Annotated in this window: 40 protein-coding genes and 1 pseudogene; 13 read left to right on the top strand and 28 right to left on the bottom strand. The window is 71.8% G+C overall.

Annotated elements, in window-relative coordinates; all coding sequences use genetic code 11:
* Positions 1-250 precede the first annotated feature (250 nt).
* The 3 genes from FHS38_RS33435 to thyX form a co-directional block, all read right to left on the bottom strand.
* Positions 251-1,936 (bottom strand): ribonuclease J, encoded by a 1,686-nt coding sequence (locus FHS38_RS33435; RefSeq protein WP_184740123.1) that lies wholly within the window; start codon positions 1,934-1,936, stop codon positions 251-253.
* A 137-nt stretch (positions 1,937-2,073) separates the two neighbouring features.
* On the bottom strand, positions 2,074-2,973 hold the full coding sequence (gene dapA, locus FHS38_RS33430) for a 4-hydroxy-tetrahydrodipicolinate synthase (protein ID WP_184740121.1): 900 nt from the start codon (positions 2,971-2,973) through the stop codon (positions 2,074-2,076).
* 233 nt (positions 2,974-3,206) lie between these two features.
* A complete protein-coding gene (gene thyX / locus FHS38_RS33425) occupies positions 3,207-3,947 on the bottom strand; it encodes an FAD-dependent thymidylate synthase (protein WP_184740119.1) in 741 nt (246 codons plus the stop codon).
* Positions 3,948-4,188: 241 nt separating this feature from the next.
* On the opposite strand from thyX, the gene FHS38_RS33420 reads away from it, so the two are divergent.
* Together FHS38_RS33420 and FHS38_RS33415 are read left to right on the top strand one after the other, a co-directional pair.
* Positions 4,189-4,431 carry a hypothetical protein gene (locus FHS38_RS33420; RefSeq protein ID WP_184740117.1) on the top strand — a complete coding sequence of 81 codons (243 nt, stop codon included), beginning with the start codon at positions 4,189-4,191 and terminating at the stop codon, positions 4,429-4,431.
* A 112-nt stretch (positions 4,432-4,543) separates the two neighbouring features.
* The gene (locus FHS38_RS33415; protein ID WP_184740114.1) at positions 4,544-5,104 is read left to right on the top strand and encodes an SCO5741 family PH domain-containing membrane protein; all 561 of its coding nucleotides are present in this window, start codon (positions 4,544-4,546) and stop codon (positions 5,102-5,104) included.
* A gap of 163 nt (positions 5,105-5,267) precedes the next feature.
* On the opposite strand, the gene FHS38_RS33410 is transcribed toward FHS38_RS33415, so the two are convergent.
* The 6 genes from FHS38_RS33410 to eccD form a co-directional block, all read right to left on the bottom strand.
* Positions 5,268-5,726: a tetratricopeptide repeat protein gene (locus FHS38_RS33410; protein WP_184740112.1), complete on the bottom strand. Its 459-nt coding sequence runs from the start codon at positions 5,724-5,726 to the stop codon at positions 5,268-5,270.
* Positions 5,727-5,731: 5 nt separating this feature from the next.
* Positions 5,732-6,484, bottom strand: a complete 753-nt coding sequence (dapB, locus tag FHS38_RS33405; protein ID WP_184740110.1) for a 4-hydroxy-tetrahydrodipicolinate reductase — start codon at positions 6,482-6,484, stop codon at positions 5,732-5,734.
* A 78-nt stretch (positions 6,485-6,562) separates the two neighbouring features.
* Entirely contained in the window at positions 6,563-7,942 is a 1,380-nt protein-coding gene (locus FHS38_RS33400; RefSeq protein WP_184740108.1) for a M16 family metallopeptidase, read from the bottom strand.
* Entirely contained in the window at positions 7,939-10,155 is a 2,217-nt protein-coding gene (locus tag FHS38_RS33395) for a polyribonucleotide nucleotidyltransferase (RefSeq protein WP_184740106.1), read from the bottom strand. Before FHS38_RS33395 ends, FHS38_RS33400 begins: the two co-directional genes overlap by 4 nt.
* A gap of 275 nt (positions 10,156-10,430) precedes the next feature.
* Positions 10,431-10,718 carry a 30S ribosomal protein S15 gene (rpsO, locus tag FHS38_RS33390; protein ID WP_130880217.1) on the bottom strand — a complete coding sequence of 96 codons (288 nt, stop codon included), beginning with the start codon at positions 10,716-10,718 and terminating at the stop codon, positions 10,431-10,433.
* Positions 10,719-10,963: 245 nt separating this feature from the next.
* Positions 10,964-12,430, bottom strand: coding sequence for a type VII secretion integral membrane protein EccD (gene eccD, locus FHS38_RS33385; protein WP_184740104.1), 1,467 nt, complete (start codon positions 12,428-12,430; stop codon positions 10,964-10,966).
* Positions 12,431-12,678: 248 nt separating this feature from the next.
* Between eccD and eccCa the strand changes: the two genes are divergently transcribed.
* The 5 genes from eccCa to FHS38_RS33360 all read left to right on the top strand — a co-directional run bounded on the left by eccCa (position 12,679) and on the right by FHS38_RS33360 (position 20,382).
* Positions 12,679-16,638 (top strand): type VII secretion protein EccCa, encoded by a 3,960-nt coding sequence (gene eccCa / locus FHS38_RS33380; RefSeq protein WP_184740102.1) that lies wholly within the window; start codon positions 12,679-12,681, stop codon positions 16,636-16,638.
* Between the two features lie 111 nt (positions 16,639-16,749).
* The gene (locus FHS38_RS33375) at positions 16,750-17,199 is read left to right on the top strand and encodes a type VII secretion target (RefSeq protein WP_184740100.1); all 450 of its coding nucleotides are present in this window, start codon (positions 16,750-16,752) and stop codon (positions 17,197-17,199) included.
* A 15-nt stretch (positions 17,200-17,214) separates the two neighbouring features.
* Complete coding sequence (locus tag FHS38_RS33370) at positions 17,215-19,461, top strand: DUF6571 family protein (RefSeq protein ID WP_184740098.1); 2,247 nt, start codon at positions 17,215-17,217, stop codon at positions 19,459-19,461.
* Positions 19,462-19,466: 5 nt separating this feature from the next.
* Positions 19,467-20,153 carry a hypothetical protein gene (locus FHS38_RS33365; RefSeq protein WP_184740096.1) on the top strand — a complete coding sequence of 229 codons (687 nt, stop codon included), beginning with the start codon at positions 19,467-19,469 and terminating at the stop codon, positions 20,151-20,153.
* Positions 20,146-20,382, top strand: coding sequence for a DUF397 domain-containing protein (locus FHS38_RS33360; protein ID WP_184740094.1), 237 nt, complete (start codon positions 20,146-20,148; stop codon positions 20,380-20,382). The genes FHS38_RS33365 and FHS38_RS33360 overlap by 8 nt, the downstream gene beginning before the upstream one ends.
* Positions 20,383-20,461: 79 nt before the next feature.
* Here the strand turns inward: FHS38_RS33360 and FHS38_RS33355 are convergent, their stop codons facing one another.
* The 6 genes from FHS38_RS33355 to eccB all read right to left on the bottom strand — a co-directional run bounded on the left by FHS38_RS33355 (position 20,462) and on the right by eccB (position 27,173).
* Entirely contained in the window at positions 20,462-20,737 is a 276-nt protein-coding gene (locus FHS38_RS33355; protein ID WP_184740092.1) for a WXG100 family type VII secretion target, read from the bottom strand.
* Positions 20,738-20,772: 35 nt separating this feature from the next.
* The gene (locus tag FHS38_RS33350) at positions 20,773-21,111 is read right to left on the bottom strand and encodes a WXG100 family type VII secretion target (RefSeq protein WP_184740090.1); all 339 of its coding nucleotides are present in this window, start codon (positions 21,109-21,111) and stop codon (positions 20,773-20,775) included.
* A gap of 133 nt (positions 21,112-21,244) precedes the next feature.
* On the bottom strand, positions 21,245-22,714 hold the full coding sequence (locus tag FHS38_RS33345) for an outer membrane protein assembly factor BamB family protein (RefSeq protein ID WP_184740088.1): 1,470 nt from the start codon (positions 22,712-22,714) through the stop codon (positions 21,245-21,247).
* A 55-nt stretch (positions 22,715-22,769) separates the two neighbouring features.
* A complete protein-coding gene (locus FHS38_RS33340; protein ID WP_184740086.1) occupies positions 22,770-24,233 on the bottom strand; it encodes an outer membrane protein assembly factor BamB family protein in 1,464 nt (487 codons plus the stop codon).
* Positions 24,234-24,256: 23 nt separating this feature from the next.
* On the bottom strand, positions 24,257-25,567 hold the full coding sequence (mycP, locus tag FHS38_RS33335) for a type VII secretion-associated serine protease mycosin (RefSeq protein ID WP_184740084.1): 1,311 nt from the start codon (positions 25,565-25,567) through the stop codon (positions 24,257-24,259).
* 4 nt (positions 25,568-25,571) lie between these two features.
* Positions 25,572-27,173, bottom strand: coding sequence for a type VII secretion protein EccB (gene eccB / locus FHS38_RS33330; RefSeq protein WP_184740082.1), 1,602 nt, complete (start codon positions 27,171-27,173; stop codon positions 25,572-25,574).
* A gap of 195 nt (positions 27,174-27,368) precedes the next feature.
* Between eccB and eccE the strand changes: the two genes are divergently transcribed.
* From eccE to FHS38_RS33315, 3 genes are all read left to right on the top strand, one after another.
* Positions 27,369-28,706 carry a type VII secretion protein EccE gene (eccE, locus tag FHS38_RS33325; RefSeq protein ID WP_184740080.1) on the top strand — a complete coding sequence of 446 codons (1,338 nt, stop codon included), beginning with the start codon at positions 27,369-27,371 and terminating at the stop codon, positions 28,704-28,706.
* Positions 28,706-29,458 (top strand): hypothetical protein, encoded by a 753-nt coding sequence (locus FHS38_RS33320; RefSeq protein WP_184740078.1) that lies wholly within the window; start codon positions 28,706-28,708, stop codon positions 29,456-29,458. The genes eccE and FHS38_RS33320 overlap by 1 nt, the downstream gene beginning before the upstream one ends.
* 356 nt (positions 29,459-29,814) lie before the next feature.
* Positions 29,815-32,709, top strand: coding sequence for an SCO5717 family growth-regulating ATPase (locus tag FHS38_RS33315; protein ID WP_229822907.1), 2,895 nt, complete (start codon positions 29,815-29,817; stop codon positions 32,707-32,709).
* A gap of 85 nt (positions 32,710-32,794) precedes the next feature.
* On the opposite strand, the gene FHS38_RS33310 is transcribed toward FHS38_RS33315, so the two are convergent.
* The 9 genes from FHS38_RS33310 to rimP form a co-directional block, all read right to left on the bottom strand.
* Positions 32,795-33,760 (bottom strand): bifunctional riboflavin kinase/FAD synthetase, encoded by a 966-nt coding sequence (locus tag FHS38_RS33310; protein ID WP_184740076.1) that lies wholly within the window; start codon positions 33,758-33,760, stop codon positions 32,795-32,797.
* A 51-nt stretch (positions 33,761-33,811) separates the two neighbouring features.
* Positions 33,812-38,029, bottom strand: a complete 4,218-nt coding sequence (locus tag FHS38_RS33305) for a trypsin-like peptidase domain-containing protein (protein ID WP_184740074.1) — start codon at positions 38,027-38,029, stop codon at positions 33,812-33,814.
* Between the two features lie 268 nt (positions 38,030-38,297).
* Entirely contained in the window at positions 38,298-39,341 is a 1,044-nt protein-coding gene (gene truB, locus FHS38_RS33300) for a tRNA pseudouridine(55) synthase TruB (RefSeq protein WP_229822908.1), read from the bottom strand.
* Positions 39,338-39,823, bottom strand: coding sequence for a 30S ribosome-binding factor RbfA (gene rbfA, locus FHS38_RS33295; RefSeq protein ID WP_130880200.1), 486 nt, complete (start codon positions 39,821-39,823; stop codon positions 39,338-39,340). The genes truB and rbfA overlap by 4 nt, the downstream gene beginning before the upstream one ends.
* A 31-nt stretch (positions 39,824-39,854) precedes the next feature.
* The gene (locus tag FHS38_RS33290; protein ID WP_130880199.1) at positions 39,855-40,148 is read right to left on the bottom strand and encodes a DUF503 domain-containing protein; all 294 of its coding nucleotides are present in this window, start codon (positions 40,146-40,148) and stop codon (positions 39,855-39,857) included.
* 139 nt (positions 40,149-40,287) lie between these two features.
* Positions 40,288-43,365, bottom strand: a complete 3,078-nt coding sequence (gene infB / locus FHS38_RS36260) for a translation initiation factor IF-2 (protein WP_184740072.1) — start codon at positions 43,363-43,365, stop codon at positions 40,288-40,290.
* 146 nt (positions 43,366-43,511) lie between these two features.
* Positions 43,512-43,808 carry a YlxR family protein gene (locus tag FHS38_RS33280; RefSeq protein WP_184740070.1) on the bottom strand — a complete coding sequence of 99 codons (297 nt, stop codon included), beginning with the start codon at positions 43,806-43,808 and terminating at the stop codon, positions 43,512-43,514.
* 172 nt (positions 43,809-43,980) lie between these two features.
* Positions 43,981-45,030, bottom strand: a complete 1,050-nt coding sequence (nusA, locus tag FHS38_RS33275) for a transcription termination factor NusA (protein WP_184740068.1) — start codon at positions 45,028-45,030, stop codon at positions 43,981-43,983.
* Between the two features lie 2 nt (positions 45,031-45,032).
* A complete protein-coding gene (rimP, locus tag FHS38_RS33270; protein WP_184740066.1) occupies positions 45,033-45,566 on the bottom strand; it encodes a ribosome maturation factor RimP in 534 nt (177 codons plus the stop codon).
* 170 nt (positions 45,567-45,736) lie between these two features.
* On the opposite strand from rimP, the gene FHS38_RS33265 reads away from it, so the two are divergent.
* Genes FHS38_RS33265 through FHS38_RS33255 form a run of 3 tightly spaced genes read left to right on the top strand, consistent with a single transcriptional unit; the run spans position 45,737 to position 47,753 of the window.
* On the top strand, positions 45,737-46,294 hold the full coding sequence (locus FHS38_RS33265; RefSeq protein WP_184740064.1) for a hypothetical protein: 558 nt from the start codon (positions 45,737-45,739) through the stop codon (positions 46,292-46,294).
* Positions 46,291-46,785, top strand: a complete 495-nt coding sequence (locus FHS38_RS33260) for a ferritin-like domain-containing protein (RefSeq protein WP_184740062.1) — start codon at positions 46,291-46,293, stop codon at positions 46,783-46,785. Before FHS38_RS33265 ends, FHS38_RS33260 begins: the two co-directional genes overlap by 4 nt.
* A 29-nt stretch (positions 46,786-46,814) precedes the next feature.
* Positions 46,815-47,753, top strand: coding sequence for an aminoglycoside phosphotransferase family protein (locus FHS38_RS33255; protein WP_184740060.1), 939 nt, complete (start codon positions 46,815-46,817; stop codon positions 47,751-47,753).
* 526 nt (positions 47,754-48,279) lie between these two features.
* Here the strand turns inward: FHS38_RS33255 and FHS38_RS33250 are convergent.
* From FHS38_RS33250 to FHS38_RS33235, 4 genes and pseudogenes are all read right to left on the bottom strand, one after another.
* A complete protein-coding gene (locus FHS38_RS33250; protein ID WP_184740058.1) occupies positions 48,280-49,977 on the bottom strand; it encodes a proline--tRNA ligase in 1,698 nt (565 codons plus the stop codon).
* Positions 49,978-50,152: 175 nt separating this feature from the next.
* Entirely contained in the window at positions 50,153-50,686 is a 534-nt protein-coding gene (locus tag FHS38_RS33245; protein ID WP_184740056.1) for a GNAT family N-acetyltransferase, read from the bottom strand.
* 49 nt (positions 50,687-50,735) lie between these two features.
* Complete coding sequence (locus tag FHS38_RS33240) at positions 50,736-51,581, bottom strand: GNAT family N-acetyltransferase (RefSeq protein WP_184740054.1); 846 nt, start codon at positions 51,579-51,581, stop codon at positions 50,736-50,738.
* Positions 51,582-51,750: 169 nt separating this feature from the next.
* A pseudogene (locus FHS38_RS33235) lies at positions 51,751-51,870 on the bottom strand (flavodoxin-dependent (E)-4-hydroxy-3-methylbut-2-enyl-diphosphate synthase); the annotation flags it as partial.

Genomic DNA, 51,870 nt, shown 5'->3' with positions numbered 1-51,870 from the left:
TTCCGTGCCGTTCCCGGCTCGAATTTCGTTTCCGATCCCCATCGGAGGGGTTTCGCCTTCTTGCTTTCGCTTTCCGGCGATTCCGACTTTATCAGGTTTCCCTGGGCCGGATTTCCACCTGCCTTCCGGAAGATCCCTTACGCACGAAGCGTTCGGGGTTCCCGTTGCGGCGGAGACGTAAACGTACTGGACGGCCGCGCCCGGATGCAAATCGGCACCGGGGCGGCCGTCCCGTACGGGTGACGCTACGTCAGACCTCGACGACCACAGGGAGGATCATCGGGCGTCGGCGGTAGGTGTCGGACACCCACTTGCCCACGGAACGCCGGACGAGCTGCTGGAGCTGGTGCGGCTCCACCACGCCGTCGGAGGCGGACTTGGCGAAGGCTTCCTCGATCTTCGGGATGACCGCGGAGAACGAGGCGTCGTCGATGCCGGAGCCCCGGGCGTGGATCTGCGGGCCGCCCACGAGCTTGCCCGTCGTGCTGTCGACGACGAGGAAGACGGAGATGATGCCTTCGTCCCCGAGGATGCGACGGTCCTTGAGCGAGGCCTCGGTGACGTCGCCGACCGAGAGGCCGTCCACGTACACGTAACCCGCCTGGACCTTGCCGACGATCTTCGCGGCGCCGTCCACCAGGTCCACCACGACGCCGTCCTCGGCGATCACGATGTGGTTCTTCGGCACCCCGGTCAGCGCGCCCAGCTCGGCGTTGGCCCGCAGGTGGCGCCATTCGCCGTGCACCGGCATGAGGTTCCGCGGCTTGCAGATGTTGTAGAAGTACAGCAGCTCGCCCGCGGAGGCGTGGCCCGAGACATGGACCTTGGCGTTGCCCTTGTGGACGACGTTGGCGCCCCATCGGGTCAGGCCGTTGATCACGCGGTAGACCGCGTTCTCGTTGCCCGGGATGAGGGACGAGGCCAGGATGACCGTGTCGCCCTGGACGATCCGGATCTGGTGGTCGCGGTTGGCCATCCGGGACAGCGCGGCCATCGGCTCGCCCTGGGAACCCGTGCAGACCAGCACGACCTCGTCCGCCGGGAGGTCGTCGAGGGTCTTGACGTCCACGACGAGACCGGCCGGGACCCGCAGATAGCCGAGGTCACGGGCGATGCCCATGTTGCGGACCATCGAGCGGCCGACGAAGGCGACCCGCCTGCCGTACTCGTGCGCCGCGTCCAGGATCTGCTGGATGCGGTGCACGTGGCTGGCGAAGCTGGCCACGATGATGCGGCTCTGGGCGCCGGCGAAGACCGTGCGCAGCACGTTGGAGATGTCGCGCTCGGGCGGTACGAAGCCGGGGACCTCGGCGTTCGTGGAGTCCGAGAGCAGCAGGTCGATGCCCTCCTCGCCGAGCCGCGCGAAGGCGGGCAGGTCGGTGAGGCGGCGGTCCAGCGGAAGCTGGTCCATCTTGAAGTCGCCGGTGTGCACGGCCATGCCGGCCGGGGTGCGGATGGCGACCGCGAGGGCGTCCGGGATGGAGTGGTTGACCGCCACGAACTCGCAGTCGAAGGGGCCGATCCGCTCGCGGTGCCCCTCCTTGACCTCGAGGGTGTAGGGGCGGATCCGGTGCTCCTGGAGCTTCGCCTCGATCAGCGCGAGGGTCAGCTTCGAGCCGATCAGCGGGATGTCCGCCTTCTCGCGGAGCAGGTAGGGGACGCCACCGATGTGGTCCTCGTGGCCGTGCGTGAGCACGATGCCTTCGATGTCGTCCAGACGGTCACGGATGGACGTGAAGTCCGGCAGGATCAGGTCGACTCCGGGCTGCTCCTCCTCGGGGAAGAGCACTCCGCAGTCGACGATCAGCAGACGGCCGCCGTACTCGAAGACCGTCATGTTGCGGCCGATCTCGCCGAGGCCGCCGAGCGGGGTGACGCGCAGGCCGCCCTCGGGAAGCTTCGGCGGCGGACCGAGTTCAGGGTGCGGGTGACTCAAAAGACTCTCCTCACCACGCACGCCACATGCCGCTGGGGCACATGGCGCGCGTGACATTCGTGCACTTGCAGTTGTTTTCGGTGTTCAGTTGTGAAGTCCGTGGTGTGCCGGTCCGCTATGCGGGGAACGGCCCCTGGTTAAAGCTGTACCCCGCCGGCCGACAGATCGCGCTTGAGCTGCTCGGTCTCCTCCGGGGACAGCTCGACGAGCGGCAGGCGCAGCGGGCCGGCGGGCAGGCCCTGCAGGGCCAGGGCGGCCTTGGTGGTGATCACGCCCTGGGTGCGGAACATGCCGGTGAAGACCGGGAGCAGCCGCTGGTGGATCTCGGTCGCCTTGGTGACGTCCCCGGAGCGGTGGGCTTCGAGCAGTGCGCGCAGCTCGGGGGCGACGACGTGGCCGACGACGGAGACGAAACCGGCGGCGCCGACGGAGAGCAGCGGCAGGTTCAGCATGTCGTCGCCGGAGTACCAGGCGAGGCCGGAGCGGGCGATGGCCCAGCTGGCGCGGCCGAGGTCGCCCTTGGCGTCCTTGTTGGCGACGATCCGGGGGTGGTCGGCCAGCCGGACGATGGTCTCGGTGTTGATCGGGACGCCGCTGCGGCCGGGGATGTCGTAGAGCATCACGGGCAGGCCCGTGGCGTCGGCGACCGCGGTGAAGTGCCGGTAGAGGCCTTCCTGCGGCGGCTTGTTGTAGTACGGGGTGACGACGAGGAGGCCGTGCGCACCGGCCTGCTCGGCGGCGCGGGCCAGCTCGATGCTGTGCGCGGTGTCGTTCGTGCCGGCTCCGGCGACGACGTGGGCTCGGTCTCCGACGGCTTCGACCACGGCCCGTACGAGCTGGGCTTTCTCCGCGTCGCTGGTGGTGGGCGACTCGCCGGTGGTGCCGTTGACGACGAGGCCGTCGTTGCCGGCGTCCACCAAGTGGGTGGCGAGCCGCTGGGCGCCGTCGAGGTCGAGGGCGCCTTCGGGCGTGAAGGGCGTCACCATCGCGGTCAGGACCCGCCCGAAGGGCGTCTGCGGTGTGGAGGTCGGAGCCATGGGGGCCACGCTACTCGTTGCTCACCGTGAGGTGCTCCCTCGGGGAGTGCGAAAGGGATCCCGGCACTGCCTGCTCGGGGGTTCAAGCAGTGCCGGGCCCGTTTGTTCAGCGTAGATGAAGGTGGCGAAATGCCGCAATACGGACACTTCGCCTACCGGTCCGTGCATCAGTGCGTCACATGATCACGTCACGCCGTGTGGGCGGCCGCGACGGAGTGCGAGCGCGCTCGCCCTTACGGTGCGACGCGGCCGTTCTTGTTGAAGGCGGCGTAGGTGAGCGGCATGAGCTTGGCCCACTCCGCCTCCATCTTCTCTCCGACCATCTCGATCTCCCGCTGCGGGAACGAGGGGACGGCCGCCTGCTCGTGCTGGGTGCGCAGGCCGAGGAAGTGCATCAGGGAGCGGGCGTTGCACGTGGCGTACATGGAGGAGAAGAGACCGACCGGCAGCACCGCGCGGGCGACCTCACGGGCGACGCCCGCGGCGAGCATCTCCTGGTAGGCCTCGTAGGCCTGGCGGTAGGAGTCCTCCATGACGCGGCTGGTCAGCTCGTGCTGCTCCGGGGTGCCGTCGACGAAGACGTACTTGCCCGGGCGGCCCTCCTGGACCAGCTTGCGGTCCTGGCCCGGAACGTAGAAGACGGGCTGGAGCTCGCGGTAGCGGCCGGACTCCTCGTTGTACGACCAGCCGACGCGGTGGCGCATGAACTCGCGGAAGACGAAGATCGGGGCGCTGATGAAGAAGGTCATCGAGTTGTGCTCGAAGGGGCTGCCGTGGCGGTCGCGCATCAGATAATTGATGAGGCCCTTGGACCGCTCGGGGTCCTTCGTGAGCTCTTCGAGGGACTGCTCGCCGGCGGTGGAGACGCGAGCCGCCCACAGCACGTCGGAGTCGGCGGCGCTGTGCTTGACCAGCTCGACGGTCACGTCGCTGAGGAATCCGGGCTTGGCGGTCTCGGTGGGGCTGTCGGTCACCGGCGGGGTCCTTCCAGTTGCAATGCTCGGGCGGCGACAAGCCTACGGGCCGCCACTGACACTCGGTCCGGCCTGACGCGCTGGCGGAGCCGCCGAGTGCGGTCGGGCGAGGGTCGCCGGTGGGAGTGTCGGGACGCCGGTTGAGATTTTTCACAGAAGTTGACGAAAACGGGCACCCCTGGGGCCAAAAGAACGTCCTTATGAGTAACAGCCGACTTCGAGGTTGCTAGGAGAGTTCTTCATGTTCCGCCGGCGAGAGCCCGTACCGTTCGCCTTCGTCGCCGAGGCCGAGCGTTACCGCAGCAACGTCACGCCGCCGCCCCGAGATCGCGCGAGTCGGTCGCAGATAGCCGGCCGGGTGCTCGTGGGGCTGACGGTCACGACGGGGCTCGTCGGAGCGCTGCTGTTCGGGATGCCGTCGCTCCAGACGGGCACGCAGAATTCGCACCATTCGCAGCAGTCGGAAGCGTCCGACGGCCGCTGATCGATCGTGAGGGGCCCGGTCCACCCACCCTGGAGTGGTCGGGCCCCTCACGCATCGATAACCTCACCGGGCACAGCCAGTGGAGCGTGCTCGTACGTGAGGAACAACCGTCGTGCCCCTGCCCTTCTTGACAGCCGACCGCGACGCCGAAGACCTCGCGCCCGCGACCACGCCCGACGAGAACCTGCCCTATGAGGACCTCGACCGCTGGCGGCGTCCGTACCGCCCCGGTCCTTGGCGGGTCGGCGGCTCGGCGCTGGTGCTGTTGCTCGCCTCGTACGTACTGTTCTCGGCGCTGATCATCGCGCTCGCCGGATCACTGCCCGGCGCGGGAATCTGCCTCGCCGTCGCCGCTCTCATGATCACCATCGCGGTCCGGCTGGTGCGCGTGGGGATCTGGGTGAGCCCGCAGGGGCTGCGCCAGCTGCGACTGGTGTCCGGCACCACCGTGGCGTGGTCGGACGTCGCGGCCGTACGGACCACTCAGCAGCCGGTCCGCTGGCTGGGCCTGCCGCGCACGGTCCAGGGACAGGCCCTGGTCGTCGACCTGGCGCGGGGCGGCTCGCTCCCCGTGGTGGTCACGGACCGTGGCGGGGACTTCCTCGGCCGTCCGGAAGCCTTCGCCGTCGCGGCCGAAGCGATCGAGGACCGGGTCGCCGCGCACCGGCGCTGAGGGGCCCGTCGCCTCTCGGCTGGCTGACGGCTCTTCGCCTGCGGGCCACCTGTGCCGCCTGCGGCGGCGAGCGCCCTGCGGGCGCGTCCTCAAACGCCGGACGGGCTTGGTGGCTGATCAGCTACCAAGCCCGTCCGGCGTTTGAGAACACGATGGCAACGGCCTACGCCTCGACGCGGACCGGCTTCCCGTCGTGCAGCGCGATCGCCCGCTGCATGGCCTTGCGGGCCCGCGGGGTGTCACGGGCGTCGTGGTAGGCCACGGCCAGGCGGAACCACGAGCGCCAGTCGCCCGGGGCGTCCTCGGTCTCGGCCTGCCGCCGGGCGAAGACCTCGTCCGCGGAGTCGCGGTCGATACGGCCGCTCGGGGTCCGTACCAGCTCGTCGACCGGCAGGCCGCCCTCCGCGTCCAGCTCCCGCGCCAGCCGGTCGGCGGCGCGCGCGAACTTGGTGGTCTGGTACAGGAACCAGGCACCGATGAACGGCAGGACCAGCACGGAGACGCCGAAGGCGACCGTGAGCACCGTGCCCTGCTGGATCAGCATGACGCCGCGGCTGCCGACCAGGACGAAGTAGGCGACCAGGACGGCGGCCAGGGCGAAATAGACGATCTTTGCGCGCACGGTTCTCAGCCCAGATCCAGGAAGTGTTCCAGCCCGAAGGTCAGGCCCGGGGTGTCCACCACGCGCCGCGCGCCGAGCAGGATGCCCGGCATGAAGCAGCTGTGGTGCAGCGAGTCGTGCCGGATGGTCAGCGTCTCGCCGGTGTCGCCGAGCAGCACCTCCTGGTGGGCCAGCAGCCCGCGCAGCCGCACCGAGTGCACCGGCACCCCCTCGACGTCCGCGCCGCGCGCGCCGTCCAGGGCGGTCGTCGTGGCGTCGGGCTGCGGGGCGCAGCCCGCCTCCCGGCGCGCCGCCGCGATGAGCTGCGCGGTGCGGGTGGCGGTGCCGGAGGGGGCGTCGGCCTTGTTCGGGTGGTGCAGCTCGACGACCTCGACCGACTCGAAGAAGCGGGCCGCCTGCTGGGCGAAGGCCATGGTCAGCACGGCCCCGATGGAGAAGTTCGGGGCGATGAGCACGCCGGTGCCCGGCTTGGCGTCGAGCCAGCCGGTCAGCCGGGCGAGGCGGTCCTCGGTCCAGCCGGTGGTGCCGACCACGCCGTGGATGCCGTGGGCGACGCAGAACTCGAGGTTGTCCATGACCGAGTCGGGGTGGGTCAGCTCGACGGCGACCTGGGCGCCCGCCCCGGTCAGCGTCTCGAGCTTGTCGCCCCGGCCCAGCGCGGCCACCAGCTCCATGTCGGCGGCGGCTTCGACGGCCCGTACGGCCTCGGAGCCGATCCGGCCCTGGGCGCCGATGACCGCCACGCGCAGCTTGCTCATCCTTGATGCTTCCTTCTCTTAAGGATCTCTAAGGATCACTCAGGACCAGTCGGAATCAGACGGAATCTGTCAGGAGCGTCAGGCCACGACCGCGTCGAGCCTGACCGCCTGCTTGTCCTTCAGCGGGCCGATGACGGACAGCGAAGGACGCTGCCCCAGTACATCGCGGGCCACTTCCCGGATCTCCTCCGGGGTGACGGCCGCGATGCGCGTCAGCATGTCGGAGACCGACATCTGCTCGCCCCAGCACAGCTCGCTCTTGCCGATGCGGTTCATCAGCGCGCCCGTGTCCTCCAGCCCGAGGACCGTGGAGCCGGAGAGCTGCCCGACGGCGCGGGTGATCTCCTCGTCGCTGAGCCCCTCGGTCGCGACCTTGTGCAGCTCGTCGCGGCAGATCTTGAGCACGTCGTGGACCTGGCTCGGGCGGCAGCCGGCATAGACGCCGAAGAGGCCGCAGTCGGCGAAGCCCGAGGTGTAGGAGTAGACGGAGTAGGCGAGTCCGCGCTTCTCCCGGACTTCCTGGAAGAGCCGCGAGCTCATGCCGCCGCCGAGCGCGGTGTTGAGCACGCCGAGCGCCCAGCGGCGCTCGTCGGTGCGGGCCAGGCCCGGCATGCCGAGGACGACGTGCGCCTGCTCGGTCTTGCGGCCCAGCAGTTCCACGCGGCCCGCGGTGCGGATCGTGCGGGCGCCCGCGCGCGGGTCGACGGGCAGGGCGTCCGTACGGGAGAGGGCGCCGGCCTTCTCGAACGCGGCGCGCACCTGGCGGACGACCTTGGCGTGGTCGACGTTGCCCGCGGCGGCCACGACCAGGTGGGTCGGGTCGTAGTGCTTCTTGTAGAAGCGGGCGATCTGGTCGCGCGTGAGGGCGTTGATCGTGTCGACCGTGCCGAGCACCGGGCGGCCCAGCGGGGTGTCGCCCAGCATGGTGTGCGCGAACAGGTCGTGCACGCAGTCGCCGGGGTCGTCCTCGGTCATCGCGATCTCTTCGAGGATCACGCCGCGCTCGGCGTCGACGTCGGAGGCCTCGATGAGCGAGCCGGTGAGCATGTCACAGACGACGTCGATGGCCAGCGGCAGATCGGTGTCGAGGACACGTGCGTAGTAGCAGGTGTACTCCTTCGCCGTGAACGCGTTCATCTCGCCGCCGACCGCGTCGATCGCCGAGGAGATGTCGAGCGCGCTGCGCTTGGAGGTGCCCTTGAAGAGCAGGTGCTCCAGGTAGTGCGTGGCGCCGTTGAGGGTCGGGGTCTCGTCGCGGGAGCCGACGTTGGCCCAGATGCCGAAGGTCGCGGAGCGTACGGACGGCAGGGTCTCGGTGACGATGCGCAGGCCGCCGGGAAGGGTGGTCCTGCGGACCGTACCGATGCCGTTCTCGCCCTTGAGAAGCGTTTGGGTACGGGCGACGGCCCGCCCCTCCGAAGAGGTGCGGGCCGTCTTCCGTGTACTACGGGACGTCACTTGGCGGACTCGTCCTTAGCCTCGTCGCCGTCCTCGCCCTCGATGACCGGGATCAGCGAGAGCTTGCCGCGCTGGTCGATCTCGGCGATCTCGACCTGGACCTTGGCGCCGACGCCGAGCACGTCCTCGACGTTCTCCACGCGCTTGCCACCGGCGAGCTTGCGGATCTGCGAGATGTGCAGCAGACCGTCCTTGCCCGGCATGAGGGAGACGAAGGCACCGAAGGTGGTGGTCTTGACGACCGTACCCAGGTAGCGCTCGCCGACCTCCGGCATGGTCGGGTTGGCGATGCCGTTGATCGTGGCGCGGGCGGCCTCGGCGGCCGGACCGTCGGCGGCACCGATGTAGATGGTGCCGTCGTCCTCGATCGTGATGTCGGCGCCGGTGTCCTCCTGGATCTGGTTGATCATCTTGCCCTTGGGGCCGATGACCTCACCGATCTTGTCCACCGGGATCTTGACGGTGATGATCCGCGGGGCGTTCGGGGACATCTCGTCCGGGACGTCGATGGCCTCGTTCATCACATCGAGGATGTGGAGGCGCGCGTCGCGGGCCTGCTTCAGCGCGGCGGCCAGGACCGAGGCGGGGATGCCGTCGAGCTTGGTGTCGAGCTGGAGCGCGGTGACGAAGGTCTTGGTACCGGCGACCTTGAAGTCCATGTCACCGAACGCGTCCTCCGCACCGAGGATGTCGGTGAGGGCGACGTAGTGCGTCTTGCCGTCGATCTCCTGGGAGATCAGACCCATGGCGATACCGGCGACGGGGGCCTTGAGGGGCACACCGGCGTTCAGCAGCGACATGGTGGAGGCGCAGACCGAGCCCATGGAGGTCGAGCCGTTGGAGCCGAGCGCCTCGGAGACCTGGCGGATGGCGTACGGGAACTCCTCGCGCGACGGCAGCACGGGCACGATGGCCCGCTCGGCCAGGGCGCCGTGGCCGATCTCGCGGCGCTTCGGCGAACCGACGCGGCCGGTCTCGCCGACGGAGTACGGCGGGAAGTTGTAGTTGTGCATGTAGCGCTTGCGGGTCACCGGGGAGAGGGTGTCCAGCTGCTGCTCCATGCGGAGCATGTTGAGGGTGGTGACGCCCAGGATCTGGGTCTCGCCACGCTCGAACAGCGCCGAGCCGTGCACGCGCGGGATGGCCTCGACCTCGGCGGCGAGCGTACGGATGTCCGTGACGCCACGGCCGTCGATGCGGACCTTGTCCTTGATGACGCGCTCGCGGACCAGCTTCTTGGTCAGCGAACGGTACGCGGCGGAGATCTCCTTCTCGCGGCCCTCGAAGGCCGGGAGGAGCTTCTCCGCGGCGATCTCCTTGACGCGGTCCAGCTCGGTCTCGCGGTCCTGCTTGCCGGCGATGGTGAGCGCCTGCGAGAGCTCCGCGGTGACCGCGGCGGAGAGCGCCTCGAAGACGTCGTCCTGGTAGTCCAGGAAGACCGGGAACTCACCCTCGGGCTTGGCGGCCTTGGCCGCGAGCTCCGACTGGGCGCGGCACAGGACCTTGATGAACGGCTTCGCCGACTCGAGACCGGCGGCGACGACCTCTTCGGTCGGGGCCTCGGCGCCGTCCGCCACGAGCTGGACGGTCTTCTCGGTGGCCTCGGCCTCGACCATCATGATCGCGACGTCGCCGTCCTCGAGGACGCGACCGGCCACGACCATGTCGAAGACGGCGTCCTCGAGCTCGGTGTGGGTCGGGAACGCCACCCACTGGCCCTTGATCAGGGCCACGCGGGTGGCGCCGATCGGACCGGAGAAGGGCAGGCCCGCGAGCTGCGTGGAGCAGGAGGCGGCGTTGATCGCGACCACGTCGTACAGGTGGTCGGGGTTGAGCGCCATGATCGTCTCGACGATCTGGATCTCGTTGCGCAGGCCCTTCTTGAAGGAGGGGCGCAGCGGGCGGTCGATCAGGCGGCAGGTGAGGATCGCGTCCTCGGAGGGGCGGCCCTCACGACGGAAGAACGAGCCGGGGATCTTGCCGGCCGCGTACTGGCGCTCCTCGACGTCGACCGTCAGGGGGAAGAAGTCCAGCTGGTCCTTGGGCTTCTTCGAAGCGGTGGTGGCCGACAGCACCATGGTGTCGTCGTCCAGGTACGCCACGGCGGAGCCGGCGGCCTGCTTGGCCAGGCGGCCCGTCTCGAAGCGGATGGTGCGGGTGCCGAAGGTGCCGTTGTCGATGACGGCTTCGGCGTAGTGGGTCTCGTTCTCCACCAGTGATATCTCCTCGTCTGCGTCCCTGCCCGTGTGGCGGGGACGTTGGTGGAGGGGCGCCGCGGCTTGCTCTGTGCGGGCCGGTCTTCGATCGAAGCGCCCGGAATCCCTGTTCCGGGGGCCACTACCGAGGACCGGCGGCGAGGCCGGCGCCTCCTCCGTCATGCTGTTCTGTCGTTGTTCCGTTGTGGGACCAGACTACAAAGCTTCCGGGTCCCACGAGATACGCGAAGGGAGCGGCCCCCAGATGTGGGAACCGCTCCCTTCACGATGTCTTACTTGGCGCCCGCGGCACCGCGGCGGATGCCGAGGCGCTCGACCAGGGCGCGGAAGCGCGTGATGTCCTTCTTGGCCAGGTACTGCAGAAGGCGGCGACGCTGGCCGACCAGGAGCAGCAGACCACGGCGGGAGTGGTGGTCGTGCTTGTGCGTCTTGAGGTGCTCGGTCAGGTCCGAGATGCGGCGGGTGAGCATCGCGACCTGGACCTCGGGGGAGCCGGTGTCGCCCTCCTTGGTGGCGAACTCGGTCATGATCTGCTTCTTCGTAGCGGCGTCGAGCGACACGGGTACTCCTCAAATTCTCAGTTTTCAGCCGCCGAGTGCCCCTGGTCTTGATCTCAGGGGAGCTTCCGTGACTCGGGAGGCGAGGTCCGCTGGGCGCTGTCCCCAGAAGCCCTTACGGGCGGTCCGGAGGCGCGTACACAAACGGCCACTACACACAGTACCAGCCGGGCACCGCGGCCCCGGACGGGGCCGGGCCGGCCCACCTCGGCCTTCGCCCTGCCCTTACGAGGCCCGCGTCCTGTCCCTTATGAGCTGGTCAGACCCCGCACGGTGGCGTACACGTCAAGGACGGCGAGGCACAGCGGGACGAGGGAGAGCAGGAGGGTGCTCTCAAAAATATCGGAGAGACGCCCCCAAAAGGGTGAGAGCCCCTTGCTGGGGATGATCAGCGCGATGCCGGTGAGCAGGGCGGCGCCGGCGGTGACGGCGGCGGCGAGCCAGACCGTACGGAGGTCGAGCGGGCCGCCGTCGTGCTCGGTGAGGGCGCGGACGGCCGCGGCGGGCGGGTTCAGGGACAGCCCGAGGACCAGCAGGGCGAGGGCGCCGAGGCCGGCGGCGAGGACCGTGGTGACCTGCGCGGTGTAGCGGAAGAGACGGGCGCGCAGCAGCGTCGCCGCACCGGCGGCGAGGGCGAGGGCCTGGCCCCAGGGGTCGGCGGAGAACCCGAGGACCGCGGCCGAGCCGACGACGACGGCCGCGCAGCCGCCGACGAGGCCGAGCAGCAGTTCGTGGCCGCGGCGGGCCTGGGCGGCGATGCGCTCGGCGTCGACGGGCTCGGGGGTGTGGTCGCCGCCCGGGGTGTCGAGGTCGTCGCCGGCCGTGGAGCGGGGCGCGGCGTAGCCGATGGGCAGCCGGGCGACGCGGGCGGAGAGGCCGGGCAGGAAGGCGACGGCGCCGATGGCGACGGCGGCACAGACGGCGGCGACGGCCGTGGGCCCGGCTTCGGTGAGGATCGCGCAGAAGGTGGCGAGGGTGCCGGTGGCGGAGGCGGCGACGGCGGCGATGAAGGGGGCGTCGCCGGAGGGCAGCGCGGCGACGAGGACGACGGAGCCGACGAGGACGGCGACGCAGCCGAGCAGGAACTGGAGCCGGCCGACGCCCTCGCCCGCGTCCGGGGGCAGCACGCCGGCTCCGGCGGTCATCAGGTGCGGCAGGGCGGCCAGGCCGAGGGCGACGGCGGAGCCGCGGTCGCCGTAGACCCGTGCCCGGACGCCGGCGAACGCCGTCAGGAAGAGGCCGACGGCGGCGGCGACGATGCCCGGCAGACCGTGGGTGTCGTGGCGGAGGGGGTCGGCGGACCAGAGGGCGAAGGCCAGCAGGACGAGCAGCAGCGCGCCGCCCCACAGGCCGCCGACGCGCAGCAGCCGGTCGTCCCAGAGGGCGCGGTCGCGGGTGACGGCGGCGGCCACGGCGTCGGAGACGTCGTCGTGGACGGCGGCCGGCAGCGATTCGGCGAAGGGGCGCAGCGCGAGGAGCTCGCCGTCCAGGACGCGCTGGGCGGCGAGGGTGCGGGCGCCTTCGAGGACGGTGCCGTCGCGGCGTACGAGGTGGTAGCCGGTGGGGGTGCCCGGGGCCTGGGTCTGTCCGGTGAGCCGCAGGAGTTCGGGGTAGACGTCGGCGACGGCGATGTCCTCGGGGAGGGCGACGTCGATCCGGCTGTCCGGCGCGACGACGGTCACCCTGCAGAAGCCTGTCGTAGCGGACGTACTCACCTGTGGTGTCCCCCTGGTTCGCGGTACTGCTTCGCGTGCGTGGCCGTGTTCGCCTCGGTTGTCCGCGGGTGCGGCTTTCACCGCGCGACGGCGGTGGTCGGGCTTCGCTCGTGCATACGGGCGGCTGGCAACCCTACCCGGGGAGAACGTTCGTACGCCGATAGGATCACCGTCTCGCGGAGGAGGCCGGGGCCACGGGGGCACCGGGCAAGGAACTTTCCTGCCGCGTCAAGGGGTTGAGGCAGTCCGTGAGCCAGGTCGTCGTCAAGCGCCAGCCGCGGGCTCTCCCGCCTGAGGTGCCGAGCGCGGAACTACGGCTGGAATCTCCTCCCGAGCTGCCGCGCGGCCGTCAGGAGGGCATGCTGATGCAGCTGTTGCCCACCTTGGGCATGGCTTCGTCGGCGGTGTACTTCTTCATGCCGGGGGCCGCCCCGATGATGAAGGTCATGGGCGCCTTGATGATGGTCTCGACGCTCGGCATGACCATCACCATGATCGTCCGGCATCGTCAGGGCACCCAGGGCGAGCTGGCGGACCTGCGCCGTGACTACCTCAAATACCTTGCGCAGACGCGAAGGACCGTACGGCGGACCGCCCGTGCGCAGCGCGACGCCCAGTTCTATACGCATCCCGCGCCCGACCAGTTGTGGTCGGTGGTCGCCGAGGGGGGCCGGGTGTGGGAGCGGCGGGTGAGCGACGATGATTTCGGGCAGGCCCGGATAGGGCTCGGCGCGCAGCAGCTCGCGACCCCGCTGGTGGCCCCCGAGACGGCTCCGATGGACGAGCTGGAACCCCTGACGGCCGGTGCGATGCAGCGGTTCCTGGCCACGCACGGCTCGTTGGACGGCATGCCGGTGGCGGTGTCGTTGCGGGCCTTTTACCACGTGACCCTGTCGGGTGAGCCGGAGACGGTGCACGGCGCGGCCCGCGCGCTGCTCGCGCAGCTCGCCACGCTGCACTCGCCGGAGGATCTGGTCGTCGCGGTCGCCGCGGGGCGCGGGGCGGCCGAGCGGTGGGAGTGGACGAAGTGGCTGCCGCACGTGCAGGTGCCGGGCCGGATCGACGGCGCGGGCGCGCGGCGGACCATCGGTGACGACCTCGGGGAGCTGGAGGAGCTGCTCGCGCCGCGGCTGGAGGGGCGTACCCGGTTCAGCCGGGACGGTCAGCCGCTGCTGGACCAGCCGCATGTGGTGGTCGTCCTGGACGGCGCCACGGTGCCGCCGGATTCGGCGTTCGCCGCTGCCGAGGGCCTGCAGGGCGTCACCGTCGTCGAGGTGGTCCCCGGTGAGCTGGACGAGGAGCGCGGCGGGCTGTCGGTGATCGTCACGCCGGGGCGGCTGCGCCTCCAGTCGCAGGTCGCGGCCTACGAAGGGGTGCCGGACACGCTGTCCCCGGAGGCCGCCGAGGCGCTCGCGCGGCAGCTCGCGCCGCTGCGTGCGGGCGGGGGCGACGATGACGAACCGCTGCTCGCCAACCTCGATTTCACGGATCTGCTGGCGCTGGGCGACGCGGGCTCGGTGGACACCTCGCGCAGCTGGCGGCCGCGGTCGGCGGCGGAGCGGCTGCGGGTGCCGATCGGCGTCGGCGAGGACGGCTCACCCGTCATGCTCGACCTCAAGGAGGCGGCGCAGGACGGCATGGGCCCGCACGGCCTGTGCGTCGGCGCGACCGGCTCGGGCAAGTCCGAGCTGCTGCGCACCCTGGTGCTGGGGCTGGCCGTCACGCACTCCTCGGAGACGCTGAACTTCGTCCTCGCGGACTTCAAGGGCGGCGCGACGTTCACGGGCATGTCCCGGCTGCCGCACGTCGCGGCGGTCATCACCAACCTCGCGGACGACCTGACGCTGGTCGACCGGATGCGCGACTCCATCACCGGTGAGCTCCAGCGCCGGCAGGAACTGCTGCGCTCGGCGGGCAACTACGCCAACGTGCACGACTACGAGAAGGCGCGGGCGGCCGGTGCCCCGCTGGAGCCGCTCGCTTCACTCGTCCTGGTGATCGACGAGTTCAGCGAGCTGTTGACGGCCAAGCCGGACTTCATCGACATGTTCATCCAGATCGGCCGCATCGGCCGCTCCCTGGGCGTACATCTGTTGCTGGCCTCGCAGCGGCTGGAGGAGGGCCGGCTGCGCGGCCTGGAGACGTATCTGTCGTACCGCGTCGGTCTGCGGACGTTCTCGGCCGCCGAATCCCGTACGGCGCTGGGCGTGCCGGACGCGTACCACCTGCCGTCCATTCCCGGCTCGGGGTACCTCAAGTTCGGTACGGACGAGATGACGCGCTTCAAGGCGGCGTACGTCTCCGCGCCCTACCGTTCCGGCTCCCCCGGTCCGGCGGGCGCTGACCTGCCGGTCGAGCGCCGCCCGGTGCTGTTCACGGCCGCCCCGGTGCCCGTCACCTACGTCGCGCCGGACCCGGCCGCCGCCCGCCCGGACCACGGGGACGACGGCTCCGACGACGCCCTGTCCGACACGGTCCTCGACGTCGTCGTCCGTCGTCTCGACGGCCAGGGGCCGCCGGCCCATCAGGTCTGGCTCCCGCCCCTGGACGACGCGCCCTCGCTCGACCAGCTGCTCCCGCCGCTCGCCCCGGTGGAGGGCCGCGGCCTGAGCGCGGACGGGTACGGGCGCCCGGGCGGGCTGGTCGTACCGCTGGGGCTGGTGGACAAGCCGTTCGAGCAGAAGCGCGACGTGCTGCACCGGGACTTCTCGGGGGCCGCGGGTCACATGCTGGTCCTGGGCGGCCCGCGCTCGGGCAAGTCGACGCTGCTGCGCTCGATGGTCGGCGCGTTCGCGCTCACGCACACCCCGGCCGAAGTGCAGTTCTACGGTCTGGACTTCGGCGGTGGCGGCATGGTCGCCCTCGACGGCCTGCCGCACGTCGGCGGCGTCGCCTCCCGGCTCGACGCGGACAAGGTGCGGCGTACGGTCGCCGAGGTCGCGGGGGTGCTGAACCGGCGGGAGGCGTTCTTCCGGGACCACGCCATCGACGGCATCGCCACCTACCGGCGGCGGCGCGCGGCCGGGCAGCTGCCGGACGAGCCGTGGGGCGATGTGTTCCTGCTCATCGACGGCTGGCAGTCCTTCCGCACGGAGTTCGAGCACCTCGAGCCCGTCATCACCGACATCGCCGCCCGCGGTCTCGGCTTCGGTGTGCATCTGGTGATCACCGCCGCCCGCTACATGGAGATGCGCGCGGCCCTCAAGGACCAGCTGCTGAGCCGTCTGGAACTGCGCCTCGGCGACCCCACCGACTCCGAACTCGACCGCAAGAGCGCCAGGAACGTCCCCGTGAACGCCCCGGGGCGCGGCATCACGCCCGAGGCGTTCCACTTCCTGGGCGCGGTGCCGCGCGTGGACGGCCGGCCGGGCGGCGGTGAGGACCTCGCGGAGGCCACGGCCGATTTCGTCCGGTCGGTGGAGGCGGCCTGGCACGGCCCGCACGCGCCGCGGGTCCGGATGCTCCCCCATCTGCTGGCGGCCGACTCGTTGCCCGCGGGCAACGCCGCACCGGACCGGGGTGTCGCCATCGGCATCGACGAGATGAACCTGGAACCCCTCTTCGTCGACTTCGACCAGCAGCCGCTGTTCGCCGTCTTCGGCGAGTCGGGGGCGGGGAAGACGGCGATGCTGCGGCTGCTGATCAAGCAGCTCACCGAGCGGTACACGCCGGACGAGGCGCTGTTCTGCGTCGGCGACTACCGGCGCGGGCTGCTGGAGTGCGTCCCGGAGCCGTATCTGGTGGGGTACGCGACCACGCAGAACGCCCTGGAGAAGTACATGGGCGACATGAACGCCCTCATCGCCGGCCGGATCCCCGGCCCGGACGTCACCCCGCAGCAGCTGCGTGCGCGCAGCTGGTGGCAGGGGCCGCGGGCGTTCATCGTGATCGACGACTACGACCTGGTCTCCTCGTCGTCGGGCAACCCCATGAGCGTGCTGCTGGACAATCTGCCGTTCGCGCGGGACGCGGGCGTCAACATCATCCTGGCCCGCAACACGGCGGGCGCCGGACGCTCGTCGTACGAGGCGTTCATCCAGCGCTTCAAGGAGCTGGGCGCCCAGGGCGTCTTGCTCTCCGGCCACCCGAGCGAGGGCGAGCTCCTGGGCGACATGAAGCCCCGCCCCCTGCCGCCGGGCCGCGGTGTCTTCGTCTCGCGGCGCCAAGGGGCCGCGCTGATCCAGACGGGGTGGCTGCCGGCGGAGTGAGGGTGAGGCGGCTGTTCCGGCACCGGTGAAGATCCACGGAAACGGGTCCGGGTGTCATGGCCGGGCGCTAGCGTCGTACACACCTGCCAACACCTGTGCCGGGGAGGCGACATGGCGCTCGACGAGGAGTGGGACCGCCGGTTCAACCCGCATCGCTACGACAGTTCCGGGAAGCTCACGGAGGAGGCGATGCGGCTCGCGAGCTCGAAGGACGCGACGGGCACGACGGGCGGAGCCGGACCGGCGGGGCCGCGCCGCTTACGGGTCTCCCCGTCCTTCCTCCGGGACAAGGCGGGCAAGGCGGACGAGGTCCGGGCGGTCTTCGGGAAGACCGACGACACCGTGGTCGGTGACGGAAGAACCGCTTCGGTCGCCCAGGGACTCAAGGGTTTCCGTTCCTCCCCCGCGTTCACGGTCTTCCTCGACCGCTGGCGGGAGCAGATGAACCAGCTGGAGCGCTCGCTGCAACACGAGGTCGCGGCTCCCCTCCGCGCGGCGGCACGTGACTTCCACGCCGACGACCAGCGGACGCGCAGCACACTCGACAGGTTCGACAGGTAGGGACCCGCACAGACCATGCTGGGCTACCGGACCCTACGAGACGCGAACCTGGCCGCCCTGGAGGCGGCCGTCGAGGCGTGGCAGGCCCTGCCGAAGAGGATCCAGGGCGTGGGCGACAAGTTCGGCCACGAGGTCGAGAACCCTTTGTACGCCTCCGACTGGGAAGGCGAGACGGCCACCGCCTGCCTCCGCAACCTGGCCCGCACCAGAACGGAACTGCTGGCAGCGGCCGAGGAGGCCCGGGACGTCCACACCGTTCTCGACCACGCGCTCGGCCGCTTCCGCGCGGCCCGCAGGACGCTGGACCACGTCGCCGAAGCGGTCGCCCGCGACAAGCACCTGAAGCAGAACGACGACGGGCGCGTGTACGCCGAGACCGGTTCCTCCGCCCTCACCAAGGGCTACCAGGAGACGGTCACCGCACACAACGAGGCGGTCGCACAGGCACTCCGATCCGCTACGGAGGCCGATGACGACCTCCACTGGGCCCTGCTCCAGGACCCCAACGGCTCCCGTGACCCGGGCTTCAACCAGGACGGCTACGACCGCACCGGACGGCGACAGGCCGAGGAGGACGCGAGACGAGCCCTGGAACTGACCGCCAAGGGCTCCGACATGAGCGACGCGGAGCTCACCCGGCTCAACGCGCTGCTCGGAGCCCACCGGAACGACCCGCTCTTCGGCGAACGCATCGCCACCTCCCTCGGCGCCCAGGGTGTGCTCCGTTTCTGGGCCGACATGGCCGACCCGCAGCAGGTCGGCCCGGGCCGGGGCCGGGCGGACCTGCTGCGGGGGCTCCAGGAGAGCCTCGGCGTCACCCTGGCCTCGGCGACGCGGGTCGACAGCGCGGCGATGGACTCCTGGAAGGCGGGTGTCATCGAGGCGGGCGGGAAGAGGATCGGCACCGACGCCGCGGGAAACCCCTGGGGCTTCCAGGTCATGAGCAACCTCATGCGGCACGGCGAGTACGACGGGAAGTTCCTCACCGCGTACGGCAATGCCCTCGTCCGCATGGACAAGAAGGTCAACAGCGGCGACCTGTCCTTCTGGACGAACCCCGCCAACACCGCGGACCTCACCTACCAGGGTGGAAAGAACGACCGCGGCCAGGACCCGATGACGGGCTTCCTCCAAGCCCTGGGCCACAGCCCGGAAGGCGCGGCGGAGTTCTTCCGGCAGCCGGCGGGCGCATCGGGCCCGGTCGACAAGGAATCGGAGGTCAACAAGAACCTCTGGTACCTCACCAAGGAACGCCACTGGCACCCCGACGTCACCTTCACCGGCGACTCCGGCAGGATCGCGGGCTACAACGCCCTGGGCCACGCGCTGGAGTCGGCGACGACGGGCAGCCCGTACGACGCCGCGGCGGGCGCGGACCGTCGGAGCGGGGCGTCGGCGAGGGTGATGGAACAGGTCGCGTACGTCTACGGCGACGACAACTCCCTGATCCACCGGCAGTCGGGCATCGCCGACAGCCTCGGCAGGATGGGAGCGGCGTACATCGACGACATCAACTACGCGGTCTCCGGCATCGGCGACCACGGCGTCGGCCAGGACGCGGTGGCCTTCCCGGCGAGGTACGGGGGCGGCCGGGCGGAGTTCGGACGCTACGGCGCGATCGGCTTCCTCAGCACGCTGGGCCAGCACGAGACGGCACACGGGTATGTGTCACGGGCCGAGCACGTACATACGTTGAGCGCGCTGGACGCGAACCCGGCGACGGACGAGGCGGGCTACGTCCGGGGCCGGAGCGCGCTGCTGGCGGAGGCGGAGGTGCGCGGCATCCTCGACCACGCCCGAGTGGAACAGGCGGCGGCCGATCATGCGCACGATGCCGAGGAGAACAACAAGAGCTTGGCCCGGTCGACGGAGTGGAAGAAGTGGGTCGTGGGAGCCACGATCGGCGCCGGGGTGGCGGTCCTACCGGTGCCGGGTGCGGCGGCGGTGGGCGTCTCGGTCGTCCCACTGGCGGGCGAGACGGCGGGCGGGATGGTGAGCACGTATGTGGGGCAGCGGTTCGACCGGGCGGCTGAGGCGGTTGAGATGAAGCCGGATGAGGCCGTCAAGGTTGATAAGAATCGATTCTTCGGTGCGGGCGAGAACGAAATCGCCGAGACGTACTGGGCGTACGTAAGCAGCCACGCGACAATCAAGGATTCCGCCGATTACGCAGCCCTTAAGGAGGCTCTTAAAACCAGATATCTCAGCACAGGACCAAGCGCGGATGATTCCCTTGGTCGCCCACCTCACGAAAAGGACTAGAAGGAGTGGGCACACCAAGAAATACGACACTCTGTACGTTAGTGGCGCTGGCCTGCGTGTCTTGCACTGGAGACAACGGCGCTACTTCAGAGAAATCGACGCTACCGGCATCCAAAGCGTGCTACTCACTACTCCAAGGAGAAGCGGCAGGGCAGCTCGAAAAACTCACCGGGCTGGAGGGATTCAGCGAATACAGAAGCGAGGCCGTCGAACCATTCTCTTCCCAGCTACGCAGGCTGGAGGAAGTGCCCGAAGGAGGGAAGGAACGGGAGCTCTGCCGCCTCATCGTCGACATCGGCAAAAGCAGAGAAAAGAGCATGATCCTATCCGTCTATTTCTGGTGGAGTAGCGCCACAGTGACGCGACCCCATCCGGAGACGACCAGGAAAATCAAGTCGGGGGAACTAACCCTCTACTCGCTCGGCGCACGCGGAGAAGCCTACAACGATAGCGCGGTCATTTATTTCCACTGCTCAAACAGCGAATCTGCGCGGGACAGAAAAGTCCTGCGCGCAGGGCTATGGACCACCAACACCAAACTCACAGGCCAAGCAGGCCGAAGCGCCCGTATCACCATCCTCAACGCCGCCGCGCGGAAAATCGCCCGGCAGCTCAACTGCCTCGACACCGCCAACCTCCCCGAAACGTTCCACAAGATAAGTGATCCGCAAAGGAGCCCAAAAAATGGCTGACGAACGAGAAAAAGCCGAGCTGTACGCCATGGACATCTCCGACGCCGAGTGGCTCAGCGCCCCCGGTGAGGACGAAGCCGACGAGCGCGTGGAGATCGCGTATCTGGCCAACGGGGCCGTGGCCATGCGGTCGTCCGCCGATCCGGAGACCGTGTTGCGGTATACCGAGGGCGAGTGGCGCGCGTTCGTGCTCGGGGCGCGGGACGGCGAGTTCGATCTCAAGCCCTGATACGCCGATGGGGCGTGCCCGGACGGTGGTCCTCCCGGCACGCCCCGCATCAGGTCGGCATCAGATGGGCATCAGGTCGCTAGAACCGGCCCGCGTTCTTCTTGTCGACGGCCTGGTAGCTGTGGGTGGCCTCGCGGAGGAGGTCGCCGATCTTCTGGAGGGTCTGGGTGAGGTCCTGCGCCGTGGCGTCCCAGCCGCGCTGGCGGGCGTAGAAGGCCTCCTTGGCCTCACCGTCCCAGTCGTCGACGACGTTCTTGACCTGCGACTGGAGGTCCCCGAGGCGCTGCGCCATCGTCGTGGCGGACTTCTTCACCGACTCGGAGGCGTTGATGACGCCCTCGTACGTGATTTCCATCGAAACTCCCTGTCCTGCTGCGTCGTGGGCGAGTGCTACGAAGTGACGTTGAAGCGCGACAGCACGTCGCTGCCGCCGCCGTCGATCTTGAAGCTGTTCAGACGGTCGGCTTCGTTCTGGTTGAACCCGTCACGGCTCGCCTGAAGCGCTTCGCGGGTGAAGTCCAGGTACTCGTTGAGCTTGCGGACGTCGTCGTTCACCCGCCGCTGCAGCTCGGCGTACTGAACCTGGGCGTCGCTTCGCCAGTGGGAGCTGATGCCGTCCACGACGGTGGTCAGGTTGCGGATGGTGTCGCCCAGCATGGTCTTGACCTCGTCGAGGTCGCCCACGGCCTTCTTGAGCTTCTCATCATGCGTACTGAGCTTGCCGGACATGCGTCACCGTCTCCTTGTTGGGATTCGCCCCGTTGGCCGTGCCACCGCATCACTCTAGTCACATGCGGTGACACCTCCAACTCATTTGAGTAGTCACTGAGTTGTGATACTCAGCGGATCTGAGTAGCCGTACTCACCGGGAGTCGTCCGGCGCGCTGATCGCGAGGACCATTCCGCTGTCCTCGGCCCCGAACCCACCGTCGTTGACGAGGAGCAGGCGGTCGTTCACCAGGCGGGGGAAGCCCTCGGATTTCGCCATGACGGATTCGTTCTTCAGGTCCGCCGACGTGCCCGTGTGGTCGACGGTGCGTTCCGCCTTGCCGCTGGAGGTGGCGACGTAGGAGATCCGGCCGGGGCGGTCCGGGGTGGCGAAGGTGTAGGCGGCGAGCCTGCCCTTGCGGACGGACACGGGCGTGGTCAGCCGGTTGGCGTCGGCCTTGAAGGTCCAGCGCTCCTTGCCGTTGGACAGGTCGTAGGCCATGGTCGCGCCGCGGGCGGCGACGTAGAGGGAGTCCTTGTCCACCAACGCCCCGGTGCAGCCGGACGTGGCGAGGAAGCAATTACCCCGCTCCCAGAGGGTGTTGTAGGCGACGCGGGCCTTTTCCTTTCCGTTCTCCGGGTCCAGCACGACGAAGTCGTACAGGTTGTCCTGGCCACCGTTGCCGGGGGCCTGGGAGACGACCAGCGGATCGGTGGAGATGATGGAGAGGAAGCCGTCATTGCGTTTGATGGTCCGGCTCCACCGCGACTTCTCCAGCTTCTTGGGGTTGATCGAGCGGATCTTGATGGTGTCCGATCCGCAATAGGTGATGGCGATCAGCCGGTCCTTGCCACCCGCGGAGTCGACCATTTCGCAGCTGTCGCGCTTCTCCTCCTCGACGCGCTTGCCGTCCTTGAGGCGTCGCGTCTGCTCCCCGTTGCCCCAGATCGCGTAGACGTGGCCGTCGTGGAGGGCGAGTTCGAGGTTGGCCTTGGCCCACTTGCCGGGGGTGAGGGAATCGCCCGCGTCCTTCTCCGGGACGAGCAGCTCCTCCCAGATCCGCTTGCCGCTCCGCAGATCGACGGCCATCAGGTGCGTACAGACGCTGCCGAACTTGGCGGCGATGACGGCGACGTTCCCCTCGGACTCCCGGGAGGCCGAGCAGAGCGGGCCCTGGAGGAGGAAGGACCACTTCTTCGCGCCGGTCTTGATGTCGTAGGCGGTGACCATGTCCGGCTCGGCCTTGACGACGAGCGAGGAGGTGAACCAGGTACCCAGGGCCTCCCTGTTGTCCTTGTCCGGCTTGGTGCGGGCCTCGGCCATCCACGCGACCCGTCCCGCGGCGGGACCCTTCGCGGTGGCGGCCGGTTCCTTCGACCCGGACGCGTCGTCACCGGTGAACGCCCACAGCGCCCAGCCGCCCGCGGCGAGCAGGACGGCGAGCACCAGGCCTATGAGGGCCGGTTTGCGCCAGGCGGGCGGACCGCTGCGGGGGGCCGGTGCGGAGGGGCCGGAGTGGAGGGTCGGCGGGTGGAAGGACGGCATGGTGGGAGGCTGCGTCACCGGGGGCAGCGGCGCCGATGGCGGCTGGTGCGGATAGCCGTAGCTCGGTGGTTGCGTCACTGACTGGACTCCTGCGTTCTCGTTCTGGTGGCTCGGCGGGGCTGACAGGGGCGGGTCAGTGGAACGACATGATCATCGAGGGGTCGCTCATGCCCTCTTCCGGGACCAGATAGAGGTGGTCGTCACGGAAGTAGGCGGTCCCGCGGCGGGCGAGCGAGTACTCCCGCTCGGCGGACTCCTGCGGCAGCTTCATGTAGACGGTGGGGGTGCCGTCGGCGGGGTCGAGGGAGAGCAGCTTGCCGCCCTCGTCCTTGGTGGCCATCTGATAGACGAGCAGGCGTCCGTCGTGCATGGCGACGGGCCGGTTGGCGCGGTTGGCGCCGAGGGGGGCGGTCCAGCGCTTCTTGCCCGTGGCCAGGTCGATCGCGACGATGGCGGTGACGCTCACCCCGTCCTGGTTCGTTTCGTCGCTGAGGGTGGAGAGGTAGACCGTCTTGTCGTCGGTCACCGCCCTGTCGCAGGACTTCAGCACTCCCTTTCGGCACTCCTCGAAGTGGTACGGGCCCGCCGAGATGGATATCAGGGCCTTCAGCCGGCCCTTGCCGTCCAGCGTCACGATGTCCGAGGGCGAGTTGTCGTTCTCCCGGCCCACCGCCAGCACCGGAGGGTCGGCGGAGAGGACGTTGTGCACCTCGATGCCGTCCATGACCTTCCAGGTCCACTTCTCCACGCCGGTCTTCGGGTCCACGTTCATCACGAACTGCCGCCCGAAGATCTCGCACTGGGCGAGCGTGAGCTGCCGGTCGCCCTTGACGGCCGTGCCGCGCTCCATGCAGCCGTAGTTCTTGGCCTTGCGCTTCGCTCCGCTCTTGGCGTCGTAGACCAAGGCCTCACCCACCTCGGCAACGTTGACGAGGCCGTGGCTGATGGCGATGTTGGCGTTGCCGCGCATGTCCTTGTTGCCCTGCGCGTTGACCATGTCCTTCGTCCACAGCTGGCGGCCGCGCTCGATGTCGACGGCCATCAGCTTGTCGCACTCGAACTCCGCCTTGCCGTAGACGATCACCGCGACGCCGCCGTCGGGATCGGGCGAGCGCGTGCAGGCGAACCCCGGGACGGGGACGGTCCAGCTGGGCTTGCCGGTGGCGACGCTGTAGGCGGTCACCGTCTTCTTCGTGTTCATCACGACGTTGCCCTTGGCGAACCACAGCGGGGCCACCCGGTCGGCGTGGTCCTTGTCCGGGGAGGGCATGGGGACCATCCAGTCGAGCTTCGCGTCGACGGATCGCGTGGGCTTCGGCTTGGGCGCCGCCTTCTGGTCGCCCTTGCCCCAGAGCAGCCAGCCGCCCGTGCCCGCTCCGGCGACGAGCAGCACCGCGAGCGCGATGAGGAGGCCCTTGCGGCGCCCGCCGGTGCGGGAGCCGCCCGGTGGTGGACCACCGTCTCCGGTCGGTGGCGCGCCGAACGGCTGCGGCGCCGGGCCGAAGCCCTGTGTTGCCGCCCCGGGGCCTTGGCCGGGGACGGTGCCCCAGGACTGCGTCGGGCTCTGCGCGTCGTGTGGGGGAAGTGGCTGAGTCATGGGTTCCTTCGTGCCGGTGCCGCCTAGTGCGAGTGGCGGCGCTTGCGGTCTCTTACGACCATGGCCGAGCCCGCGATCACGGCGATCAGGACGGCCGTGCCGCCCAGGGCGTACGTCGCGAGCCGCACCTTACGTTCCTGGGGTGTCTCCCCCAGCGGCAGGGCTGCGGGCTGTGGGGCCGCGACGGTGCGGGCGGGACCTTGGTGGGAGGTGACGCGGTCGATGGGGCGCTCGTCCTCGGTGAGGGCGCGGACCGGGTCGACCACTCCCCAGCCGATGTGCCGGTCGCGGGCGTCGGCGGCGCGTTCGGCGGTCTGCTCGATCTGCGCCACCACCTGGTGCTGCCGCCAGTCGGGGTGTTTGGCCCGGATGAGGGCGGCGACTCCGGCCACGTAGGGCGCGGAGAAGCTGGTGCCGTTGTCGACGCACTGGCCGCCGCCGGGGACGGTGGAGACCATCTCGACGCCGGGTGCGGCGACGCCGATGAATTCGCCGGACTGGGAGAAGGGGGCGCGTTCGTTGTTGCGGTCGGAGGCGCCGACGGCGAGCACACCCGGGTAGGCGGCCGGGTAGGTGGCCTTGGACTTGCCGTCCTGCCCGTCGTTGCCCGCCGAGGCGATCACGACGACGTCGCGGGCGAGGGCCGCCTTGACGGCCAGCTCGAGGTCGGAGTCGGGGTTCAGCGGGCTGGTGGTGTCCTGGGAGATGTTGATGACGCGGGCGCCCTCGTCCACGGCCTTCTTGATGCCCACGGCGAGGGTCCGGGAGGTGCCGCTGCCCTTGTCGTCGTTCTGCCGGATCGGGATGATGACCGACTCCGGGGCGATGCCGACGAACCCGCTGGCGGGGGACGGCCGGGCGGCGATGATGCCGGCGACCTTGGTGCCGTGGCCGACGGCGTCGACGGTAGGGCCCTGGCTCTCGCCCCGGCGCCCGCCCTTGTCCGCGCTTTCGGCCCGGCCCTTGCCCTGGTCACCGCCCTTGCCCTCCGCGAGCAGGTCGGCGCCGCTGCCGACGTCCACGGCGTCCTTGAGCTGGGGGTTGTGATTGTCCACGCCGGTGTCGATGACGGCGACGCGCACCGGCCGGCCGTGGGTGTCCTTGCCCTTGGTGTGCTGCCAGAGCTGGTCGAGGAGTATGCGTTGCAGTGACCACGGAGTGCCCTTGATGGGCTTCGCGGGGTACGTGCACTGGCCGCTTCCCGACAGGGTCGGGGAGGCCGTACCGGCCGGGCCGGGGGCGGAATCGGCGGAGGACATCGGGCCCGCGGCCCCGCTCGAGGCCGTCACGAGGAGGGCCGCCAGCAGGGTCGCGGTCATGGGTGTGGTCTTCATCAGGCTACGAACCCTGTGGCTGCTTGGCGCTGTTGGAGTCCAGGCGCGGTCCGGTCGGCAGGAAGGCGGACCAGTTCGCGGGCACCGGGACGGGGTCGACGTCCCGGTACCCGAGTCTGGTCCGGGCCTCGTCGGACTGCTGCCGGCCGGGCGCGGGGGCGGCTTCGGCGGAGTCCGCCTCCTCGGCCGTCCCTGGTGTCGGGGTGGGGTTCCGGCCGATCCGCGATGTGTCCTTGGCGCTGTCGTTGTTGGACTGCACGGCGTAGCGCAGCCCGGTGTCGGCGACGAGGAAGACCGCACCGCTCCTGGTCTGGCGTCCGGTGACCTGGCGGTAGAGGAGGCCGGAGCCGGGGGTGACGTACGCGCTGGTGGCGCCGTCGGGGATGGTGGCGGGGTAGTCGGTGCCCGCCCAGGTACCCAGGTCGAGGGTGCCCTTGGCGCTCATGCCGCCGAACAGGCTGCACACGGTGTCGTTGGCGGCGCCGCCTGCCGTGGAGCCGACGGAGTTGGCCTGGCGCGGGACCTGGTCGGGCCAGCGGGAGGTGCCGTAGAACTCCTCGGCGTCGGGGGTGAAGTCGGCGGCGCTGACCCGCTCGGGGGCGCCGGCCTGGCCGACGGAGGCCAGTGCCTTGCTGCTGAGCAGCAGCTTGGCGACGAACTCCGAGACACGGGCGACCTTGCCGGGCAGGACGACGTAGTGCTGGGTGCCGGTGCCGGCCGGGGCCCGGAGGATCGTGCCGACGCGGTTGGCCCGGGTGCTGAGGGTGGGCACGCCGGCCGGTTCGCCGATGGCGCCGCGCACCTTGGGGAAGGTGATGGGCGTGCCTTCGTCGAACGTGCCGAGCCAGTCCTTGGTGACGCGCTGGGGACGGGCGCCGTCGCGGAAGAGGGAACGGAGCAGCAGGTTGCGGTCGGCGGTGTCGGCGCTTCGCCAGTCGGGGCCGCCGATGAGGTATTTGGTGCCCTTGGGGTCGATGAGATAGCGGGCGTCGTCCGGCCCTTGGACGTACAGGGCCTGGCCGCCCCGCAGCCGTTGCGATCCGTTCAGCCGCTTCCCCTTCGGGTCACGGTCCGAGAAAAGGAAAACCGCCTTTTGAGTGGTTTTCCCGTTGCCGCCCGGCTGTTGGCAGACCGCCCACTGCTTCTGTTTGCCCGCTTGGCCGGCACTGGGCATACGGTCCGGCGCGTAGGGAATGCCGAGAGTCGGGCCGCGCGGAATATGGCCGTTGTCGAGTTCGGATTCCCGGACCTTGATGACGGAGGCCTTGTCGGGTGTCAGGAGAAGCTTGGCGGAGGCCAGATTGAGCACCGGGTGGAGCTGCTTCTTGCCGTCGGTCATGAGGACGACGTAGCGGGTGGTGGACTCGCTGCCGACGATGACGTGGGCCTCGGGGGCGTCCCAGCCCTTGGGGGCGGTGGGCCTGAACATGCCCCACGCGCCGAAGCCCGCCACGAGCAGGGCGCCGACGACGATGCCGGGGAGCACGGTGCGCAGCGGGCGCGGCGCTCCTTCTTCCGTTCCGCTGGGCGAGGGTTGCAGAAAGGCGGCAACTGTCCGTTTCTTCGCGAAAGTGTAGGCGTTGAGTTCATCCCGCCGTGATGCCATGTTGCGCCGTTTCTCCCCAGTATTCGGCTTCGGTTGACGGGCGCCGCCCTCGGTCCCGGTGTCGTACCGACCCTCTACTATGCCCGTAGGCGAGGGAAGCGCGACGTCGGGGATCTGCCTCGCCAGGGGCGGCAGACGATTTCAACGCGGGTATTGCCGGTGCATTTCGGGATATACGAGGGGGCTTTGACGGGGATGGCTGCCGCGACGCGCGTACGGGCGGCGGGAGGCACGGCGGGCCGGCCCGGGTCGGCCGGCCCGGGGCCCCGGCCGGACTCCGCCACCGCTCCGGCGGGTTCGGGGGCGGTGCTCCCGCGGCCCGCTTCGGGGCCCGGGTCGCCCGGGCCGTCGCTGTTGCGGCAGTTGGTGCTCATCGAGGTGGCGGCGGCCCTCGTGCTCGTCGGGTGGGTCGTCGGCCGGGCGGCGCTGGTGCCGGCGGCGGCAGGTGCCGCGGCGCTGGTGCTCCTCGCGGTGCTGCGCCGGGGACACCGGCCCATCGTGGACTGGCTGACCACGGGATTCGCACTGCGGCGGCGCGTGCGGCGCGCGGCGGAGCCCGCGGCCCCGGGGACGGATCCCGGGCTCGCGCCGGTCGTGGAGTGCGAACCGGCGCTGCGTACCGAGGGCTTCGCCGCCCGTGAGCGGCGCGTGGTGGGTCTGGTCGGGGACGGGACGTTCCTGACGGCGGTGCTGCGGATCGAGGCCGTGGACGCCCCGCTGCGCGCGCACCGCACGGAGAAGGCGCTGCCGCTCGCGCTGTTGCGGGACGCGATGGACGTCGACGGCATCCGGCTGGAGTCCGTGCAGGTCGTGCAGAGCACGCTGCCGTCCCCCGCACCGCACCTGCCCGCCCAGGCGTTGACCGCCCGGAGCTACGCGCCGTTGCAGGCGCTGACCGGCTCCCCCGCCGTGCGGCTGACCTGGGTGGCGCTGAAGTTCGACCCGGAGCTGTGCCCGGAGGCCGTCGCCGCGCGCGGTGGCGGCGCGGAGGGCGCGCGGCGCTGTGTGCTGCGGGCGGCGGACCAGCTGGCGAGCCGGCTGCACGGGGCCGGCTTCACGGCGGCGGTGCTGTCGGAGGAGGAGCTGACGGCCGCGATCGCCACGGCCGCGAGCGTCAATCCGATGGCCACGGCCCAGGCGGGGCGCACGGGGACGGCCGCGCGCCGGACCGCAGAGACCGCACGCGCCTGGCGCTGCGACGACCGGTGGCACAGCACGTACTGGGTGGGCCGCTGGCCCCGGTTGGGCCCGGGGGCGACTCCCCTGCCGCAGCTGGCCGCGCTGCTCACCTCACTGCCCGCGCCGGCGACGACGCTGAGCCTGACCCTGGGCCGTGGGCGTACCCGGGGCGGGCGGCACGCGCCGACGGTGACGGGGCACGTGCGGATCACCGGGCGCAGCGCCGATGAACTGACGGCGCTCGGGCGGGAGATGGAGCGGGCCGCGCGGGCCGTGAAGGTCGGGCTGGTCCGATTGGACCGCGAGCAGGTGCCCGGCGTCCTCGCCACACTGCCGCTGGGAGGGACCCGTTGATGAACCCCGTTTCGCCCCTGCCCCCGTCGGCCCCGGCGCCCGCGGCCCGTCGGCCGCGTTTCGGGTTCGGGCTGCTCGGACCCCGGCGCGGGCGGCACGAGCTGTCGGCGGAGGAGTTCGAGTCGCTGGCCCTGCCGGTGGGCGACGACGGTGTCGTCATCGGCTCCGACGCCCAGGGCGCTCCCGCGGTCCTCGGCCTCGGCCGCCCCAGCCCCTTCGACGTGGTCCTGGTGGGCGGGGCGTGGACGGCGCAGGTCGTCGCCGTGCGTGCCGTCGCCACCGGTGCCCGCGTCGCCGTCGAGACCGGACGCCGGCCGTTGTGGACGGCGCTCGCGCAGGCCGCCAACAGCGGGCAGCAGTGCGTCACCCTGCACGACGTGGGCCGGATGCCGCCGCAGGGCCCCTCGGTGCACAGCCCGGTGCTCGTCGTCCGTGACTGCGGTGCGCGACCGCCTCGTGGACGCGTCGGCTCCGCCCCCTGGCAGTCCGTGCTGACCCTGCTCCCCTATCTGAGTCCCGTCGCCGCGCGGCTGATGGAGAGCGCCGACCTCGTCGGCGTCCAGCGGGTCTCGCCGGAGGAGGCACGGCAGGCCGGCCGCATCATGGGACTGCCGCAGAGCGACGTGGAAGCGCTGTCCACGCTCCCGGACGGCGTCACCCTCTGGTGCAATTCCCGGTCGCGGATGTATGTCGCCACGCGACCGACCGAGGCCGAGGCGGGGTTGCTGGGTGCCGAGCGCCGGATGGACTGAGGAACGGATCCGGGTGCCGAATCCCCGTGAAACAGACGGCAGATAGCGGGACATGTCAGGAAGCGACCGCCGTCCGTACGTTCCGCGTGGGCGTGCGCCCGTATGCCGGAGAAGCGGCCGGGGCACCGGGTCGGGCGCGGACGGGCAGGTGACGGCGGGGGCGACTGATGGGTCGGGGGCGGGCCTGCCGTAGCGGTACGGATGACGATTAGTCTTGGTGTGCGTACGCACGGGAGAACCCGACGCCGGGCCTGTCGCGTCACCCACGGGGGACCCGGGCAGTCGGACGACGGGAACGGTCGGCCCCGCCAGGCGGATCCATCGGGCGCCGGACCAAACCAGCAGCAGGAGGAATTGTGGGCAGCGATCGGAACGAGATCCGCGCGGCAGGGGACACAGCCGGCGAGGACCGGTCCGACGCCGAGCACGACTACGAGCACACCGGCGAGTTCACCATCGACTACTCCCCGCCCGCCTGGTATACGCAGAACCCGTCGCCCGCCCCGGCCGCGCCCGCCCCGGGCCCCGGGGCCGCCCACGGCGTTCCCGCCGACGTGAGCGGGGCCGACGCGGCGGGTGACACGCCGCCTCCGCCGCCCACGGGCGACCCGCTGTCGTGGCCGTCCCCTTCGGGCGACGCCCCTGCCGCGGGCGGCGCCACGATGCGTTTCTCCAGTTCCGCGCTGCGGGACGAGATCGCGGCCCTCGCCGGCGAGCCGAACGCCGCCGCGCAGGCGGGCGATTCGGGTACCGACGCCGCGGCGCGGCCGGGCCACGGGACCGAGGACCGTACGGACGAGGCTCCGAAGGGCCCTGCCCCCGCGGCCTCCGACGCTCCGGGCGACCGGGACACCGCGGGCGACCCGGGTGTCGCGGACGGTCCGGCGGCCCAGTCGTGGGACCCGCCGTCGATCCCGCAGATCTCACTGCCGCCGCTCCCCCCGAACTTCCCGCCCGCGAGCCCCGGTACGTGGCCGCCGTCGGCGCCGGACGCCGCTGTGCCGTTCCCCGGCACCGGGGCGACCGCGACGCCGCCGCCCGCCCAGCCGGCCCCGCAGGCGTTCCCGCCCCCGACCGATCCCACGGCACCGCAAGGCGGTTACGGCTACCCGCGCCCCGACGTGCAGGACGCCCCCGCCCCCACCGGTCCGCCGCTCCCAAGCGCACCCGCCGAGACGCCCGCGCCCCCGGCCGACGGCTACGGTTACCCGCGCCCGGACGCTCAGAGCGCCCCGGCCCCCGCGGCGCCCCCGGCCGCCCAGGACGGCTACGGCTACCCGCGGCCCGACGCAGCCGCGCCCACCGGTCCGCCGCTGCCGAGCGCCCCTCCCGCCGAGGTGCCCCCGGCGGCACCCGAGGCCGACTCCCCCGCTCCGACCGGCGGTTACGGCTACCCCCGCCCCGACGCGGAAGCCGCCCCCTCGGCGGAGCCCGAGCCGCAGATCCCGCACGCCGCAGCGATCCCGGCGCCGCGCGACCCCGCCCCCGGCTTCCCCGCCCCACTGGACCTTCAGGACAGCCCGGAGGGCCAGGACGGCCCGGGCACGGGCGGTTACGGCTACCCGCGCCCCGACGCGCAGGACGCCTCCGCCCCCGTGCCGGCGCCGCAGGACGGCTACGGCTACCCGCGGCCGCAGGGCGACGGCCCCGGTGCCGTCCCGCAGTCGTCGTACGACCAGCCCGGGGCGCTGCCCCCGGCCGCCGTCCCCGGGCAGCCCGCACCTTCGCAGCCGATGCCCGGGCAGCCCGCGCCGGTTCAGCCCGCGCCCGTACCGCAGCCCCCCGTGGAGCCCGGTCCCGGTATGCCGCCCTCCGGGCACCAGCCCCCTGCGGCCGCTCCCGGCCCGTACGCCCCGCAGCCCGGTCCGTACCAGCCGCCGCAGGCACCGCACGCCGCCTACGCGCCGCCCGGCGCGCTCCCTCCGGCCGCGTCCCAGGTGCCGCCCGGGGCCATGCCCGACGCCGCGCAGCCCGGCGCTCCCGTCGACCCGCGGACCGGCGGCTGGCCGGCCGTGACGCCGGAGCAGCGGCAGCGGTCCGTGCACGGGGCGCCGCTCGGCTACACCGCGGCGGTGGAGCTGTCCTCGGAGCGGTTGCTCAAGAACAAGCCCAAGCCGAGGAAGCAGAGCGGCAACAGCCGGTTCAAGTTCGGCGGCAAGAAGGAAGAGGCCGAGCGGCAGCGCAAGCTGGAGCTCATCCGGACGCCGGTGCTGTCCTGCTACCGCATCGCGGTCATCAGCCTCAAGGGCGGTGTCGGCAAGACGACGACCACCACCGCGCTCGGCTCGACGCTCGCCAGCGAGCGCCAGGACAAGATCCTCGCGATCGACGCCAACCCCGACGCGGGCACGCTCGGCCGCCGGGTGCGCCGCGAGACGGGTGCGACGATCCGTGACCTCGTGCAGGCGATCCCGAGCCTGCACAGTTACATGGACATCCGCCGTTACACCTCGCAGGCGCCCTCCGGTCTGGAGATCATCGCCAACGACGTGGACCCGGCGGTCTCCACGACCTTCAACGACGAGGACTACCGGCGGGCGATAGACGTCCTGGGCAAGCAGTACCCGATCATCCTCACCGACTCGGGCACCGGTCTGCTCTACAGCGCGATGCGCGGCGTCCTCGACCTCGCCGACCAGCTGATAATCATCTCGACGCCGTCCGTCGACGGTGCGAGCAGCGCCAGCACCACCCTCGACTGGCTCTCCGCGCACGGCTACGCCGAGCTCGTCTCGCGCAGCATCACGGTCATCTCCGGTGTCCGGGAGACCGGCAAGATGATCAAGGTGGAGGACATCGTGTCGCACTTCGAGACCCGCTGCCGCGGTGTCGTCGTCGTGCCGTTCGACGAGCACCTGGCGGCGGGCGCGGAGGTCGATCTCGACATGATGCGGCCGAAGACCCGCGAGGCGTACTTCAACCTGTCCGCCATGGTCGCCGAGGACTTCGTACGGGCTCAGCAGCAGCAAGGCCTGTGGACCTCCAACGGCGGCACCCAGCCGCCGCACCTGGCTCCGCCGATGCCGGGCGGCTACGCGCCGGAGCCCGGCCAGCCCGGCCAGTCCGGATACCCCGGCCAGCCCGGACACCCCGGTCAGGGCGCGCCCGTGGCCCCCAACCCGTACGGCGGGCAGCCGCAGCCTCAGCAGCCCCACCAGCAGCCGGGTCCGTACCAGCAGCCGGGCGGCTGGCAGCAGCCTCCCCAGCAGGGTGACTACGGCTACCCCCAGCAGTACCCCCCGCAGCAGTAACCACCGCGGACACGAAAAGGGCCCCGGGCGGCAGTCGCCGCCCGGGGCCCTTTCGTTTCACGCGTACGCGGTACGCGCGTCGTCGTCAGCCGACCGCTGCGGCGCTCTCGTGGGCCGCGACCAGTTCCCGTGCCCGCTTCACGTCGTCCGCCATGCAGTCCAGCAGCGCCTCGATGGACTCGAACTTCTCCATCCCGCGCAGGTAGGCGAGGAAGTCCACAGCCGCGTGCATCCCGTACAGATCGAGGTCGACCCGGTCGATGGCGTAGGCCTCCACCGTCCGCTCGGTGGCGTCGAACTGCACGTTCGTACCGACCGAGATGGCCGCGGGCATCGCCTCGTCGCCGACGGTCAGCCAGCCCGCGTAGACCCCGTCCGCCGGGATCGCGGTGTGCGGCAGCGTCTCCACGTTGGCGGTCGGGAAGCCCAGCTCGCGGCCGCGCTGCGCGCCGCGCACCACGACGCCCTCGACGCGGTGCGGGCGGCCGAGGATCTCCATGGCACCCGCCACGTCCCCCTCGGCGACCAGGCGCCGGGTCAGGGTGGAGGAGAACGGCAGTCCGCCGCCCGCCTCGCCGGTCACATACAGGTCGATGACCTCGACGTCGTAGTCGTAGGTGCCGCCGAGCTCCTTCAGGAGGCCGACGTCGCCGGCCGCGCGGTGGCCGAAGCGGAAGTTCGGGCCTTCGACGACGAGCCGCGCGTGCAGCTTGTCGACGAGCACCTTCACCACGAAGTCGGCGGGCGAGAGCTTCGAGAACTCCGCCGTGAACGGCAGGATCAGCACCGCGTCCACACCGAGCTCGGCCATCAGCTCCGCGCGCCGGTGGTGCGGGGCCAGCAGCGGCGGGTGGCTGCCCGGGCGCACGACCTCGCTGGGGTGCGGGTCGAAGGTCACCACGACCGAGGGCACGCCCAGCTCGCGCGCCCGCTCCACCGCACGGCCGATGATCAGCTGATGCCCGCGGTGCACGCCGTCGTACGAGCCGATGGTGACGACGCTGCGCCCCCAGTCCTGGGGGATGTCCTCCAAGCCACGCCAGCGCTGCACTGTGCCCGCTCCTCGCCCGAACCCGAACCTTTGTCTGTCGATTACGCAGGACTAAGAGTGCCATGCCGGTAGACGACGGTTCGCATCGGCCGGTGCACTGCTCGCGAGGTCCGCCGCCGTCGCCGGGTCCGCCGAATCCGCCGCAGCATCCGGAATGCTCGCGTCCGCCACCTCCGCCGGATCTTCGGGTGACGGCGGGCCCTCGGGTGACGGCGGGCCCTCCGGCCGACCGGCGCCTTCCCCGCCTGCTTCGTCCCCGCCCGCCGTCAGCCTGATGCGCGCGCCCGGACCCACCACCACCGCCCACTGCGCGGGCGCGGTCCGCAGCCACCCCCGCACCTGGGCCCCGAAGGCCGGCACGTCACGGGCGAGCTGGGTCAGCCGCCGGTCGAAGCAGGCGGCCCCCTCCGGCGTACGGGCCATCAGCAGCCCCGTGCGGTGGACGAGGTCCCGCGTCCGCGCCTCGCCGCGCTCGCCGACCCCGCTCACCACCGCCCGCAGGAGGGTGTCGAGGACGGTGACGTCCCGCTCGTGCGGCCCGTACTGCTCGCACTCCAACAGCACCTCCAGCAACTCCTGGCGCAGCGGGCGCGATACGGACGTGCCGGGGGCGGCCAGTACGGGCGCGAGGGCCCGGCGGACCTGCGCCGGGTGGGTCCGCAGCAGATCCGCGACCAGCGGGAAGAGGACGGCCCGGCCGGCCGGGCCCGCTTCCAGCCGCCGGTCGACGAACGCGGCGGCGTGGGCGGCGCCCTCGGGGTGGTGCTCCAGGTGCTCGCGCACGAGCGCGGCCGCGCGGCGGGCGAGGGCGGGGGTGGTGACCTCGGCGAGGGTGCGCAGCACGTCGCCGGGCCCCTCCCCCGGCTGGTAAAGCCGTGCGCGGAAGGCGGCGAGGACGGGCTCGGGGTGGGTGGTCAGGGCGGCGGCGAGGGCGCCGGGCGGCAGGTGCGGGTCGCCGGTGGTGAAGCGGGCGATCGCCTGCGGGAGGTGCTTGGAGCGGGTCTGGCGGTCGCGGACGAGCAGCGCGAGCGCGGCACCGTGCAGGGTGCCCTCCGCGGGGCGGTCGAGCAGGGCGAGCGCGGAGTAGCGCAGCAGCTGCCGGTCGGCCTCGGTGGTGACGTGGGGCGCGGCCTTGAGCGCGTACGCGGCGGCGGCCACGTGCCGGTCGACGCGGTCGTGGTGGGCCCAGCGGTCGACGGCCCGGCAGAGCGCGGAGGGCTCGTCCTCGGCGAGGGCGGACAGCAGTTCGTCGGCGTGGGGGTGCGCGGCGTCCACGAGGGCCTCGGCCAGGTCGTCGACGGCGCGCCTGCGGTGGGTGTGCAGGAGGGCCTGGGCGGCGGCGGAGACGGTGGGGCGCACTCCGAAGCAGGGGGCGCCGCCGTCCGGCGTGGTCTGGAGGGGGCGGTCGTCACCGAACCACTGGCACAGGAGCGGCTGCGCCGTGCAGGGGTCCTCGGTGAGCACGGTCGCCACGGCGGTCAGGAAGCGGTCCGGCTGCGGCGAGGGGCGCTGCGGGGCGGCGGCCGTGCCGGGGGGCGGCCCGTCGGCGGGGATCAGGACGCGCAGCAGTTCGAGGCGGTCGGCGGCGCCGAGCGGCAGCCGGAGCCAGAACCACGGTCCGAATTCCGCGAGGCCGCCGAAGGTGCGGGTGGCCCCGCCGTCGAAGCCGCCGTGGGCCAGGGAGCGGGCGGTGACGCGCTCGGCGAGCAGCCGCAGGACGTCGAGGTAGGGCGTGGCGTCCGGTACGCGCAGCAACGCCTCGCCGAGCAGATGCGCGGCCCACCAGACGGGGTCGGGGACGGTCCGGGGCGCTTCCTCACCGCCGGTCGGCATCGTGTCCGCCGCCGGCGCCCCGGCGTCCGGCTCGGCCCCTTCCTCCTCGGGGGCGGGCAGGGACCGGACCGGGAGGGTCTCGACGGCGTGGACCAGCGCGCTGAGGCGGCGGGCGAGCTCGGCGGGGCCCGAGCGCCGTGCGAGGAGGAACAGCGACTGGAGGACCGGGCCGATGCGGTGGCGCGGAACGGGGAGGGGCCGGGACGGCTTCCGCCCGGCGTCGCCGCCGCGCCGGGTGCGGCGGCGGGCCGCCGGTGTCCGGTCGGACTCCTCCTCCCGCCGGGACGGCAGCCGGGCGGCGGCCCGGCCGGGTGCGCCCTCGGGCTCGTACCAGTGGTGGACCAGGGCGTGCAGGGCGGTGTCGAGGTCGAGGTGCGCCCCCTGGAGCCAGTCGGAGAACTCCTCGTGCGCGAAGCGGTAGCCCGCGCCGGCCGGTACGAGCAGGCCCTCGGTGAGCACGGCGGAGGCCCAGCCCGTGCGCCAGGGGAACAGCTCCTCGAAGGCCTCCCGCTCCAGCTCCCCCTGACCCGGCCCCAGGCACCGCCTCGCGGCCTCGTGCACCTGCCCGGCGACGCGGGTGGCGAGCCGCCGCACGGCCGCACCGCGCGGCGGCGGTGTGCGCGCGGCGGCCAGCCGGACGGCGATCCGCAGGCAGACCAGATCGAGGTAGGCGGAGAAGACGTCCCACCGGTCGGGGGCCCGGTCCTCGGGGCCGCCGCGCACCCGGCCGTCCGGGAGCGCGGCCTGGACCTCCGCCAGCAGCCGCAGGGCGAGGGGGTGGCAGGCGTCCGCCGGGGAGACCGCGTCGGGGGCGAGGGCGTAGGCGGCGCGGGCCTCGGCGGCCTGCCCGGGCGCGAGGTCGGTGAGCAGGACGCAGGGCGGCAGCGCGCGGGGGTGGGACGCGGGCGACGGCACGTGCAGCGCGGCGGGCGGGAAGAGGGCACCGGCGCTCTCCCAGTGCTCCGGGCGGCAGGCGACGATCATCCGGGTGGCCGTCTTCTCCAGCCAGCCGGCGGTCGCGGCCGTCCAGCCGGCGAGGGCGTGGGCGAGGCCGGGCGGCATCTCCTCGGGGCCGTCGAGGAGGACGAGCAGCGGGCGGCCCACGCGGTGCGCCATCTCCGCGACGGCCTCCGGGGTGGCGTCGGTGGGGTCCCCCACGGTGCCGTCGGCGCCCGCCGAGGCGGTGACGATCCGTCCGGCGGTCTCCAGGACCCGCGCGACGGCGTCCCGGACGCTCTCGTCCCCGACCCGCAGGTCCGCGCCGCGCAGCCACACGGTCGGTGCGGGCTCGTCCCCCCGCGCCCGCCGCCCGGCGAGCGCCCCCAGCTCGGTCGTACGCCCGGTCCCGGGGTCCCCGACCAGCCCCAGCACGCTTGCCTTGCGGCTTCGCGGCCCCGCACAGTGATGGCCCGACGGGTCGTCGTCCGGCTCGGGGCCGTCACCACAGCGGGTCCCGCCGGCTTCCGGCGCCGGACCGTCGGCCCGGCCGTCTCCACCATCGCAGTGGCAACCACCCTGCTCGCTGTTCGAGGAGTCCCCCGACCCGCCACCGCACCGGCCGCCGTCCCCGGAACCTCCGGACGACGACGCCGAGCCCTCGCCGTGCTCGCCGTGACCCGCGTCGACGCCGTCGTTCGCCTCGCCGGTGCCTTCGCTCGCGGCAGCGTCGTCGTCATCGCTGAGGAACCGCGCGAACTCCCTCTGCACCTCCGGACGTTCCACGGGCTCGCTCCACGCGAGTGAGGTCGTGGCCGGGCCGAGGGAGGTCGCCGTGAGCTGGAGGCCGCCCGCGAGATTGAGTTCCGGGCCGTACGCGGGGACCGTGGCCGCGTTGCGCTCGAGGAGTTCGGCCAGGGGTCCGTCCGGGGCGGTCGCGGCGGCGGCGCGCAGGGGGATGGCGAAGCCGCCGGCCCGTTGTTCGGTGTGGAGCGCGGTACCGAGGACGGCGACGACCGCACCGGTCCGGGCGTCGATGACGGGACCGCCCGTCGCCTCCTCGCCGAGCCGCAGGCCGTCGCGCTCGCCGAGGGACAGCTCCAGCGCGGCGCCGAGCAGATGGAAGCGGTCGGTCGCGGTGTAGATCACCAAGGCGTCGCCGATGACCTGGGCGGTCTGCCAGCGGCCCGCCCTCAGCCGGACCTTCGCGCCGCCTTCGACGCACTCGGCGCCCGCGACCGGCAGCGGCGGCACGCAGAGGCCCTCGGTACGCACGAGGGCGAGGTCCGAGCCGGGCAGGGGGGTGACCGCCTCGACGCCGACGAGGCACGTGCGCTCGCCCGGCGCGTGCAGCACCAGACGGGCCAGGCCGTCGACGGCCTCATGGCTGGTGATCACGGTGCCGCGGTCGTCGGCCACGAAACCCGTGCCGCGCGGCCGCCCGGCGAGATCGCGGATACGCACCAACGATTCGTCCGCATCGGCCCGCCGCACACTCATCCGCCGATACCTCCCCGCCATGCCGGTTCGTTCCGACCGTAGGCAGCGGATGATCGGCAGGACAGATCACAGACCGAACGCGCCCCCTTCCACCCCCGTTGTTCACTCCGAGCGCCTGCCCATTGGGGTGAATCCGCGGTACGGGATGGATAGACGGCAGCGGAGGGGTATCGCGTGGTGCGCGACGACGGCGCCGAAAACGAGACAGAGGGCGGGCGCCGTGCGCCCACCCTCTGTCAGAGCCGGATTCCCGGCCCGGGCCGAAAGGTCAGCCGAAGACCGCGAGGCTCTTCGCCTTGCCGCCCTGGTTCTCGACCAGCACCAGGAAGCGGCCGTCCGGGCCGAAGACCGCGATCGGCCCCGTGGTGTCGAAGAGCGGGACCTTGATCCGGACGCCGTTGCCGAGCAGGCGGGCCTGCTCCTCGTTCACGTCCCAGCGCTGGAACGCCGCGGCGGCCGCGTCGGCGACCGGCATGACGGTCAGCTCCTCCTGGAGCTGGTCCAGCGTGCGGGCCTCGCCCAGCGCGTACGGGCCGACACGGGTGCGGCGCAGCGCCGTGAGGTGGCCGCCGACGCCGGTGTCGGCACCCAGGTCGCGTGCGAGGGCGCGGACGTACGTCCCCGACGAGCAGACGACGGAGACGAGCAGGTCCTGCACCGGGGTGCCGTCCGCCGCCTCGGCCGGGTGCACGGCGTGCACGGCGAAGGAGGAGACCGTCACCGGCCGGGCCGGGATCTCGAAGTCCTCGCCCTCGCGGGCCCGGGCGTACGACCGCTTGCCGTCGATCTTGATCGCGCTGACCTTCGACGGGACCTGCATGATCTTTCCGCTGAGCTTGGCGACCCCGGCGTCGATCGCCTCGCGGGTGACCCCGGAGGCGTCGGCGGACGAGGTGATCTCGCCCTCGGCGTCATCCGTCACGGTGTTCTGCCCGAGCCGGATGGTGGCCACGTACTCCTTCTCGGTCAGCGCGAGGTGACCGAGCAGCTTGGTCGCCCGCTCGACGCCGAGGACGAGCACACCGGTCGCCATCGGGTCGAGGGTCCCGGCGTGACCGACCTTCCGGGTCCGCGCGATGCCGCGCATCTTGGCGACGACGTCGTGCGAGGTGAAACCGGCCGGCTTGTCGACGATGACCAGGCCGTCCGGGCAGACCACGCGCGGTCCCTTCGCCTTCGGACGCTCCGGCCGGGCCGCGGTGCCCTTGGGCTCCGCGGCCGGGGCGGCCGGGGCGACCTCGGCGGCGGGCTCGACGCTCGCGTCGGCCGCCGGGGTCACCGCGGGGCGCTCGCTTGGTGCCTGGTGGTTCATTCGGAGGCTGCGCCCTTGCTGTCCGAGCCGTCCGAACCGGCGTCGTCGACGCCGTCCTCGTCCTCGCCCGGCTTGCGGTACGGGTCCGCGTCACCGGCGTACTGGGCGCCCGAGGACACCTCGCGGACCTCCGCGTCCTTGGCCTTGGCCTTGGCGAGCAGGTCGTCGATGGTCCGGGCGTTGTCCGGCAGGGCGTCCGGGACGAAGGTCAGGGTCGGGGTGAAGCGGACCCCGGTCTCCCGGCCGACCGTGGAGCGCAGGATGCCCTTGGCGCTCTCCAGCGCGGCCGCCGAGGCGGCCCGCTCCTCGTCGTCGCCGTAGACCGTGTAGAACACGGTGGCCTGCTGCAGATCGCCCGTGACCCGGGTGTCGGTGATGGTCACATAGCCGAGCCGCGGGTCCTTGATCCGGCGCTGGAGGGTCTCCGCAATGATCACCCGGATGCGGTCGGCCAGTTTGCGCGCCCGCGCGTTGTCGGTCATGCGCCTACTTCTTTCTTCTTCGGTTCAGTCATCAGTCGTCGTCGCCGTGGATCCGCCGTCTCACCGACAGCAGTTCCACTTCCGGCCGCCCGGCGACGAGTCGCTCGCAGCGGTCCAGAACGTCCGTGAGGTGCGCCGCGTCCCCCGAGACCGCCGCCAGGCCTATCTCGGCTCTGCGGTGAAGGTCCTGGTCGCCGACCTCCGCCACGCTCACCGCGTACTTGCGGTGCAGCTCGGCGACGATCGGACGGACGACGGAGCGCTTCTCCTTCAGCGACCGGACGTCGCCGAGGAGGAGGTCGAAGGACAGAGTCCCTACATACATGCGTGACGGGTGAAGCCCACCCGGGAGGCGTGAGGTGTGTCTGTGTCTGCTTGTACGAGCTCTTAGAACCGTACATGCAACGGCCGGGGCCGATCGACGGAAATAATCCGCCGACCGGCCCCGAATCGTTCTACGCAGATCAGCCGCGCGGCTTCTCGCGCATCTCGTACGTCGCGATGACGTCGTCGATCTTGATGTCGTTGAAGTTTCCGAGGTTGATACCGCCCTCGTAGCCTTCGCGGATCTCGGTGACGTCGTCCTTGAAGCGGCGCAGACCCTGGATCGTGAGGTCCTCCGCGATGACCTTGCCGTCGCGGATGAGGCGCGCCTTGGTGTTGCGCTTGACCTCGCCGGAGCGGATGAGAACACCCGCGATGTTGCCCAGCTTGGACGAGCGGTAGATCTCGCGGATCTCCGCCGTACCGAGCTCGACCTCTTCGTACTCCGGCTTCAGCATGCCCTTGAGGGCCGCCTCGATCTCCTCGATCGCCTGGTAGATGACCGAGTAGTAGCGGACGTCGACGCCCTCGCGCTCGGCCATCTGCGTGGCACGGCCCTCGGCGCGGACGTTGAAGCCGATGACGATGGCGTCGGAGCCGGTCGCCAGGTTGATGTCCGACTCGGTGACCGCACCCACACCGCGGTGCAGCACGCGGATCTCGACCTCTTCGCCGACGTCGAGCTGGAGCAGCGAGGACTCGAGAGCCTCCACCGAACCGGACGCGTCGCCCTTGATGATGATGTTGAGATCCTGGACCAGACCGGCCTTGAGCACCTTGTCGAGGTCCTCGAGGGACACCCGGCGGGTGCGCTTGGCGAAGGCGGCGTTGCGCTCACGCGCAGCGCGCTTCTCGGCGATCTGGCGAGCCGTGCGGTCCTCGTCGACGACGAGGAAGTTGTCGCCGGCGCCCGGGACGTTGGTCAGACCGAGGACGAGGACCGGGGTCGAGGGACCCGCCTCTTCCACGTTCTGGCCCTTGTCGTCGAGCATCGCGCGGACACGGCCGTAGGCGTCACCGGCGACCATCGTGTCACCGACGCGGAGGGTACCGCGCTGGACGAGCACGGTGGCCACGGCGCCGCGACCACGGTCGAGGTGGGCTTCGATCGCAATACCCTGCGCGTCCTGCTCCGCGTTGGCGCGCAGGTCGAGCGAGGCGTCCGCGGTGAGGACCACGGCCTCCAGCAGGGAGTCGATGTTCAGACCCTGCTTGGCGGAGATGTCGACGAACATGGTGTCGCCGCCGTACTCCTCGGCCACCAGACCGAACTCGGTGAGCTGACCGCGCACCTTGGTCGGGTCGGCACCCTCGACGTCGATCTTGTTGACCGCGACCACGATCGGCACGTCGGCCGCCTTGGCGTGGTTCAGCGCCTCGATCGTCTGCGGCATGACACCGTCGTTGGCCGCCACCACGAGGATCGCGATGTCGGTCGACTTGGCACCACGGGCACGCATGGCGGTGAACGCCTCGTGACCCGGGGTGTCGATGAAGGTGATGGCGCGCTCTTCGCCGTTGACCTCGGTGGCGACCTGGTACGCACCGATGTGCTGCGTGATACCGCCGGCCTCGCCCGCAACGACGTTCGTCTTGCGGATGGCGTCCAGCAGTCGGGTCTTACCGTGGTCGACGTGACCCATGACGGTCACGACCGGCGGACGGGAGACGAGCATCTCCTCGCCGCCCTCGTTCTCACCGAACTCGATGGAGAACGACTCGAGCAGCTCGCGGTCCTCCTCCTCGGGGCTGACGATCTGAACCTGGTAGTTCATCTCGTCGCCGAGGAGCGTCAGCGTCTCGTCGGACACCGACTGGGTCGCGGTGACCATCTCGCCGAGGTTCATCATCACGGCGACGAGCGACGCCGGGTTGGCGCCGATCTTCTCCGCGAAGTCGGTGAGGGAGGCACCACGGGACAGGCGAATGGTCTCGCCGCCACCGCGGGGCAGCATCACGCCGCCGACGGACGGGGCCTGCATGGCCTCGTACTCCTGGCGCCTCTGCCGCTTCGACTTGCGACCACGACGCGCCGGACCGCCGGGACGGCCGAACGCACCCTGCGTGCCACCACGGGCACCGGGGCCGCCGGGGCGACCGCCGAAGCCGGGACGACCGCCGAAGCCGCCGCCACCACCGGGAGCGCCACCGCCACCGGGACGACCGGCGAAGCCGCCGCCGCCACCGGGACGACCGCCGCCACCGGGACCGGCCGGACGGCCGGCGAAGCCGCCGCCGCCGGGACGACCGGCACCGCCGGGACGACCCGCGCCGCCGCCGGGACCGCGACCGCCGCCACCGGGGCCCGGACGCGGGCCGGCAGCCGGACGCTGCGGCATCATGCCCGGGTTCGGGCGGTTGCCCGCGGGAGCGCCACCGGGACGCGGAGCGCCACCGGGACCGCCCTGCGGACGAGGCATGCCACCGGGGGTCGGACGGGCGCCGCCCTGACCCTGGGGACGCGGAGCACCACCGGGACCGCCCTGCGGACGGGGACCGCCGGGGCCGGGCCGGTCGCCGCCGGGACGCGGGGCGCCACCGGGACGGGGGGCCTGCGGGCGGGCCATGCCGGTGGAGCCACCGGAGGTGAAGGGGTTGTTGCCCGGACGGGGACCGGCCGGACGGGCGCCACCGGGACGCGGGGCACCCTGGCCCTGCGGACGGGGGGCACGCTCGGGGCGGCCGCCTTCCCGCTGACCGCCGTCACGACCGGCGGGCGCCGGACGGGCCGGACGCGGGCCGGGGGTGGCGCCGGGGCGCGGACCGGAGGGGGCCTGCTGGCTCGGCTGGGCCGGGGCCGGCGCGGAGAACTCCGCGGCGGGCACCGGGGTGACCGGCGCGGGCTTGGCCGGAGCCGCCGGGGCGGGCTTCGGACCCGGGCGCGGGCCGGGGGTCGGCGCGCCACCTGCGGGCTTGGGGGTTGCGGGCGCCTCCGCGGCCGGCTTGGGAGCCGGGGCAGCGGGACGGGCCGGGGCACCCGGAGTGGGGGCACCCGGCTTCGCGGGCGCGGCCTTGCGCGGCGCCGCGGGCTTGGCAGCGGACTTGCCGGCGTTGCCGCCGGGCCCCTGCAAAGCGTCAGTCAACTTGCGGACTACAGGCGCCTCGATCGTCGAGGACGCCGAACGGACGAATTCACCAAGTTCTTGGAGCTTGGCCATGACGACCTTGCTCTCAACACCGAACTCCTTGGCGAGTTCGTATACCCGGACCTTAGCCACTTCGCTCCTTCTAGGTCCGGGTTGTCCACCGGACCGTCGCTACTTCATGGGCGTACTCATCGCGTACTCATCGAGTGCTCATCGCAATCTCGACCTACTTCCAACTCGCGAGGTACCTGACCGCACGGTTTCCCGTGCCGTTCTTCTTACGGTGTTGCCTGGCGGTGCCGCTCGGCCTGATCGACGTAGTGCCGAAGCGCCGAGGTATCGAACGGTCCCTGGCTTTTGAAGGCCCGGGAGAACGCCCGGCGGCGGACCGCCAGGTCGAGGCAGACCAGTGTGGGATGCACGGAGGCACCCCGGCCGGGCAGCGTACCGCGAGGATCGGGGACGCAAGCGCCCTCGTTCACCACGATCCGCAGCAGATCGCCCTTGGCCGCTCGCTCCCGGCACCCCACACAGGTGCGCTCAGGGCATGCGCGGGCATGCGTCCGGCCAGACACTGATTAAGTCTACCTCCCCGCGCCGACCTCACCCCTGTGGGGCGATGATCGGGCACATATGGATTTCGGCCACCCTGCGGGGCCGCTCCCGGATGTGACTCCGGATGTCATTCGCGAAGCGGCGGCGGGCCGCTGCCGGCCCGCGCCCTTCCCGCTGTTCTTCCCCGCTGGATCAGTCCCGGTAGCGGTCGGACCGCTCGGACCGGTAGGGCTGCTCGGACCGCTCGGAGCGGTCGGACTGCCCGTCCTGCTCGGTGTCCGGGCGGATGTCGATCCGCCAGCCGGTCAGCCGCGCCGCGAGGCGGGCGTTCTGGCCCTCCTTGCCGATGGCGAGGGAGAGCTGGTAGTCCGGCACGGTCACCCGGGCGGAGCGCGCGCCGAGGTCCACGACCTCGACCTTGCTCACCCGCGCGGGGGACAGCGCGTGCGCCACGAGCTCCGCCGGGTCGTCCGACCAGTCGACGATGTCGATCTTCTCGCCGTGCAGCTCGGCCATGACCGCGCGGACCCGGCCGCCCATCGGGCCGATGCAGGCGCCCTTGGCGTTCAGGCCGGACCGGGTGGACCGGACGGCGATCTTGGTGCGGTGACCGGCCTCACGGGCGATGGCGGCGATCTCCACCGAACCGTCCGCGATCTCCGGGACCTCCATGGCGAAAAGCTTCTTCACCAGGTTGGGGTGGGTGCGCGAGAGCGTCACGGACGGACCGCGGACACCCTTCGCCACCCGGACGACGTACGTCCGAAGACGCGTGCCGTGCTTGTACTCCTCGCCCGGCACCTGCTCCTGGACCGGCAGGATGGCTTCCAGCTTGCCGATGTCGACCAGGACGTTCTTGGGGTCCTTGCCCTGCTGGACGACGCCCGCGACGACGTCGCCCTCGCGGCCCGCGAACTCACCGAAAGTGATCTCGTCCTCGGCGTCGCGCAGACGCTGGAGGATGACCTGCTTGGCGGTGGTCGCGGCGATCCGGCCGAAGCCGGAAGGCGTGTCGTCGAACTCGCGGGGCTCCTCGCCCTCCTCCAGGTCCTGCGGGTCCTCCTTCGCCCACACCGTGACGTGGCCGGACGCGCGGTCCAGCTCGACGCGGGCGCGGCGGCGGCTTCCCTCGGTGCGGTGGTACGCGATGAGGAGGGCCGACTCGATCGCCTCGACCAGCAGGTCGAAAGAGATCTCCTTCTCTCGCACCAGACCCCGCAGGGCACTCATGTCGATGTCCACGGCTACGCCTCCTCTTGACTCTCGTCGGTCTCGTCCTCGGCCATGTCGGCTTCTTGCGGGGACTTCCGGTTGAACTCGATCTCCACGCGGGCCTTCGCGATCTCGGCGAAGGCCAGCCTGCGGGCGGTGGGCTTGCGGCCCTTCACACCCGGTACCTCCAGGTCCAGCCCCTCGTCGTCGACGGCGACGATGCGCGCGACCAGCTCGCCGCCCTCGGTCAGCTGCGCCTTGATCAGGCGGCCGGTGGCCCGTACGAAGTGGCGGTGCTCGGTCAGGGGGCGGTCGGCGCCGGGCGAGGTGACCTCCAGCACGTAGGGGGTCCCGCCCATGACGTCCGTCTCGTCGAGCTTCTCGGAGATCGCACGGCTGACTTCCGCACACGCGTCCAGCTGCACACCCTCATCGGAATCGACCACGATGCGGAGCACACGGCGCTTGCCGGCCGGCGTCACCTCGACCTCTTCCAGATCCAGCTCTCGCGCGCTGACGAGAGGGGCGAGCAATTCGCGCAGCCTCTCGCTCTGGGTGGTGCTCATCCGGGTGACTCCTCGGCCGCGTGTGCTGTTGTGGGAATGTCGCGTGTCTGGTCAAAGCCTATCTGTTCCGGCAGCCGACTGACGATTCGGTGCCCGCTCCCCGGTCGGGTGACCGCGCGCCGGTACGCTCACGTGCGGTGATCATGACCCGACCAGGCGGAAAGAGGATCGTGTCGCTCACGACGACGACGCGGGGCCCCGGCGACCCGCGCAGACGCAGGGTACTGGCAGGCGGCGCGGCGGCCCTGCTGACGGGCGGCGGCGCCCTGCTGACCGGCTGTTCCGACGATCCGGGCCCCCACGACGAACGCTCCTCGGCCGAGGAGCGGCTGCGCGCCCGCGCCGGGCGGGACTCGGCGGCGCTGCTGGAGCGGTACGACGCGACGATCGGCGCGCACGCCGCGCTCGCGGAGCGGCTGCGGCCACTGCGGGCCGAGGTCGCCCGGCACGCGGCGGCCCTCGGCGCCCGCGCGTCCTCCGCTTCTCCTTCCGCTTCGGGTTCCACGTCCCCTTCCGGCCCTTCCGCTTCCGTCTCCCCGGGGAAGGCCGGCCCCGCGGTCCCCAAGGACGAGAAGGCGGCCCTGGCCGCCCTCGCGGACGCCGAGCGGCGTACCGCCGACACCCACACCGCGGCCCTGGCTTCCGCCCCGCCCGAACTCGCCCGCCTCCTCGCCTCCGTCGCGGCCTCGGGCGCGGCCCACGCCTATCTCCTCGGCGGTGTCGCGTGAGCGAATCACCCGGCTCCAAGAAGCACGATCCGGCGCTGGAGGCGGCACAGGCGGCGCTCGCGGCCGAGCACGCCGCCGTCTACGGGTACGGAATCGTCGGCGCGCGCGTCGGCGAGGCGCGGCAGACGGAGGCCCGGGAGGCGCACGACGCCCACCGGGCCCGGCGGGACGCGATGTGGCGCTCCGTCCGGTCCCTGGGCGGCACGCCCGAGGCGGCGTCCGCCGCGTACGCGCTGCCGTTCCCCGTGCCGGACGAGGGCGCGGCCGTGCGGCTCGCGGCGGAGTTGGAGAGTCGGCTCGCCGCGGTCTACGCCGATCTCGTACGGGCCGCCACGGGCGCCCGGCGCCGCGAGGCGGCGGCCGCGCTGCGCGAGGCGGCGGTGCGGGCGGTGCGCTGGCGGGGCGGCAGCGTAGCCTTCCCTGGGCTCGTCGAGCGGGCTCCTCGAACCGGGGCCGGCAACTCGCCGGACGGCGCGCCAAAGCGCCTCTGACCAGCACAGACGAAAAGGACAGCGCAGGGATGGCCAACGCGAACGACCGCTTCGAACCGCCGGAGCGGCTGGTGCGCGCCCTGGGCCGGGAAGAGGAAGAGGGCGGCGTGGCGGCACGCCGCTGGCTCGCGGACCTGCCCGGGAGCGCCCGGGAGTACCTGGAACGCTGGGAGTTGACGCCCGATCGGGTCCAGACCCCGGGTGGCCGGACCAGCATGGTCGTCCTCGTCCGGCAGTCCGACGGCACACCCGCGGCACTCAAGCTCGGCCTGCCGGACGGCGCGATCGCCCTGGAACACGCGGCGCTCACCCACTGGAACGGCCGGGGCGCGGTGCGGCCGCTGCGCGCCGACCCGGACGCGGGCGTGCTGCTCCTGGAGCGGCTGCACGGGGATGTGAGCCTGCGCTCCCTGGCGGACGCGAAGGCTCTGTTGGAGGCGGCGGCGACGTTGCAGCGCCTGTGGGTGCCGCCCGCGGAGGGGCACCCGTTCACCGGCGTCGCGGACCACACGGCCGCCCTGGCGGACGTCCTGCGCGAACGCCGCGCCGAGCCGTGGGCGGCCGATGTCCGGACGGTGATCGACGAGGCGCTGGAACTGCGCGAGGGCCTGCTGGCCGACGCCGGGGACCCGCAGCCGTCCCTCTTGCACGGCGACTACCACCAGGGGAACGTCCTCTCCGGCGACCGGTCGCCCTGGCTGGCGATCGGTCCGCGCCCCCTGGTGGGAGAGCGGGCGTACGACCTGGCCTGGCTGGTCCGGGACCGGCTCGACACCCTGCTGGCCGCCCCCGGCGCACCCGCCGCGGCGCGCCGCCGGGTGGCGAAGCTGGCGGAGTCGCTGGACGTCGACCGCGACCGTCTGCGCGGCTGGACGGTCTTCCGGGCGGTGGAAGCGGGCGTCCGCGAACTGTCCACCGGCGGCCGCCCGGCGGGCGAACTCCTGCTGGAGTTCGCCGGCCTGCTGTGACGCCGGGCGCTTGCCCGGCGGGGTGACGCCCGGTTGCCACCCGCCGGGGCCGTCGGCTCGCGGGGCTGTGCTCCACCCCCGGGGCCCGCTTGACCGATGGGTGCTGCCGAGCCGTCAGGGCCTGCCGCCTCCGAGCGTGATCCCGGCCCCGACGCAGGGGTCCGTCCGTCCGGGTGCCGGCCCGAGCCGCGTATCCCGATCCGTCCCGGCCGGGGCGGGGCTGCCCGCAGCCCAAGCTCCGCGCCCCGCCGAAGCCCTCGGACCACCCCGCCGAGGCGGCGTCGGCGTGCCTCCGGCGAGGCGGTCGGGACGCCCTCGGCCGCTGCCCTCCGGGCTGCCTCTCCCCCGGCCGGGGACAACCACGACCTGCGGGGTCGCTACCCCGCCCGGCCGGGGAACCTGCGACCGGTGAGCGATCCCGGCCTCAGGGGCGGACAGCCGGTCTCCAGGCCTCGCCCGGCCTCGGCCGGTGCGCCTGACCGGGAGTCAGCCCGTGGTCGCCGCCCCGGCCGGCCAGGCCGACCGGCTATACCGCCGCGGCCAGAAGGGTCAGCGCCTCGTCGACGGGCAGTTCCTCGCGGGTGCCGGTGCGGCGGTCCTTGAGTTCGACCACGCCGGAGGCGGCACCGCGGCCGACGACGAGGATCGTGGGCACGCCGATCAGTTCCGCGTCGGTGAACTTCACGCCGGGCGACACGCCCGCGCGGTCGTCGACCAGGACCCGGACGCCCGCGGCGCCCAGCTTCTCGGCGAGTTCCAGGGCGAGTTCCGTCTGCACGGCCTTGCCCGCCGCGACGATGTGCACGTCCGCCGGGGCGACCTCGCGCGGCCAGCACAGACCGGACTCGTCGTGGGTCTGCTCGGCGAGCGCGGCGACGGCCCGTGAGACGCCGATGCCGTACGAACCCATGGTGACCCGGACCGGCTTGCCCTGCTGCCCGAGCACGTCGAGGCCGAAGGCGTCGGCGTACTTGCGGCCGAGCTGGAAGATGTGGCCGATCTCGATCGCCCGCCCGATCTCCAGGCCCGCGCCACAGCGGGGGCACGGGTCGCCGGGCTCGACGACGACGACGTCGAGGTACTGGTCGACCTCGAAGTCCCGCCCGCACACCACGTTGCGGGCGTGCGTGTCCGCCTTGTTGGCGCCGGTGACCCAGGCCGTGCCGGGTGCCACGCGGGGGTCGGCGATGTAGCGCACGCCGAGGCCCTGCGGGCCGACGTAGCCGCGTACGAGATCGGGCCGGCCCACGAAGTCCTCGGCCGTCACCAACTCCACGACGGCGGGCGCCAGATGCTCGCCGAGCTTGCCGAGGTCCACCTCGCGGTCGCCCGGCACGCCGACGGCCGTGATCTCGCCGTCGACCTTGACGAGGAGGTTCTTCAGGGTCGCCGAGGCGGGCACGCCCAGGTGCGCGGCGAGGGTCTCGATGGTGGGGGTGTCGGGGGTGTCCAGCTCCTCGACGGGGCCGTGGCCCGACGGGTCGGCGGGTGCCACGACCGCGGTGACCGCCTCGGTGTTGGCGGCGTAGTCACAGGCCGGACAGTCGACGAAGGTGTCCTCGCCGGCCCCGGCCGGGGCCAGGAACTCCTCCGAAGCCGAGCCGCCCATCGCACCCGAGACGGCGGAGACGACGCGGTAGTCGAGGCCGAGCCGCTCGAAGATCCGCGTGTAGGCCTCGCGGTGCAGCCGGTAGGACTCGGCGAGGCCCTCGTCCGTGGTGTCGAAGGAGTACGAGTCCTTCATCTGGAACTCGCGCCCGCGCAGCACGCCCGAGCGGGGACGCGCCTCGTCGCGGTACTTCGTCTGGATCTGGTAGAGGATCACCGGCAGGTCCTTGTAGGACGTGCACTGGTCCTTGACCGTGAGGGTGAAGATCTCCTCGTGCGTGGGCCCGAGCAGATAGTCGGCGCCCTTGCGGTCCTTCAGGCGGAAGAGGAGATCGCCGTACTCCTCCCAGCGCCCGCTCGCCTCGTAGGGCTCCTTGGGCAGCAGCGCGGGCAGCAGGACCTCCTGGCCGCCGATGGCGTCCATCTCCTCGCGCACCACGCGCGAGACGTTGTCCAGCACCTTCTTGCCGAGCGGCAGCCAGGTCCAGACGCCCGCGGACGTACGGCGGACGTACCCGGCGCGGACCAGCAGCTTGTGGCTGGCGGTCTCGGCGTCGGCCGGGTCGTCGCGCAGTGTCTTGATCATCGTCGTGGACATGCGCTGGACGTGGGCCATCGTGGTCTCCTGCTGCGTAGTGGGAATGCCAGGAGATTAGCGGCAGGGCACAACGGTCAGGAAACGACTTCCGTCACCCCAACAGCGGAAGCGGCGCCCCCATCACCGCATACGGCCTCGGCGCACTCGGACCGCATCCCCCGGGGACAACCCCCGGACCCCCGGCCCGCCCCGGTCACCCCAGCAACGGAAGCGGCGCCCCCATCACCGCATACGGCCTCGGCGCACTCGGAAAGTGCACCGGTCGGGCCAGGTCGTGGTAGCCGAGCTTGCGGTAGAGGGCCCGCGCCGGGCTTTCCGTGTCGATCGCGGAGAGGATGCTGCGCGGCTCCTGCGCGCTCGCGGTGATCGTGGTGATCAGCGACCGGCCGATCCGCCGGTTCTGGTAGGCGGGGTGGACGTGCAGCTCGGTGATCACGAAGGCGTCGTCCAGCCAGCCCTCGGAGCCGGTGGCGCGCAGATACGGCTCGACGACCGTGGACCACCAGTGGGTGCGGTCGTTGGGCATGCCGTAGACGAAGCCGACCAGTCGGCCGCCGTCCGTGGTCGCCCCCAGGGCGCGGGCGCCGCGGCAGCCGAGGTGGCGGAGCACGATGTGGCGCCGCACGCCGACCTCGTCGTCGGTGAGCCCGAAGGCGAGCGCCTGCACGGCGAGCGCGTCGTCGACCCGCGCGGCGAGGTCGAGCGGTCCGACCACGATGTCATCCATGCCCGGAGGCTACCTGGGCGGCAGCCGCTTGTGCGGTGGCCTCGACAACTCAGAACAGCACGCTCGCGAACGCGCCGACTTCCTCGAAGCCCACCCGTCGGTACGCCGCGCGTGCGGCCGTGTTGTAGTCGTTGACGTAGAGGCTGACGACGGGTGAGACCTCGCGCAGGGCGTAGCCGAGGACAGCGGCCATGCCGGTCTCGGAGAAGCCGCGGCCCCGGTACTCGGGGGCGACCCAGACGCCCTGGATCTGGCAGGCGAGGGCCGTCGCCGCGCCGATCTCGGCCTTGAAGACGACGCGGCCGTCCTCGATGCGGGCGAACGAGCGCCCGGCTCCGACGAGCTCGGCGACGCGGGCCTGGTAGAGCAGCCCGCCGTCCCCGGCCAGCGGGGAGACGCCGACCTCCTCGGTGAACATCGCCACGCACGCGGGCATGACCACGTCCAGCTCGTCCTTGCGGATGCGGCGGACGAGCGGGTCGGGCGCGATGTCCGCGGGCATGGCGCGGGTGACCATCAGGGGCTGGTGGGCGCGGACCTCACGGGCCGGGCCCCAGTGGGGTTCGAGGAGGGACCACAGCTCGGTGGTCGCCTCGGCGGGGCCGACGATGGAGGAGCAGCGGCGGCCGGAGCGGCGGGCGCGGTCGGCGAAGGCCCGTACGGCCTCGGGTCCGGCGCAGATGGGGACGAGGTTGGCGCCGGCGTAGCAGAGGGCTTCGAGGCGGCCGCCCGCGTACCAGCCCCACATCTCGCCGCCGAGCCGCCAGGGGTCGAGACCGGCGGCCTGCACCCGCGCGGCGACGAAGGCGTTGGCGACGGGCTCGCGGTCGAGGACGGCGAGGGCCGCGTCGAGGTCGCCGGGCTCCAGGACCTTGGTGGTGGTCGTCGTCAACACGTGTCGGATTGCCTCACCGTCGCGGGCCGGAGGCCATGGGAACAGGTCTTGGCACTGTACCTCTCCGTCCCCTTCGTACACCTCCCCTGACCGGGGAGGCGTCCGCCGTGCCCCGCCGCGGGGGCGGGACACCGTGGTGGATCGAGGGGCGTGCGACGGGCGTGAGGTGTCAGCCGACGCTGACCGACGGCTCGCCGGAGGCGATGCCGTCCTTCTCCATCTGCTCGGCGAGCTTCAGTGCTTCCTCGATGAGGGTCTCCACGATCTTCGACTCCGGAACGGTCTTGAT

The organism is Streptomyces netropsis (assembly GCF_014203545.1).
Lineage (GTDB): Bacteria > Actinomycetota > Actinomycetes > Streptomycetales > Streptomycetaceae > Streptomyces > Streptomyces netropsis.
Note: the sequence above shows the minus strand (reverse complement) of the source record. Positions and strands in the feature narration are given on the sequence as shown.

What these genes read in the sequence shown, in the direction of transcription:
- truB (WP_229822908.1), bottom strand. Translation starts at nt 39,341, where the DNA reads ATGAACCACCAGGCACCAAGCGAGCGCCCCGCGGTGACCCCGGCGGCC.
- FHS38_RS33320 (WP_184740078.1), top strand. Translation starts at nt 28,706, where the DNA reads ATGAACCCCGTTTCGCCCCTGCCCCCGTCGGCCCCGGCGCCCGCGGCC.
- FHS38_RS33255 (WP_184740060.1), top strand. Translation starts at nt 46,815, where the DNA reads ATGGCCAACGCGAACGACCGCTTCGAACCGCCGGAGCGGCTGGTGCGC.
- FHS38_RS33290 (WP_130880199.1), bottom strand. Translation starts at nt 40,148, where the DNA reads ATGTATGTAGGGACTCTGTCCTTCGACCTCCTCCTCGGCGACGTCCGG.
- FHS38_RS33305 (WP_184740074.1), bottom strand. Translation starts at nt 38,029, where the DNA reads ATGAGTGTGCGGCGGGCCGATGCGGACGAATCGTTGGTGCGTATCCGC.
- dapA (WP_184740121.1), bottom strand. Translation starts at nt 2,973, where the DNA reads ATGGCTCCGACCTCCACACCGCAGACGCCCTTCGGGCGGGTCCTGACC.
- dapB (WP_184740110.1), bottom strand. Translation starts at nt 6,484, where the DNA reads ATGAGCAAGCTGCGCGTGGCGGTCATCGGCGCCCAGGGCCGGATCGGC.
- eccB (WP_184740082.1), bottom strand. Translation starts at nt 27,173, where the DNA reads ATGGCATCACGGCGGGATGAACTCAACGCCTACACTTTCGCGAAGAAA.
- rbfA (WP_130880200.1), bottom strand. Translation starts at nt 39,823, where the DNA reads ATGACCGACAACGCGCGGGCGCGCAAACTGGCCGACCGCATCCGGGTG.
- FHS38_RS33370 (WP_184740098.1), top strand. Translation starts at nt 17,215, where the DNA reads ATGCTGGGCTACCGGACCCTACGAGACGCGAACCTGGCCGCCCTGGAG.
- FHS38_RS33250 (WP_184740058.1), bottom strand. Translation starts at nt 49,977, where the DNA reads ATGGCCCACGTCCAGCGCATGTCCACGACGATGATCAAGACACTGCGC.
- FHS38_RS33360 (WP_184740094.1), top strand. Translation starts at nt 20,146, where the DNA reads ATGGCTGACGAACGAGAAAAAGCCGAGCTGTACGCCATGGACATCTCC.
- mycP (WP_184740084.1), bottom strand. Translation starts at nt 25,567, where the DNA reads ATGAAGACCACACCCATGACCGCGACCCTGCTGGCGGCCCTCCTCGTG.
- FHS38_RS33350 (WP_184740090.1), bottom strand. Translation starts at nt 21,111, where the DNA reads ATGTCCGGCAAGCTCAGTACGCATGATGAGAAGCTCAAGAAGGCCGTG.
- FHS38_RS33245 (WP_184740056.1), bottom strand. Translation starts at nt 50,686, where the DNA reads ATGGATGACATCGTGGTCGGACCGCTCGACCTCGCCGCGCGGGTCGAC.
- FHS38_RS33355 (WP_184740092.1), bottom strand. Translation starts at nt 20,737, where the DNA reads ATGGAAATCACGTACGAGGGCGTCATCAACGCCTCCGAGTCGGTGAAG.
- rimP (WP_184740066.1), bottom strand. Translation starts at nt 45,566, where the DNA reads ATGAGCACCACCCAGAGCGAGAGGCTGCGCGAATTGCTCGCCCCTCTC.
- FHS38_RS33340 (WP_184740086.1), bottom strand. Translation starts at nt 24,233, where the DNA reads ATGACTCAGCCACTTCCCCCACACGACGCGCAGAGCCCGACGCAGTCC.
- eccE (WP_184740080.1), top strand. Translation starts at nt 27,369, where the DNA reads ATGGCTGCCGCGACGCGCGTACGGGCGGCGGGAGGCACGGCGGGCCGG.
- FHS38_RS33375 (WP_184740100.1), top strand. Translation starts at nt 16,750, where the DNA reads ATGGCGCTCGACGAGGAGTGGGACCGCCGGTTCAACCCGCATCGCTAC.
- FHS38_RS33420 (WP_184740117.1), top strand. Translation starts at nt 4,189, where the DNA reads ATGTTCCGCCGGCGAGAGCCCGTACCGTTCGCCTTCGTCGCCGAGGCC.